This window comes from Sulfitobacter sp. W002 (genome assembly GCF_025142135.1).
In the GTDB taxonomy this organism is placed as follows: domain Bacteria; phylum Pseudomonadota; class Alphaproteobacteria; order Rhodobacterales; family Rhodobacteraceae; genus Sulfitobacter; species Sulfitobacter profundi.
Genome location: NZ_CP081127.1, coordinates 57,672 through 113,959, shown reverse-complemented (window position 1 = coordinate 113,959; position 56,288 = coordinate 57,672). Strand labels below are relative to the sequence as shown.

At 63.5% G+C, this 56,288-nt stretch carries 55 protein-coding genes (2 of these 55 cut by a window edge); 24 read left to right on the top strand and 31 right to left on the bottom strand.

Features of this window, described 5'->3' with window-relative positions:
• From K3758_RS17315 to K3758_RS17295, 5 genes are all read right to left on the bottom strand, one after another.
• Positions 1-534, bottom strand: the beginning of a protein-coding gene (locus K3758_RS17315; protein ID WP_067622574.1) for a TRAP transporter large permease subunit. The gene continues 858 nt to the left of window position 1, outside the view; the window shows 534 of its 1,392 coding nt (coding positions 1-534); its start codon is at positions 532-534; the stop codon falls past the left edge of the window.
• A complete protein-coding gene (locus K3758_RS17310; RefSeq protein ID WP_259950186.1) occupies positions 534-1,112 on the bottom strand; it encodes a TRAP transporter small permease subunit in 579 nt (192 codons plus the stop codon). The genes K3758_RS17315 and K3758_RS17310 overlap by 1 nt, the downstream gene beginning before the upstream one ends.
• A gap of 143 nt (positions 1,113-1,255) precedes the next feature.
• On the bottom strand, positions 1,256-2,176 hold the full coding sequence (locus K3758_RS17305) for an isoaspartyl peptidase/L-asparaginase family protein (protein WP_259950185.1): 921 nt from the start codon (positions 2,174-2,176) through the stop codon (positions 1,256-1,258).
• 30 nt (positions 2,177-2,206) lie between these two features.
• Complete coding sequence (locus K3758_RS17300; RefSeq protein ID WP_259950184.1) at positions 2,207-4,591, bottom strand: transketolase-like TK C-terminal-containing protein; 2,385 nt, start codon at positions 4,589-4,591, stop codon at positions 2,207-2,209.
• 78 nt (positions 4,592-4,669) lie between these two features.
• Positions 4,670-5,872, bottom strand: coding sequence for a methionine gamma-lyase (locus K3758_RS17295; protein ID WP_259950182.1), 1,203 nt, complete (start codon positions 5,870-5,872; stop codon positions 4,670-4,672).
• 97 nt (positions 5,873-5,969) lie between these two features.
• On the opposite strand from K3758_RS17295, the gene K3758_RS17290 reads away from it, so the two are divergent.
• The 4 genes from K3758_RS17290 to K3758_RS17275 all read left to right on the top strand — a co-directional run bounded on the left by K3758_RS17290 (position 5,970) and on the right by K3758_RS17275 (position 9,830).
• Complete coding sequence (locus tag K3758_RS17290; RefSeq protein ID WP_067622590.1) at positions 5,970-6,449, top strand: Lrp/AsnC family transcriptional regulator; 480 nt, start codon at positions 5,970-5,972, stop codon at positions 6,447-6,449.
• Between the two features lie 91 nt (positions 6,450-6,540).
• On the top strand, positions 6,541-7,614 hold the full coding sequence (locus K3758_RS17285) for a serine hydrolase (protein ID WP_259950179.1): 1,074 nt from the start codon (positions 6,541-6,543) through the stop codon (positions 7,612-7,614).
• Between the two features lie 19 nt (positions 7,615-7,633).
• Positions 7,634-8,779 carry an aminotransferase gene (locus tag K3758_RS17280; protein WP_259950503.1) on the top strand — a complete coding sequence of 382 codons (1,146 nt, stop codon included), beginning with the start codon at positions 7,634-7,636 and terminating at the stop codon, positions 8,777-8,779.
• Between the two features lie 88 nt (positions 8,780-8,867).
• Positions 8,868-9,830: a threonine/serine dehydratase gene (locus tag K3758_RS17275; RefSeq protein ID WP_259950498.1), complete on the top strand. Its 963-nt coding sequence runs from the start codon at positions 8,868-8,870 to the stop codon at positions 9,828-9,830.
• Positions 9,831-9,878: 48 nt separating this feature from the next.
• Here the strand turns inward: K3758_RS17275 and K3758_RS17270 are convergent, their stop codons facing one another.
• The gene (locus K3758_RS17270) at positions 9,879-11,213 is read right to left on the bottom strand and encodes a DUF2793 domain-containing protein (RefSeq protein WP_259950497.1); all 1,335 of its coding nucleotides are present in this window, start codon (positions 11,211-11,213) and stop codon (positions 9,879-9,881) included.
• Positions 11,214-11,447: 234 nt separating this feature from the next.
• Between K3758_RS17270 and K3758_RS17265 the strand changes: the two genes are divergently transcribed.
• Entirely contained in the window at positions 11,448-12,623 is a 1,176-nt protein-coding gene (locus tag K3758_RS17265) for a nucleotide sugar dehydrogenase (RefSeq protein WP_259950495.1), read from the top strand.
• A 107-nt stretch (positions 12,624-12,730) separates the two neighbouring features.
• Here the strand turns inward: K3758_RS17265 and ureG are convergent, their stop codons facing one another.
• The 10 genes from ureG to K3758_RS17215 all read right to left on the bottom strand — a co-directional run bounded on the left by ureG (position 12,731) and on the right by K3758_RS17215 (position 19,753).
• Positions 12,731-13,375 (bottom strand): urease accessory protein UreG, encoded by a 645-nt coding sequence (gene ureG, locus K3758_RS17260; RefSeq protein ID WP_259950491.1) that lies wholly within the window; start codon positions 13,373-13,375, stop codon positions 12,731-12,733.
• On the bottom strand, positions 13,372-14,019 hold the full coding sequence (locus K3758_RS17255; protein ID WP_259950511.1) for an urease accessory protein UreF: 648 nt from the start codon (positions 14,017-14,019) through the stop codon (positions 13,372-13,374). The genes ureG and K3758_RS17255 overlap by 4 nt, the downstream gene beginning before the upstream one ends.
• Positions 14,012-14,542 carry an urease accessory protein UreE gene (ureE, locus tag K3758_RS17250; RefSeq protein ID WP_259950489.1) on the bottom strand — a complete coding sequence of 177 codons (531 nt, stop codon included), beginning with the start codon at positions 14,540-14,542 and terminating at the stop codon, positions 14,012-14,014. The genes K3758_RS17255 and ureE overlap by 8 nt, the downstream gene beginning before the upstream one ends.
• Positions 14,543-14,552: 10 nt before the next feature.
• The gene (gene ureC, locus K3758_RS17245; RefSeq protein WP_259950487.1) at positions 14,553-16,289 is read right to left on the bottom strand and encodes an urease subunit alpha; all 1,737 of its coding nucleotides are present in this window, start codon (positions 16,287-16,289) and stop codon (positions 14,553-14,555) included.
• Positions 16,289-16,594, bottom strand: a complete 306-nt coding sequence (locus K3758_RS17240; protein ID WP_259950486.1) for an urease subunit beta — start codon at positions 16,592-16,594, stop codon at positions 16,289-16,291. Before K3758_RS17240 ends, ureC begins: the two co-directional genes overlap by 1 nt.
• The gene (locus K3758_RS17235) at positions 16,591-16,788 is read right to left on the bottom strand and encodes a hypothetical protein (RefSeq protein ID WP_067941446.1); all 198 of its coding nucleotides are present in this window, start codon (positions 16,786-16,788) and stop codon (positions 16,591-16,593) included. The genes K3758_RS17240 and K3758_RS17235 overlap by 4 nt, the downstream gene beginning before the upstream one ends.
• 9 nt (positions 16,789-16,797) lie before the next feature.
• Positions 16,798-17,100: an urease subunit gamma gene (locus K3758_RS17230; RefSeq protein WP_259950484.1), complete on the bottom strand. Its 303-nt coding sequence runs from the start codon at positions 17,098-17,100 to the stop codon at positions 16,798-16,800.
• A 1-nt stretch (position 17,101) separates the two neighbouring features.
• A complete protein-coding gene (locus K3758_RS17225) occupies positions 17,102-17,899 on the bottom strand; it encodes an urease accessory protein UreD (protein WP_409202638.1) in 798 nt (265 codons plus the stop codon).
• A gap of 250 nt (positions 17,900-18,149) precedes the next feature.
• A complete protein-coding gene (locus tag K3758_RS17220; protein WP_259950483.1) occupies positions 18,150-19,130 on the bottom strand; it encodes a zinc-binding dehydrogenase in 981 nt (326 codons plus the stop codon).
• Between the two features lie 11 nt (positions 19,131-19,141).
• The gene (locus K3758_RS17215; protein WP_259950482.1) at positions 19,142-19,753 is read right to left on the bottom strand and encodes a TetR/AcrR family transcriptional regulator; all 612 of its coding nucleotides are present in this window, start codon (positions 19,751-19,753) and stop codon (positions 19,142-19,144) included.
• 177 nt (positions 19,754-19,930) lie between these two features.
• On the opposite strand from K3758_RS17215, the gene K3758_RS17210 reads away from it, so the two are divergent.
• The gene (locus K3758_RS17210) at positions 19,931-20,677 is read left to right on the top strand and encodes an SDR family oxidoreductase (RefSeq protein WP_259950481.1); all 747 of its coding nucleotides are present in this window, start codon (positions 19,931-19,933) and stop codon (positions 20,675-20,677) included.
• Between the two features lie 4 nt (positions 20,678-20,681).
• Here K3758_RS17210 and K3758_RS17205 read toward each other — a convergent pair whose 3' ends face one another.
• The 4 genes from K3758_RS17205 to K3758_RS17190 all read right to left on the bottom strand — a co-directional run bounded on the left by K3758_RS17205 (position 20,682) and on the right by K3758_RS17190 (position 26,847).
• Entirely contained in the window at positions 20,682-22,130 is a 1,449-nt protein-coding gene (locus K3758_RS17205) for an FAD-binding oxidoreductase (protein ID WP_259950480.1), read from the bottom strand.
• Positions 22,131-22,142: 12 nt separating this feature from the next.
• Positions 22,143-23,849, bottom strand: coding sequence for a thiamine pyrophosphate-binding protein (locus K3758_RS17200; protein ID WP_259950478.1), 1,707 nt, complete (start codon positions 23,847-23,849; stop codon positions 22,143-22,145).
• A 31-nt stretch (positions 23,850-23,880) separates the two neighbouring features.
• On the bottom strand, positions 23,881-25,755 hold the full coding sequence (locus K3758_RS17195) for a TRAP transporter permease (protein WP_259950477.1): 1,875 nt from the start codon (positions 25,753-25,755) through the stop codon (positions 23,881-23,883).
• Between the two features lie 132 nt (positions 25,756-25,887).
• The gene (locus K3758_RS17190; RefSeq protein WP_259950476.1) at positions 25,888-26,847 is read right to left on the bottom strand and encodes a TAXI family TRAP transporter solute-binding subunit; all 960 of its coding nucleotides are present in this window, start codon (positions 26,845-26,847) and stop codon (positions 25,888-25,890) included.
• A gap of 253 nt (positions 26,848-27,100) precedes the next feature.
• Between K3758_RS17190 and K3758_RS17185 the strand changes: the two genes are divergently transcribed.
• The 5 genes from K3758_RS17185 to K3758_RS17165 are packed head-to-tail and all read left to right on the top strand — an operon-like array spanning position 27,101 to position 30,386.
• Positions 27,101-27,856, top strand: coding sequence for a FadR/GntR family transcriptional regulator (locus tag K3758_RS17185; protein WP_073037919.1), 756 nt, complete (start codon positions 27,101-27,103; stop codon positions 27,854-27,856).
• A complete protein-coding gene (locus K3758_RS17180) occupies positions 27,853-28,638 on the top strand; it encodes an adenine nucleotide alpha hydrolase (RefSeq protein WP_259950473.1) in 786 nt (261 codons plus the stop codon). The genes K3758_RS17185 and K3758_RS17180 overlap by 4 nt, the downstream gene beginning before the upstream one ends.
• The gene (larB, locus tag K3758_RS17175) at positions 28,625-29,326 is read left to right on the top strand and encodes a nickel pincer cofactor biosynthesis protein LarB (RefSeq protein ID WP_409202637.1); all 702 of its coding nucleotides are present in this window, start codon (positions 28,625-28,627) and stop codon (positions 29,324-29,326) included. Before K3758_RS17180 ends, larB begins: the two co-directional genes overlap by 14 nt.
• Before the next feature lie 3 nt (positions 29,327-29,329).
• Positions 29,330-30,046, top strand: a complete 717-nt coding sequence (locus K3758_RS17170; protein WP_259950471.1) for a FadR/GntR family transcriptional regulator — start codon at positions 29,330-29,332, stop codon at positions 30,044-30,046.
• Positions 30,047-30,071: 25 nt separating this feature from the next.
• Positions 30,072-30,386 (top strand): NIPSNAP family protein, encoded by a 315-nt coding sequence (locus K3758_RS17165; RefSeq protein ID WP_259950469.1) that lies wholly within the window; start codon positions 30,072-30,074, stop codon positions 30,384-30,386.
• Positions 30,387-30,426: 40 nt separating this feature from the next.
• On the opposite strand, the gene K3758_RS17160 is transcribed toward K3758_RS17165, so the two are convergent.
• The 3 genes from K3758_RS17160 to K3758_RS17150 are packed head-to-tail and all read right to left on the bottom strand — an operon-like array spanning position 30,427 to position 33,730.
• Entirely contained in the window at positions 30,427-31,389 is a 963-nt protein-coding gene (locus K3758_RS17160; RefSeq protein WP_259950467.1) for a 2-hydroxyacid dehydrogenase, read from the bottom strand.
• Entirely contained in the window at positions 31,386-32,927 is a 1,542-nt protein-coding gene (locus K3758_RS17155) for an aldehyde dehydrogenase (NADP(+)) (protein ID WP_259950465.1), read from the bottom strand. Before K3758_RS17155 ends, K3758_RS17160 begins: the two co-directional genes overlap by 4 nt.
• Before the next feature lie 2 nt (positions 32,928-32,929).
• The gene (locus K3758_RS17150; RefSeq protein WP_259950463.1) at positions 32,930-33,730 is read right to left on the bottom strand and encodes an HpcH/HpaI aldolase/citrate lyase family protein; all 801 of its coding nucleotides are present in this window, start codon (positions 33,728-33,730) and stop codon (positions 32,930-32,932) included.
• 117 nt (positions 33,731-33,847) lie between these two features.
• On the opposite strand from K3758_RS17150, the gene araD reads away from it, so the two are divergent.
• Genes araD through K3758_RS17135 form a run of 3 tightly spaced genes read left to right on the top strand, consistent with a single transcriptional unit; the run spans position 33,848 to position 37,220 of the window.
• On the top strand, positions 33,848-35,590 hold the full coding sequence (gene araD / locus K3758_RS17145) for an L-arabinonate dehydratase (protein WP_259950461.1): 1,743 nt from the start codon (positions 33,848-33,850) through the stop codon (positions 35,588-35,590).
• A gap of 11 nt (positions 35,591-35,601) precedes the next feature.
• Positions 35,602-36,513 (top strand): dihydrodipicolinate synthase family protein, encoded by a 912-nt coding sequence (locus K3758_RS17140; RefSeq protein WP_259950460.1) that lies wholly within the window; start codon positions 35,602-35,604, stop codon positions 36,511-36,513.
• The gene (locus K3758_RS17135; protein ID WP_259950458.1) at positions 36,510-37,220 is read left to right on the top strand and encodes a ribonuclease activity regulator RraA; all 711 of its coding nucleotides are present in this window, start codon (positions 36,510-36,512) and stop codon (positions 37,218-37,220) included. The genes K3758_RS17140 and K3758_RS17135 overlap by 4 nt, the downstream gene beginning before the upstream one ends.
• A gap of 1 nt (position 37,221) precedes the next feature.
• On the opposite strand, the gene K3758_RS17130 is transcribed toward K3758_RS17135, so the two are convergent.
• Positions 37,222-37,998: a GntR family transcriptional regulator gene (locus K3758_RS17130; protein WP_259950457.1), complete on the bottom strand. Its 777-nt coding sequence runs from the start codon at positions 37,996-37,998 to the stop codon at positions 37,222-37,224.
• Between the two features lie 90 nt (positions 37,999-38,088).
• Between K3758_RS17130 and K3758_RS17125 the strand changes: the two genes are divergently transcribed.
• The 4 genes from K3758_RS17125 to K3758_RS17110 all read left to right on the top strand — a co-directional run bounded on the left by K3758_RS17125 (position 38,089) and on the right by K3758_RS17110 (position 43,142).
• On the top strand, positions 38,089-39,636 hold the full coding sequence (locus K3758_RS17125; RefSeq protein WP_259950455.1) for a UxaA family hydrolase: 1,548 nt from the start codon (positions 38,089-38,091) through the stop codon (positions 39,634-39,636).
• A 24-nt stretch (positions 39,637-39,660) separates the two neighbouring features.
• The gene (locus tag K3758_RS17120; RefSeq protein WP_259950452.1) at positions 39,661-40,974 is read left to right on the top strand and encodes a nickel-dependent lactate racemase; all 1,314 of its coding nucleotides are present in this window, start codon (positions 39,661-39,663) and stop codon (positions 40,972-40,974) included.
• Positions 40,974-42,155, top strand: a complete 1,182-nt coding sequence (locus K3758_RS17115) for a LarC family nickel insertion protein (RefSeq protein ID WP_259950451.1) — start codon at positions 40,974-40,976, stop codon at positions 42,153-42,155. The genes K3758_RS17120 and K3758_RS17115 overlap by 1 nt, the downstream gene beginning before the upstream one ends.
• 78 nt (positions 42,156-42,233) lie before the next feature.
• Positions 42,234-43,142, top strand: a complete 909-nt coding sequence (locus K3758_RS17110; protein ID WP_259950449.1) for a LysR family transcriptional regulator — start codon at positions 42,234-42,236, stop codon at positions 43,140-43,142.
• Here the strand turns inward: K3758_RS17110 and K3758_RS17105 are convergent, their stop codons facing one another.
• Positions 43,143-43,868, bottom strand: a complete 726-nt coding sequence (locus K3758_RS17105) for an SDR family NAD(P)-dependent oxidoreductase (protein ID WP_259950448.1) — start codon at positions 43,866-43,868, stop codon at positions 43,143-43,145.
• Positions 43,869-43,953: 85 nt separating this feature from the next.
• Between K3758_RS17105 and K3758_RS17100 the strand changes: the two genes are divergently transcribed.
• The 3 genes from K3758_RS17100 to K3758_RS17090 are packed head-to-tail and all read left to right on the top strand — an operon-like array spanning position 43,954 to position 45,869.
• Positions 43,954-44,817, top strand: coding sequence for a 3-hydroxyacyl-CoA dehydrogenase NAD-binding domain-containing protein (locus K3758_RS17100; RefSeq protein WP_259950447.1), 864 nt, complete (start codon positions 43,954-43,956; stop codon positions 44,815-44,817).
• 27 nt (positions 44,818-44,844) lie between these two features.
• Positions 44,845-45,672, top strand: a complete 828-nt coding sequence (locus tag K3758_RS17095; RefSeq protein WP_259950446.1) for a 3-keto-5-aminohexanoate cleavage protein — start codon at positions 44,845-44,847, stop codon at positions 45,670-45,672.
• A gap of 38 nt (positions 45,673-45,710) precedes the next feature.
• Complete coding sequence (locus tag K3758_RS17090) at positions 45,711-45,869, top strand: peptidase M23 (protein WP_067627520.1); 159 nt, start codon at positions 45,711-45,713, stop codon at positions 45,867-45,869.
• A gap of 23 nt (positions 45,870-45,892) precedes the next feature.
• Here K3758_RS17090 and K3758_RS17085 read toward each other — a convergent pair whose 3' ends face one another.
• Together K3758_RS17085 and K3758_RS17080 are read right to left on the bottom strand one after the other, a co-directional pair.
• On the bottom strand, positions 45,893-46,471 hold the full coding sequence (locus tag K3758_RS17085; RefSeq protein ID WP_067941094.1) for a DUF1190 domain-containing protein: 579 nt from the start codon (positions 46,469-46,471) through the stop codon (positions 45,893-45,895).
• Positions 46,472-46,510: 39 nt separating this feature from the next.
• Positions 46,511-47,737, bottom strand: a complete 1,227-nt coding sequence (locus tag K3758_RS17080; protein WP_259950445.1) for a glutathionylspermidine synthase family protein — start codon at positions 47,735-47,737, stop codon at positions 46,511-46,513.
• A gap of 258 nt (positions 47,738-47,995) precedes the next feature.
• Between K3758_RS17080 and K3758_RS17075 the strand changes: the two genes are divergently transcribed.
• Genes K3758_RS17075 through K3758_RS17065 form a run of 3 tightly spaced genes read left to right on the top strand, consistent with a single transcriptional unit; the run spans position 47,996 to position 51,671 of the window.
• Positions 47,996-48,502 (top strand): 2Fe-2S iron-sulfur cluster-binding protein, encoded by a 507-nt coding sequence (locus K3758_RS17075; RefSeq protein WP_132445535.1) that lies wholly within the window; start codon positions 47,996-47,998, stop codon positions 48,500-48,502.
• Entirely contained in the window at positions 48,499-49,485 is a 987-nt protein-coding gene (locus K3758_RS17070; protein ID WP_259950444.1) for a xanthine dehydrogenase family protein subunit M, read from the top strand. Before K3758_RS17075 ends, K3758_RS17070 begins: the two co-directional genes overlap by 4 nt.
• Complete coding sequence (locus K3758_RS17065; RefSeq protein WP_259950443.1) at positions 49,482-51,671, top strand: xanthine dehydrogenase family protein molybdopterin-binding subunit; 2,190 nt, start codon at positions 49,482-49,484, stop codon at positions 51,669-51,671. Before K3758_RS17070 ends, K3758_RS17065 begins: the two co-directional genes overlap by 4 nt.
• Before the next feature lie 59 nt (positions 51,672-51,730).
• Here K3758_RS17065 and xylB read toward each other — a convergent pair whose 3' ends face one another.
• The 4 genes from xylB to K3758_RS17045 form a co-directional block, all read right to left on the bottom strand.
• A complete protein-coding gene (xylB, locus tag K3758_RS17060; protein ID WP_259950442.1) occupies positions 51,731-53,176 on the bottom strand; it encodes a xylulokinase in 1,446 nt (481 codons plus the stop codon).
• Between the two features lie 62 nt (positions 53,177-53,238).
• Positions 53,239-54,186 carry an ABC transporter substrate-binding protein gene (locus K3758_RS17055; protein ID WP_259950440.1) on the bottom strand — a complete coding sequence of 316 codons (948 nt, stop codon included), beginning with the start codon at positions 54,184-54,186 and terminating at the stop codon, positions 53,239-53,241.
• 33 nt (positions 54,187-54,219) lie between these two features.
• On the bottom strand, positions 54,220-55,218 hold the full coding sequence (locus tag K3758_RS17050) for an ABC transporter permease (RefSeq protein ID WP_259950438.1): 999 nt from the start codon (positions 55,216-55,218) through the stop codon (positions 54,220-54,222).
• A gap of 11 nt (positions 55,219-55,229) precedes the next feature.
• On the bottom strand, positions 55,230-56,288 hold the 3' portion of the coding sequence (locus K3758_RS17045; protein WP_259950437.1) for a sugar ABC transporter ATP-binding protein. Its footprint extends 459 nt past the window's final position; 1,059 of the gene's 1,518 nt are visible here — the last part of the coding sequence; its start codon lies beyond the right edge, outside the window; the stop codon is at positions 55,230-55,232.

Below are 56,288 nucleotides of genomic sequence, written 5' to 3'. Positions count from 1 at the left end.
CGACAGCATGTCGCCCATAAAGATCAGCACGGTGGAGGGCGGAATGATCTGGCCCAATGTCCCGCTGGCGCAGATCACCCCGGTCGCAAGTTTGGGATCATAGCCCGCCCGCAGCATCGCGGGCAGAGAGATCAGCCCCATGGTGACCACCGTGGCCCCCACAACCCCGGTAGAGGCCGCAAGCATCGCGCCCACCAGCACCACGGAAATCCCAAGACCGCCGCGCATATTGCCAAAGAGTTTGCCCATGGTCAGCAGCAGTTGCTCGGCGATCTGGCTGCGTTCCAGCATCACCCCCATGAAAATGAAAAGTGGCACCGCGACCAACACTTCGTTGGTCATAAAGCCGATGTAGCGGTTCGGCAGCGAGCCGAAGTTTGATGGGTCAAAAACGCCGAAGCCAATCCCCACGGCCCCGAAAAGCAGTGATACGCCAGCGAGGGTGAAGGCGACCGGAAAGCCCAATAGCAAAAAGCCGATCACGCCAAAGAACATAAGCGCGGCGAGCATCTCGCCAATCAAAATCGGATCCATCAAACGGCTCCCTGCGGATGGTCTGCGGGGATTTGGTCCCGGCTGTATTGCATGGATTTGGGCACCAGCTCAGCATTGCCGCTGAGCACGAGGATGGAGCGGATGATCCATGCAACCCCTTGAATTGCGAGTAGAAATGCAAAGCCGATGATAAAGGCTTTGAGAATATAAAGCCCCGGCATGCCGCCCACATTGGCGGACCCTTCCTGATAGCCCCAAGCGCGTGTCACGAAGGGCATCGAATAGGTGTAAACGATCCAGCAGAAGGGCAGCAGGAAAACGACCACGCCGATCAGGTCGATCAGCGCGCGGCGCGCCATCGTGGCGGGGCGGTAAAAGATATCGACGCGCACGTGGTCGTCGCGCAGCAGGGCAAAACCGGCCACGGCGGTGAACATCGCGCCGTTTAGCCAAATATAAAGGTCTTGCATCCAAACGAAGCTGATCGCGAAAAGATAGCGCTGCACGACCACGGTGAAACAGACCAACACGATGCCGAGTGCGAGCCATGAGAAGAGATTGCCGATGAATAAGTTCACCGCGCAGATAACTCTGGCAATTGCTGCTAAAAAACGCACCTTGTCCCCTCTCCCGTCAAGTTCGTTTGACCGTCAATCAAAGGGAGGGGGCTAAATGTCAAGATTTAGATGGCAGGTGTCCCTCAACGGGCCGCATTTGTCCCGCCCGCAGTGGCAGGAGGGCAACCGAAGGGCGGGGCCGCTCAGTAGATGCTGGTTTCGGGGGCGCTGCCCTGTCGCACCGTGCCGCGGTACATGCCCTGCGAGTTGAACGGCATGGCGATATTGCCCGCACCGTCCACGGCGATGATCCCGCCCGACCCGTCGTTGGGGGCCAGATCCTGCATCACCACATGATCGGCGGCGGTGGCAAGGTCTTCGCCCGCGTGGCGCATGCGCGCGGCGATTTCGCCCGCCGCGTTCCAGCGGATAAAGACCTCTCCATGTCCGGTGGCCGAGACCGCGCAGGTCGCGTTATCGGCGAATGTGCCTGCCCCGATCATCGGCGTGTCGCCGACGCGGCCCGGGGCCTTGGCGGTCATGCCCCCCGTTGAGGTGGCGGCGGCTATATTGCCCACAACATCGCGCGCCACGGCCCCCACGGTGCCATGCCGCCGCGCCGGATCGTCCGAGACTTCGCCGCGGGCATGCATCGCAAGCGTCTCTTGCAGCGCGTCCCAGCGGGACTGGGTGAAAAAGTAGTCGCGGTCGCCGAATTCAAGCCCCGCCTGCCGCGCGATCTCGAGCGCGTTGGGGCCAATGAGCGTGACATGCTCGGTCCGCTCCATCACTGCGCGGGCCAGTTTCACCGGGTTCTTCGGGCCAAAGACACCGGCGACCGATCCCGCCCTGCGGTCGCGCCCGTCCATCACGGCGGCGTCCATCTCCTGCGCGCCTTCGGACGTATAGACCGCGCCGCGCCCTGCGTTGAACAGGGGCTCATCCTCCAGCGCGCAGACCGCCGCTTCGACCGCGTCCATCGCGCTGCCGCCGTCGCGCAGGATGGCTTCGCCCGCTTCCAGCGCGCGGGCGAGGGCGACGTGATAGGCGGCCTCCTGCTCGGGGGTGATGTTTTCCTTCAGGATGGTTCCGGCACCGCCGTGGATGGCAAGGGAATAGGTCATGTCGGTCCTTTCGATCCGGGGGGGGGGCGTCTAGCCCGCAACCCGGTGCAGCATCTGGCGGCCCGGGGTCAGCCCCTGCACCTTTTCCACGATCGACCGCGCGTCGATCCCGAAGTGGCGATAAAGGTCGGCAATGGTGCCGGTTTGGCCGAAGTGCTCAACCCCAAGCGGCACCGTCTGGTGCCCAACAACCGAGCCCAGCCACGAAAGCGTCGCCGGGTGCCCGTCGATCACCGTCACAAGCTTGCAGTCGCGCGGGAGCTGCCCCAGCAGCGTTTCGATATGGCTTTGCGCCGCGTGGTTGCCCCGCGCGCGGGCACGTTGCGCGGCGGTCCAGCCCGCGTTCAGACGGTCGGCAGAGGTCACCGCCAGTACGCCCACGTCGCGGCGGCCTTCGGCGATGCTGCCTGCCGCTTTGATCGCTTCGGGCGCCACCGCGCCTTGATAGGCGATCACCACGTCGCAGTTCGGCCCCGGCTTGCGCAGCCAATAGGCCCCGTCGATGGCGCCTTGGCGGAAGTCCTCGTCGACCCGTTTGCCGGGCTGTTCGATGGGATTCGTGGTGAGCCGCAGATAGACCGAGCCGCCGGTCTCATCGCGCAGCCACGTGCGCTCGTCAGGGTCGCCCTCGCCGTCCTTTTGCAGATAATCGAAGGCCCACTGCATGATAACGGCCAACTCATCGGCAAAGGCAGGCTCGAAGCTCGCCAACCCGTCTTGGCTCATCCCGATCAGCGGCGTGCCAATGGACTGATGCGCGCCGCCTTCGGGGGCCAGCGTCACGCCCGATGGCGTGCCGACAATCATAAAGCGCGCATCTTGATAGCAGGCATAGTTCAACGCATCCAAGCCGCGGGCGACGAAGGGGTCGTAGACCGTGCCGATGGGAATGACCCGCTTGCCAAAGAGCGAATGCGACAGACCCGCCGCACCCAAGAGCAGAAAGAGGTTCATCTCGGCGATGCCAAGCTCGATATGCTGGCCATCGGGGGTGAACTCCCATTTCGCGGTGGAGGGGATTTTCTCGTTGATGAAAGTGTCGGCCTGTTCGCTGCGCGCAAACAGCTTGCGCCGGTTCACCCACGGGCCGAGGTTCGTGGTTCCGGTCACATCGGGGGACATGGTGACGATGCGCGCGGCCAGATCGCTGTCGCCTTTCGACAGATCGTCGAGGATCTTGCCGAAGGCCATCTGCGTGGAGATCTCGCGGTCGCTCGACAGTTCGATCTGCGGCACCGGCAGCGTGGCATCATTGTAGCGGCGGCGGCCCTTGGCGAAGAAGGGCACGCGGTCGAGCGCCGCTTGCAACGCTTGCGGGTTTTCGATGGTGGCGAAAGGCTCCCATTCCTCGCCCTCGGCCACGCCCATGTGTTTCTGCCAGTCGGCCATCTGGCTTTTGGTCATCAGCCCGCCGTGGTTGTCCTTGTGCCCCGCGATCGGCGTGCCCCAGCCCTTGATCGTGTAGGCCAGAAAACAGACCGGGCGGTCGTGGTCGATGGCGGCAAAGGTCTCGGCCATGGTTTCCACGCAATTGCCGCCGAGGTTCTCCATCAGTTCGGCCAGTTCGTCGTCGCTGCGCGCGTCGATCAGTGCTGTGACATCGCCCTGATCGCCAAGCGCCTCCATCAGCCGCTCGCGCCAGACCGCGCCGCCCTGATAGGTCAGCGCCGAGTAAAGTTGGTTCGGGCAATTGTCGATCCAGTCGCGCAGCTTGTCGCCGCCCGGCTCGTCAAAGGCGGCGCGTTGCAGGGCGCCGTATTTCACCATGACCACATCCCAGCCGAAGGCGTCGAAAATCTGCTCGATCCGTTTGAACAGCCCTTCGCGCACCACCCCGTCGAGCGATTGGCGGTTGTAGTCGATGATCCACCATGTGTTGCGCAGATCGTTCTTCCAGCCCTCTTGCAGGGCCTCATAGATATTGCCTTCGTCGAGTTCCGCATCGCCCACCAGCGCCACCATGCGGCCCAGATCGACATCCGCGCCCCAAGTCTTCGCGGTGATGTAGTCCTGCACCAATGAGGCGAAGGAAGTCACCGCCACGCCAAGGCCCACCGAGCCGGTGGAGAAGTCCACATCGTCGATGTCCTTGGTTCGGCTGGGGTAGCTCTGCACGCCCTGAAACCCGCGAAAATTCTCCATCTTTTCGCGGGTCTGATTGCCCATCAGATACTGCATCGCGTGGAAGATCGGCGAGGCATGGGGTTTGACCGCCACCCGATCCTCAGGCCGCAGAGCGCTGAAATAAAGCGCCGTCATGATCGACACCATGGAGGCCGAAGACGCCTGATGCCCGCCCACCTTGATCCCGTCCACCTTGGGCCGGATGTGGTTGGCGTTGTGGATCATCCAATGCGACAGCCACAGCAGACGTTGTTCGATGGTCTTGAGCTGGGCAGGGGCGAGAGCGGTCATGGCAGGTCTTTCATCTTGAGGATCCCTCGGGCGGTGCCCTCCTCGACACCGCCCGCGACTGGTCCGGTCTTTGCCGGATCAGGCCGCTTGCATGTTATGCGCGCCAAGCGCGGCGTAAAGGTCATCAATGATGTCTTCCGCAGATTCCAGCCCAACCGAGAGCCGCACCAGCCCTTCGGCGATGCCATGCTCGGCGCGTTCCTCGGGGGAATAGGTGGAATGGGTCATGCTCGCCGGATGCTGGATCAGGCTTTCCGCATCGCCAAGGCTCACCGCGCGCTGAATGAGGTGCAGACGGTTCATAAAGGCGATGCCGCCCGGTTTGCCGCCCTTGACCTCAAAGGGGATCATGCCGCCGAAATTGCCCATCTGCCGCCGCGCCAGTTCGGCCTGCGGAAAGCTCTCCAGCCCCGGATAGGCGACATGCAGCACTGCCGGATGCGCTTCGAGTGCCACGGCCACCTTGGCGGCCGTGGCGCAGTGCCGTTCCATCCGCAGCTCCAGCGTTTTGATTCCGCGCAAGAGCAGCATGGCGGTCAGGGGCGACATCACGGCACCGGTCATGTCTTTGAGCCCGACAAGCCGCACCTGGGTCATGTCCTCGGCACTGCCAACGACAAGACCCGCGACCACATCACCGTGACCGGAAAGGAATTTCGTCGCCGAATGCAGCACGATGTCCGCGCCGTGTTCGATGGGGCGGGTGATCACCGGCGTGGCATAGGTATTGTCGACCACCACCTTGGCCCCGGCGCGATGCGCGATGGCCGAGATCGCGGCGATGTCCACCAGACGGTTGTTCGGGTTCGCGGGGGTTTCGAAATAGACGATCTTGGTCTGAGCGCTGATCACCTCGGAAAGGTTTTCAGGCTCGGTCATATCGACCAGCGTGACCTTGACACCAAAGCGCGGCAGACCGTGGGTCATAAAGGCAAAGGTGCAGCCATAAAGCGTCTTATCGATGATGATCTCATCGCCCGCCTGCAGGAATGTCCAGAGCGTGGAGGTGATCGCCCCCATGCCCGAGGCGGTGGCGAGGCCCGCTTCGGCCCCCTCAAGGTTGGCAATGCGTTTTTCCAGATGGTCCAGCGTCGGATTGGAAATGCGGGTATAGAAATGCCCCGCGCGCTCGCCCGCGAACATGTCGCCGCCGGCCTCGGCGGTCTCGAAGGTGAAGGTCGAGCTCATGTAGATCGGCGGGTTCAGCGCGCCCTGTTCGCTTTGCGCGTCATACCCGTGGTGAATGGCGCGGGTGGAAAAGGATTTCTGGTTCTCGGTCATGGCTGGCCCCCCTGATTGATTTTGAGGGCATGATCCGATGGCGCAAGAGGCATTTGGTTGCTAATATTTGCGCGGATTGCAGAGGATTTGGCATATCATGCCCCAAACACCCCGATTGGACGCTACTGACCGCCGCATCATCCGCGCGCTACAGCGCAATGGCCGGATGACGAACCTTGATCTGGCCGAGGAAGTTGGCCTGTCGCCTTCCCCCTGTCTCCGCCGCCTGCGGGCGCTTGAGAAAAACGGCGCGATCCGTGGCTATAGTGTGGAGGTCGACGCCAAGGCCTACGGCCTGCCGGTTACGGTCATGGTGCGGGTGACGCTCGATGGCCATGACGAGGGCACGGTGAAACGTTTTGAAAACCAGATCCGCGCGATCCCGGAGGTGCTGGAGTGTTTTGTGATGAGCGGATTGTCAGACTACCTGCTGCGCGTGGTGGTGGGTGATCTGGAAGACTACGAGCGTTTCGTGCGCGCCCGGCTGCACCCCATTGGCGGCATCGGGTCAATCGACACCAGTTTTGTCTATGGGGTGGTCAAACGCTCTCAGGTCTATCCTGACATCGGGGGCTGAGCGGGCGCGATTGAGGACGCCGAAACCATTTAACCGGTTTACAATTCCACCCCCCTTGGGAAAGGTTCGCCCCAAGCCCCGAGGAGTCCCCATGACATTCGCCGCCACCCCCGCCCTGCAAGCCGTCGTCGACCACGCGCTGGCGCATGAGACTGACTGGCCCCGCTCGATGTATCACCCCGATGGGGCCTATGTTGGCAACCGCGAGTGGAACGAAAGCGGCCCTTGGACCGAAATCGTAGGCCCGGTAAAGCCGCGCGGCGGCCCCGCAGGGGTGATCCTGCACCGGGGGCAGCGGGTCGCCGATTGGGGCGATACGACGCGGACTGACATGACCTTTTCCATCGCCAAGAGCTACCTGTCGGTGCTGGCGGGGCTGGCGGTGAAGGATGGGCTGATCACCGACCTCGACGCGCCCGTGGGCGACAGCGTGCCGGGGCCGCATTTTGCGGGCGACCATAACGGGCGCATCACTTGGCGGCACATGTTGCAGATGAACAGTGAATGGCGCGGCGAGATTTTCGGCAAGGACGATCAGGTCGACCACTACCGCCAGATCGGGCCGGGGGCAAACAACAGCCGCAAGGGACAATTGCGCAAAGTCGGCCCACCGGGAAGCCATTACGAATACAACGACGTGCGGGTGAACGCGCTGGCCTATGCGCTGCTGATGCGGTTCGGCCGCCCGCTGCCAGAGGTGCTGCGCGCGCGGATCATGGGCCCGATCGGCGCCTCAGACGATTGGCGGTGGGAGGGCTATTCGACCTCTTGGATCGAGATGGGAGACAGGCGCGTTCAATCGGTCACCGGCGGTGGCCATTGGGGCGGTGGGCTGTTCATCGGCGCCGACGATCACGCGCGCTTCGGCGAATTCATCTGCCAAAACGGCCAGTGGAACGGCGCGCAGATCTTGCCCGAAGGTTGGATGCAGCAAGCGCTGACGCCCACGCCGACACTGGATAAATACGGCTTCCTGTGGTGGCTGAACCGCGGGGCGGAGGCTGACCCCAAGCTGCCCGAAACCGCCTTTAGCGCGCAGGGCGCGGGTGGGCACACGATCTGGATCGCGCCGAAGCATGACATCGTGGCGGTGATGCGCTGGCTCGCCCCAACCGCCACGCCGCACTTTCTGCGCCAGCTTTTCGCTGCGCTGGCAGACCACTGAGATACGAAAGGAAAACCCTATGAAGATCGCGACCTTCGGCGTCGAAATGTGGATGAACGAGTTCGAAAACCACTGCCGCTACAACCTCGCCGAGACCTGCGTCGACTCGATCACATTGGGAGAGTTGATCGACATCGCGGGCGTCGACAATTCGGTGCTGGGCGAACTGCGCGGGATGCGCATGGGCTACGGCGCGATCGAAGGCTCGGACCGTCTGCGCGACGCGGTGGCGGGGCTTTACGAGACCCAGAGCCGCGAGAACATCCTGACCACCCATGGCACCATCGGGGCCAATGCCTTGGTGCATCAGACGCTGATTTCGCGCGGCGACCATGTCATCGCCATCGTGCCGACCTACCAGCAGCACTATTCCATCCCCGAAAGCATCGGCGCAGAGGTCGAACTGCTGCACCTGCGCCCCGAGAACGGGTTTCTGCCCGATCTGAACGAATTGCGCGCCATGATGCGCCCCGATACGCGGATGATCGCCACCAACAATCCCAACAACCCGACCGGCGCGCTGATGGGCCGCGCGATGCTGGCAGAGATCGCCGAGATCGCGCGCGGCAGCGAGGCTTGGGTGCTCTGCGATGAGGTCTATCGCGGCACCGATCAGACGGGAGATGGCTATACCGCCTCGATCTGCGATCTCTACGACCGCGGCATCAGCACGGCGGGCATGTCCAAGGCCTATTCGCTGGCCGGGCTGCGCGTGGGCTGGGTGGCGGGGCCGCAGGCGCTGCTTGAGAAGATCATGATCCACCGTGACTACAACACGATTTCCCTCGGGGGGATCGACGAGTATTTCTCGGCTCTCGCGCTTGAGAGCCGCGCACAGATCCTTGACCGCGCGCATCGGATCACCCGGGGGAACCTCGAAATCTTGGCCGATTGGGTCGAGGCGGAGCCGCTGATCTCATGGGTGAAACCCCAGTCGGGCACCACGGCGCTGGTGAAATACGACCTACCGCTGCGCAGCCGCGATTTCTGCACCCAGTTGCTGGAGGAAGAGGGCGTGCTTTTCACCCCCGGCAGCGCCATGGATATGGAGGGTTGGCTGCGCATCGGTTTCGCCAATTCGACCGCCGACTTGCAGGCCGGGCTGGCACGTGTCTCGACCTTCCTCGCGCGACAGAGCGTGGACCGGACCGCCACGCAGCCTTAACCGATGACCGCCCTCCGCTGCGGTCATCGGGCTCTGACGGGCCCACATGCCGCAGTGCCGCATCTCAGCCAACCTGATGGAGCCTATCATGCCGCCAGTCTCTGATCTGATCGACCAATCCGCCGCGCGTTCCTGCGTGGTTCACCGCAAGATCGCAGGCGCGATTTCACGCACCCCGGTGATCGCCTCGCGCCTGCCGATGGCAGAGGGCACGCGGCTTTTCTACAAGACCGAGAACTTTCAACACACCGGGTCGTTCAAGCTGCGCGGGGCCAATGCCAAACTGACCACGGTGCCGCTGGACCGACCGGTCATCACCGCATCCTCCGGCAACCACGGCATCGCCTGTTCACGTGCCGCCCAGACCACGGGGCATGAATTGATCGTCGTGCTGCCCGAGACGGTTGTCGCCAAGAAACGCAAAACCATCGAAGGTTTTGGCACCAAGGTCGTGATCCATGGGTCGGATGCGTCGCTTTCGGAACGGCATGCGCAGGCCTTGGCCGAGGCCGAAGGCTACACCTATATCTCACCCTACAACGACGCCGAGGTGATCGCGGGCCAAGGCACCGCCGCGCTGGAACTGCTCGACCAGATCGAAGGGATCGACACCGTCTTTATCTCGATGGGCGGGGGCGGGTTGATCTCGGGCATGGGGTCGGTGATCAAAGAGTTCTCGCCGCAAACCCGTGTGATCGGTGTGAGTGCCGCCAACAGCTGCGCTCTGGCGGCGTCGATCAAGGCGGGCAAGATCGTCGAGACGGAACACCTCGACACGCTGGCCGATGGCGTGGCGGGTGGGGTCGATGAGGGGTCGCTCACCCTGCCGATGGCAAGCACGGTGATCGACGAGATCGTATATTGCGACGAAGAACAAATCGCCACCGCGCTAAAGGTGCTGGCGTGGGAAGAGAATATGTTGGTCGAAGGGGCCGCCGCCTTGGCGCTGGCGGCCTATCTGGCGGAACCGCAGAAATACGCAGGCCAAACCTCTGCCGTTTTGCTTTGCGGGGGCAACTATGAGGTCGCGCAGTTGCGCAGCATCATCTGATTGCAGCCCGGCCCGCTGTGGCGTCAGCGGACCGGGGCCGCCTTTGGCTCAAGGCATGTCGAACCGCAGATCAACCCAACGGCCCACGGGGATGTCACAGGGCGCACCCCCGGCCCAGCCATCCTGCCAGATCACCTTGCGGGTACGGACATCAAGCGCCGCCATCCCCGCGTCATAGCTGCAATCGACATAGACCAACCGGTTGCCATTCGCATCCTGCGGCACTTCGATCTGCCACCCTTTGGACGCAAGCGGCGGGACATCCGTCAATCTGTAGTGGCCAAGCCCAATCCGTTCGAACCGCGCCGCTAGGGGCACCGCTGGCTCTTCGCTGCTGTCGTGGAACAGGCGCACGATCGGGCTCGCTTCTTTGATGAAACCATTGGCATCCACAGTCGTGTTCGCCCCAGTCCACAGGGATTGCCACGCGCCCCACGTCCCGGTTGCCCGCACGCGAAAGGCCAGACCCGGCGTGTCGATCCCCACTGCGATCTGCCACAAGTTCGCGCTTTGCCCGCCCAAGGTGCTGTTGCCGCAAAGCAGGCCAAAAACCCCATCCAGCGCCGAAAACGGATTGGCCCCGGCGGGTGCCTGTGCATGGGCGCCGCCATAGGCTGAGAAACTGCCCGAAAGCTCATGCGCGTCAAGGTCCGCCACAAGCGGCCCCGCATCCGCACCGATGCCGAAATCCCCCACGCGCAGCAGCCGTCCCACCGTCGCGTCACCCACGCTCTGCGTCAGCGCCGCGCCCGTGGCCATGCCGCTGGCGGCGTCAAAGGCCAGCGCGGTGGTCCACCCGCTGCCATCGGCGCTGACCTTGATCGCGAAATCATCCTGCCCCGCCGTGCCCATCTCGGCCCGTCCGGAGAAATCGGTCTGGAACAGCAGGCTCGCGGTATCGGCGGCGCTGGCTTTGTTGAGCTTCACCTGATGCCCCGCGCCTTCGTGGTTGAACAGGCTCGCCGGGGAAGAAACCGACAAACGGTTGCCGCTGTCGTGATCAGTGTTGATCCCCACCCCAGACAGGTTCGCCAGATCGGGGGGCGACACCTCGGCCCAAGCGCCCGCCACCCATCGGCGCAGGATCCCGGTGGATTTATCCAAGGCAAGCCAGCCGTCCTGTGGCGCGCTGAACTGCCAGGTCTCTCCAATCCAGACGGCCAGTTCGCCGACATGACCCGCCCAAGCCGCCGTGGGGGCGGTGCCGAGGGCATGAACCTCCCCCGCCTGCGGCAGGGCGGGCGGCGTGTTAGCGTCGAAACCTTCGACCGCAAGCTGCACCAGAAGGTCCAGCCGTTGCAGCGCTTCGTTGTGGGTCACATGTTTCTGCGCCTGTGCCGGCATCAGATAGGGAAGGGACAGGCGCTCTGAGGTGTCGGGCATCGGGGATCTCCGGGTTATGGGTCGCCTGAGACTGTGTGAAAGAAGTCTTTCCAGCCTGACAACCCACCGCTCGGGCGGCGCGCAACGGTGCGGGGCCTGCTCCACCGCCGAATGCTGAACCGGGCCGCTTTCACAATTAGCAATCCGCCCTAACTCCCTGTCAGGCGGCACCTTTTCAAACCGAAAGCCGCAGTCTAACATCTCGCCATCGGCACGCAGGAAAGGCCCACACTTATGTCTATGACCAAGATCGCTGTTGTTGGCATCGGCTATGTCGGGCTGTCGAACGCGGTGCTTCTGGCGCAGCACAATAACGTGACGGCGGTGGATCTGAACGCGGACAGGGTGGCGCAGGTGAATGCGCGCCACGCGCCGATCGTCGACCCCGAGATCGAGCAATACCTCGCCCGAAAGCCGCTCACCCTCAAGGCCAGCACCGAGCCGGAGGCGGCATACCGGGAGGCCGACTATGTGCTGATCGCCACGCCGACGAACTACGACCCGCGCACCAATGTTTTCGACACCTCCAGTGTCGAGGCCGTGGTGCGGGATGTTCTGGCGGTCACGAAAACGGCCACCATCGTTATCAAATCCACGGTGCCGGTGGGCTATACCGCAGGGCTGTCTGCCGCGTTGGATACCGATCAAGTGATCTTCAGCCCGGAATTCCTGCGCGAAGGCCGCGCGCTTTATGACAACCTGCACCCCTCGCGGATCGTCGTCGGCGAAGACAGCCCCCGTGCGCGGCGCTTTGCGCAACTGCTGGCCGAGGGGGCAATCGACGATGATATCCCCATGCTCTTTACCGGCGCGTCCGAGGCAGAGGCGGTCAAACTCTTTGCCAATACCTTCCTCGCCATGCGGGTGGCGTATTTTAACGAGTTGGACAGCTATGCGCTGACCAATGGGTTGGACACGCGTCAGATCATCGACGGTGTCTGCCTCGACCCGCGCGTGGGCGGGCATTACAACAATCCATCCTTCGGCTATGGCGGCTACTGTTTGCCCAAGGATTCCAAGCAGTTGCTGGCGAACTATTCGGATGTGCCGCAAAATCTGATCAACGCCGTGGTCGAGGCGAACCGCACCCGCAAGGATTTTGTGTCAGAGCAGATCATTGCACTTGGCCCGCAGCGGGTGGGCATCTACCGGCTGGTGATGAAGACCGGATCGGACAATTTCCGCCAAAGCTCGGTCCAAGGGATCATGAAACGGCTCAAGGCCAAGGGCATCGAAGTGATCGTCTACGAACCTGTGTTGCAGGAGGACCGGTTCTTTGGTTCGGAGGTCACCCGCGATCTGGAGGCCTTCAAGGCGCGCGCGGATGTGATCGTGGCAAACCGCAATCACCCCGATTTGGCGGATGTCCCGGACAAGGTCTTTACCCGCGACCTTTTTGGCGCGGATTAACGGACGGGCGGCACGCCTCATCGCGCTTTGGAATGGTGGGCCGCAGCGGGGCGAGGGTAGCAGCCGTTGCCCGCCTCCCGCGACCGGAAGGCGGGTTTCACCACCGCCTAATCCGCGGTTGCCGGGGCCATGGGCGCAAGGTCCAATCCGCCCACCTGCGCCAGATGCTCCAGCAGGGCGTCGACCCCTTTGCCGGACTTCAATGCGCAAAAGACCGTCGGCAGGTCTGGCCGCATCCGCGCGCTGTCACGCTGCATGACCTCAAGCGAGGCCCCGACATGGGGCGCGAGATCGGTCTTGTTGATCACCAGAATGTCGGACTTGGTAATCGCCGGACCGCCTTTGCGGGGGATTTCCTCGCCCGCTGCCACGTCGATCACATAAAGCGTCACATCCGCCAGCTCAGGGCTGAAAGTGGCTGACAGATTGTCGCCGCCGCTTTCGACCAAGACCACGTCCACCTCAGGGTGGCGCGCGACCATCTCTGCCACGGCGGCTAGGTTGATCGAGGCATCTTCGCGGATTGCCGTATGCGGGCAGCCGCCGGTCTCGACCCCGATGATCCGGTCTTGGGGCAACACCTGCATCCGCATCAGCGCTTCGGCATCCTCTTGGGTGTAGATGTCATTGGTGATCACGCCGATTGACAGTCGGTCACGCAGGGCGCGGCAAAGCGCTGCCGTCAGGGTGGTTTTGCCCGCGCCCACGGGGCCGCCGATGCCGACGCGCAAAGGGCCGTTGTTGCGTTTCATGTGCGGAAAATCCTCGAATACTGGGTTTCGTGTTTCATGGCGGCGATGTCACTTAGAAAGGCGGTGGAGGAGAGATCGTCGAGCGTGCCTGCCGCCGCTGCCTCGGCAACTCCGAGACAGACTGGCGCGAGCGCGCGGATGACGATCTGCCCCTCGGTCTGCCCCAAGGGAATAAGGCGCATGCCTGCGGTGGCAAGATTGGCGGCAAAGGCGTGCAAGAACATCTCTAGCGTTTGGCGCAGCGGCAGCGCTTGCAGACGCGCCGCGTGTCCTACGGCAACCGGATAGCAAAGCGGCGGCAGGTCGACCTGCCAGATCGCGGCACTTGCGCGGGCAAAGGCTTCGCCTTGCAGCACGGTCTCTTTCAACCGTTCGGCAGAGGCTGCAAAGGCGCGGGCCTGCGCGTCGATCTCTGCCGGGTCATCCGCGCGATAGGCCGCCGCAAGAAACAGCGCATCGGCCTGTCCCGCGCCGTGCCGCAGCACGCTGGACAGCCAGTCGGCCAATGCATCTTGATCCGTCACCGCCCCGTCCTGCACCGCCCATTCCAGCCCGTGGCTATAGGCAAATGCCCCCACCGGATAGGAGGGGGAGAGCATCTGCACCAGCGTCAGAAGCGCGTCGGCCTGCAGGGTTTCAGCCATGCGCGTGGTCATGGTGCTGGACGGGGTCGTGCTCATGCGCATGGTCGTGATCATGAACGGCGTGATGGACATGGCCGTGGTCATGCCCATGGGTGCGCCCATGGCCATAGGCGCCGCCTTCGGGGCGGAAGGGGGCGGTGATCTCTCGCGTGGCGGCACCGATCTGGCCAAGCATCTTGGCGATCACATGGTCGCGCTGGATCACAAGCCGGTCGGCGTCGATCTGGCAGGGGGTATGTCGGTTGCCGATGTGCCACGCGATGCGCGGCAGGTCAGGGCCGGTCACTTCCAGCAGGTCTTCGTCGGCGGCCACCACCTCAACCACGCGCCCGTCGGCCAGAACAAAAGCGTCGCCGTGGTCAAGCGAGGTGGTCTGCGCCAGATCGACCAGAAACGGCAGCCCGCCCGCCGTGGTCAGCACCTTGCGGCGCAGAAAACGCCCGTCATAGGTCAGTTCTACCCGGTCACTGGCATCGGACCACGCTTCGGCGCGGCGTATGTCTTGGCAAAGGATGGGGGTCATTTGGCTCTCTTCAAAACAGGAAATAGCGCTGCGCCATGGGCAGCACAGAGGCAGGTTCACAGGTCAGCAACTCACCGTCGGCGCGGACTTCATAGGTTTCGGGGTTCACCTCAACCTTGGGCAGCGCATCGTTCAGCTTGAGATCGCGCTTGCCGATCTCGCGGGTGTTGCGCACGGCGAGGGTTTGTTTGGCAAGGCCAAGCTTGCCGCCCACGCCCGCCGCCTCTGCCGCTTCGCTGACAAAGATCACGGCAGAGTTTTCCACCGCGCGGCCATAGGCCCCGAACATGGGCCGCGAATAGACCGGCTGCGGCGTCGGGATAGAGGCGTTCGGGTCGCCCATCTGCGCGCAGACGATGCTGCCCCCCAAAAGCACCATCTCGGGTTTCACGCCGAAAAAGGCGGGGTTCCACAGCACTAGATCGGCGCGCTTGCCCTCTTCGATGCTGCCGATATGGGTCGAGATGCCATGCGCGATGGCGGGGTTAATGGTGTATTTCGCAATGTAGCGGCGGACGCGGAAGTTGTCGTTCTCGCCCGTCTCTTCGGCCAGCCGCCCGCGCTGCTTTTTCATCTTGTCGGCGGTCTGCCATGTGCGGATCAAGACTTCTCCGACCCGGCCCATGGCCTGACTGTCGCTGGCGATGATGGAAAAGGCCCCCATGTCATGCAGGATATCTTCGGCGGCGATGGTCTCTCTCCGGATGCGGCTTTCGGCAAAGGCCACGTCCTCGGAGATGGATTTATCAAGGTGGTGACAGACCATGAGCATGTCGAGATGCTCTTCCAGCGTGTTGACCGTGAAGGGCCGCGTGGGGTTGGTCGAGGAGGGCAGCACATGCTCTTCGCCGCAGATCTTGATGATATCCGGCGCATGGCCCCCGCCTGCGCCTTCGGTGTGGAATGCGTGGATCGTGCGGCCGTTCATGGCCTTTACGGTATGTTCGACAAAGCCGCTTTCGTTTAGCGTGTCGGTGTGGATCATCACCTGCACATCCATCGCGTCGGCAACGCTCAGGCAGCAGTCAATCGCGGCGGGGGTGGTGCCCCAATCCTCATGCAGTTTCAGCGCACATGCGCCCGCGTTGATCTGTTCTTCAAGGGCTGCGGGCTGGCTGGCGTTGCCCTTCCCCGCGAAAGCGAGGTTCATTGGAAAGGCATCGGCGGCCTGCATCATGCGCCCGATATGCCAGCCGCCGGGCGTGCAGGTGGTGGCCAATGTGCCATGCGCGGGGCCGGTGCCGCCGCCGAGCATGGTGGTCAGCCCCGAATGCAGCGCGTCTTCGATCTGTTGCGGGCAGATAAAGTGGATGTGGCTGTCAAATCCGCCCGCGGTCAGGATGCGCCCCTCGCCCGCGATCACCTCGGTGCCCGGTCCGATGATGACATCGACCCCCGGTTGCGTATCGGGGTTGCCCGCCTTGCCGATCTTGGCGATGCGCCCGTCTTTCAGCCCCACATCGGCTTTGTAGATGCCGGTATGGTCGACGATGAGCGCATTGGTGATGACCGTATCCACGGCCCCGCCTGCGCGGGTCACCTGCGATTGGCCCATGCCGTCGCGGATCACCTTGCCGCCGCCGAATTTGACCTCTTCGCCATAGGCGGGGGCGTTTTGGCCGCTGCGTTCGGTGGTCAGGTCGCGCTCAACTTCGATGATGAGGTCCGTGTCGGCCAGCCGCACCCGGTCGCCCACCGTGGGGCCGAACATGGCGGCATAGTCACCGCGTTTGATCTGTGCAGGCATCAGAGGTCTCCCATCACCGCGCTGTTAAAGCCAAAGATCCGCCGCGCCCCGCGGATCGGGATCAGCGATACCTCACGGCGTTGGCCGGGCTCGAACCGCACAGCGGTCCCCGCCGCGATATCAAGCCGGTGCCCCCGTGCCGCCGCGCGATCAAACGCAAGCGCGGGGTTGCTCTCGGCGAAATGGTAGTGGCTGCCCACCTGCACCGGGCGGTCGCCGGTATTGGCGACCATGAGCGTGATCGCCGCGCTGTCGGCATTCAGGGTCAGCAGGCCCGCCGCCGGAAAGATCTCTCCGGGGATCATGCTTTGGCTGTTTTCAGGTGGCGCATGGCAAGGATCAGGCCCGACAGCACAAAGGCCAGCCCGGCGACGATATAGACCGCCAGCGATCCGTCGCTCTCTGCGCCATGGCCATGGGGGAGAGGCGCCGTATGGGCAAAGGCCGCCATGGCAAGCGACATGAGCGGCAGGGCAAGAAGGGGGGCAAAACGCGGCATGAAATGTCCTTATCTGATGGGGTTGTGCACGGTGACCAATTTGGTCCCGTCGGGGAAAGTGGCTTCGACCTGCACTTCGGGGATCATCTCGGCCACCCCTTCCATACATTCGTCGCGGGTGATGACATGGGCACCGGCCTGCATCATATCGGCCACGCTGCGCCCGTCCCGCGCGCCTTCGACCACGGTGTCGGTGATCAGCGCGATGGCTTCGGGATGGTTCAGCTTGACCCCCCGCGCAAGGCGCTTGCGGGCGACCTCGGCGGCCATGGAGATCAGCAATTTGTCTTTTTCTCGCGGGGTCAGTTGCACGTCAGGTCATCCATGATCGGGGAAGGGTGTCACCGCTCAACGCGCCCAAAATTGGGACGAGCGATTGGCGAAGGTCGAAACTATCTGCGGCGAGGATCCGAGCGACCAGCAGGTCAGGGCCGATCAGGCTGGCCCCGGCGCTGTCGGGCAATTGGGCGCGGAGCCGGGGCAGCCGCGCTTCGGCATCGGGGGCGACATAGATCAGCGTGGCAAGGGCGCCCGCGCCCGCCGCGATATGAGGGGCCGCCAGATGCGCGGTGACATCGCCGCTGAGCGTCATCGCGTCGTGAAAAAGCGGCTGGCCCGCGCGGTTGATCTCGATCCGGTCGGAGAAATACGCATGACGCAGGGTTTCGCCCATAGCGGCGCGGCCAAAGACGAGCGGTTCCACCAGCAGGAGGGAGGCGTCTTGCGCCAGATCGACCGTCAGATGCCGCCGCAGGGCGCATCCGTCGTAGAGAATGGTCTCTTGCGGCAGCCAATGCAGCGTCGCGCCGGTGTCGACGGTGAGGGTGTTGCGCAGCGCCGCCACTTGCCCCGGTTGCGCGCGATAGGCGCGTTCGGCGGCCTGCGTGGTGAGGCTGAGCGCCGCTTGCGCTTCGGCACGGGCGGTCAGGGCAAAACTATCGCCGCCGGTGATGCCGCCTGCGGAATTGATGACGATCGCTTGCAACAGCGCGGGGTCGGGGCGGGGGAAGAGCAGCTTCATCGCGCCCGACTGGCGCAATTCGCCGATTGTCGACCCGCCCCGCGCAGCCTTGGCCGAGACCATCGCAGCACCAATAGCGCGCGGCTGCACCGGGGTCGCTTGGGGGCTGTTTATGCTGCTGTCGATGAGAATGAGGAACGCTCCGCCCGGTAAAGTCTGATGATTTTTTAATCACCATAGAGACGGGGGAGAGTCATCGCCGAGGCGGTTCGGAGCCGCCTGCAGGGCGGGTTTGCCTGAAAAATGGGCGGCAAATCGCGGGGCTGTCCGAAACTTGGGCATTCCGCGCATGGGGCGGCGGCCCCGGGGAGGGAGGGCCGCCGCTGTCGTCAAATCCCGATCACGGGCGCAGCATGACCTTGCCGCCACGGCCCGTGGTCAGCGCAGCTTTCATCGCCTCGGTCACCTCGGCTAGCGGGTAGATGCCGCCGGTGTCGAGGGGCAGTTGGCCCTTCGCGGCCAGTTGCACCAATTCGCCAATCAGGCGGCCCCGCGTCTCTGCCGCCATCTCGCCGCTGACGCGCGAGCCCCAGAAGCCTTTGACGGTGATGTGCTTCATGATCAATTCGCCCGAAGACATGGTGAGCGGCTGGCCCGTCGCCGTGCCGAAGACGATCAACTCGCCGTCCTTGCCCAGCAGTTCGACCAGTTGGCCACCCAGCTCGCCACCGACGGAATCGATGGCCGAGACCGCGCCCTCTTTGCCGATCAACTCGCGCGCTTTGCTCTGCCAATCCGCATCTTCGGTGGAGAGGACATGTTCCGCGCCGGTGTCGCGCATCTCTTCGGCGGCGCCTTCGCGGCGGACGAGGTTCAGCAATTTGACACCGCGCGCCTTGGCCAGACCGACCATGATCTTGCCGACCGCGCCATTGGCGGCGGTTTGGATTAGCCAATCGCCTTCGCCGACCTTGAGGGTTTCCAACAGGGACAGGGCGCTGAAGGGCATGGCAATCAACTGCGCGCCCGCTTCGTCCGAGATCGCCTCGGGCAGGGGCAGCAGGCCCGCGGCAGGGGCGGTGAAATACTCGGCCCATGCGCCGTGGAATCCAGCCGCCGTGACCCGTTTGCCGATCAGCGCTTCGTCAACGCCTTCACCCACGGCCTCGACAAAACCAAGCGCTTCGGAGCCGCCGATGGCACCGGGCAGTTCGGGCTTGTAGCCATAGTTGCCGCGCACGGTCCACAGGTCGTGGTTGTGGATGGGCGACAGCACCATGCGGACCAGCGCTTCGCCAGCGGCGGGTGCGGGCTTGTCGGTTTCGCGGGTGGTCAGAACCTCGGCGGGCTCGCCGAATGTGTCGTGGATGGCAGCGAACATGCTGTTTCCTTTCAGGTTGGGAATTGGCCCCCGGTGGGGGAGAGTTGGGCAGAGGTTTCAGCGCGGGCCATACGCAGGGCCGCATCGCTGCGCGCCAGTTTGGCCAGCACCGCCGCGCCAAGCCATTTGGCGTAGAGCATGCGGGCGGTGGTCTCGGGGTCTTCGAGCACACGAACGGTCCCATCCTCTGCGCCTTGGCGCAGCAATTGGGCAATCCGGGCGACCAAAGCATCGACACCCTGATCGAGCGTTTCGCGCATCGTCTCCGACAGGTCGGCGACTTCGGATCCGAGTTTCACCACCAAACAGGCGCTGGCGATCCCCGGGGCGCTGGATTGGCTGAGCCATGCATCCCAGAAACTGTCGAGCTTATCGCCAGCCGTTCCCGGGGCCGCGATCAGCGCATCGACACGGTCGAGATAGGCCTCGACGTAATCGGCCAGCATTGCGGTGCCAAAAGCCTCTTTCGACGCGAAGTAATAGTAGAACGAGCCTTTGGGCACGCCGCTTTCGCTCAGAATGCGTGACAGGCCAACGCCAGAGAACCCGTGCCGCAGCACGAGGCTGCGCCCCATGTCCAAAATGCGTTGCCGCGTCTGATCTGATTTCTTTGCCTCTGTCATACCGGGGCACCTAAGGAATAATAGACCGGTCGTCTAGTGCGCTCGCGCGAATGTGAGACAGCCAAGTTGAACGAGGCGCCAAACCAGAAAATAGCGAAAAAACCTATTCTTGCGCGATCATATATATTAGATTCCACACAACGGCCCGCAGGGCGATGACAGGGATGGTATGGTAAGATGGATCAAAAGATTGCTCTAATCACGGGGGCCGGAAGCGGGGTGGGCCTTGCCTGTGCGCAGCGTTTGGCGAAGGACGGTTTCACCCTCGTTCTAACGGGGCGGCAGCAGGATAAGATCGACGCGGCCTGCGCGACGCTCGACGGGCAGGGGCATATCGCCGTGGCTGCCGATGTTGGGATCGAGGCGGAGGTCGATGCGCTTTTCGAGCGGGTGGAGACGACCTTTGGGCGGCTGGATCTGCTGTTTAACAATGCCGGGCGCAATGGCTCGGCGGTCGAGGTGGACGCGCTCAGCGTGGCGGAGTGGAACGACATCGTCGCGACCAATCTGACCGGGTCATTCCTTTGCGCCCGTGCGGCTTTCGCCCTGATGAAACGGCAGAGCCCGAAAGGCGGGCGGATCATCAACAACGGCTCGATCAGCGCCCATGTGCCGCGCCCGCTGTCGGTGCCCTATACGGCGACGAAACACGCGATTACCGGGCTCACCCGCGCGCTGTCGCTTGACGGGCGGGCGCATGACATCGCCTGCGGACAGATCGACATCGGCAATGCGGCGAGCGAGATGACCGAGCGGATGAAGGAAGGCATTCTGCAACCCAACGGCATCCGGATGTCCGAGCCGCGCATGGATGTGAACGACGTGGCCGAAACGCTGTCTTACATGGCGAAGCTGTCGCTCGACTCCAACGCCATGTTCGTCACCGTGATGGCCACCAAAATGCCCTTCGCGGGGCGCGGCTAAGCGGTCAAAGCACCTTGCCCGGGTTCATCAATTGGCCCGGGTCGAGGGTGGCTTTGATCTGCTCCATCAACTCCAGCGCGACCGGGTCTTTATAGCGGCGCAGTTCGGCCCGTTTGAACGTGCCAATGCCATGCTCGGCTGAGAATGAGCCGCCCATCTGGTGCACGATATCATGCACGATCCGGTTGAAGGCACCGTATTCGGCAAGGAACGCCGCATCCGCCATATCCACCGGACGCGACAGGTTGAAATGCAGGTTGCCGTCGCCAAAATGGCCGAAAGGGCAAGGGCGCAGGCCGGGCATGTGGTTCATGCAGGCTTGGGTCGCCTCGCGGATGAAATCCGCCACGCGGGACACCGGGACCGATACGTCATGTTTGATCGATGCGCCCTCGGGCTTTTGCGCCTCCGACAGGTTTTCCCGCAGCGCCCAAAGCGCGTCTTTCTGCGCCTCCGATGCGCCGATCACGGCGTCGAGGATTTCTTCTGCCTCAAAGGCGGCTTCCAACGCCGCTTCCAGCCGGGCATCGAGGTCGGCCTGCGTGCCATTGCCGGTGAGTTCGATCAGGCAATAGGCCGGATGCGCCTCTGCCATCGGGTCGCTACAGCCGGGCGCGTGGTCGATCACCATTTGCAGGCCAAGCCGGTCGATATACTCAAAAGTCGAGAGCGTGTCCGCCGTTTGGCCGCGCATCCGGGCATAGAGCGCCAGCGCCGGGTCGGGGCCGGTGCAAGCCACCAGCGCGGTGGCGCGGGCGGTGGGCTTGGGGAAAAGCTTGATCACCGCCGCCGTGATGATGCCAAGCGTTCCTTCAGCCCCGATAAAGAGGTGTTTAAGGTCAAAGCCGGTGTTGTTTTTGCGCAGCCCGCCCAGATCATTCAGCACACGGCCATCGGGCAACACCGCTTCGATCCCGAGCACCAGATCGCGGGTGTTGCCATAGCGCAGCACCGCCGTGCCGCCCGCGTTGGTCGAAAGATTGCCACCGATCTGGCAGGACCCTTCGGAGGCGAGCGACAGCGGGAAGAGCGCATCAACCTCATCCGCCGCCGCTTGGATATTGGCGAGGATGCAGCCCGCCTCAACCGTCATGGTGGCGTTGGTCGGATCGACCCCGCGAATGCGGTTCAGGCGATCTGTCGTGAGAATGATCCCGCCGTCCGGCACGCCGCCCCCAGCCAGACCGGTGTTGCCGCCCTGCGGGGTCACCGGCACCTGTGTGGCGTGGCACAGACGCATGCAGGCGGCGACCTCCTCGGTGGAGCCGGGGCGGATCAGCGTCAGCGCCGTGCCGCGCCGGAGCCCGCGATCTTCGATCAGCCGCGCGTCAAAATCCTTGGCGTCGGTCACGACATGGGCGGCACCGATGGCTTGGCGCAGATCGTCGAGCAAGGCGCCATGGTCTTGCCCGTCCGTTTCGGGCGCGCGGCATGGCGCGGTCAGAGTGGTCATCTGGGTCATCCTTTAGCGCTGGTCGGCGTCGACTTTTTTCTGGGCCGCCGCGCGCAGCTTGCTGATCGTGGTGCGGGTCGAGATTTGCTCGGGGTCGGTTACAAGTTCGATCAGGGCCGGGCGGCCACTTTCGCGGGCGCGGGTGAAGGCGGCGGCGAAATCCTCGGTCTTGGTGACACGTTCGGCATGAGCACCCAGCCCTTCGGCCATTTTGACGAAGTCTTGGTTCTGGAGGGTTGTCCCTGAGATACGCTCGGGGTGGTCGCGTTCTTGGTGCATGCGGATGGTGCCGTAGATGCCGTTGTTGAACAGCAGCACGATGGGCCGCCCACCATATTGTGCGGCGGTGGCCAATTCATTGCCGCTCATCATAAAGCCACCATCGCCGACGAAGGAGAGCGTCAGGCGCTCCGGCTCGGCAATCGAGGCCGCGACGGCGGCGGGCACGGAATAGCCCATCGCACCACAGGTCGAGCCGACAATCCGCCCTGGACGGCCAAAGCGCAAAAAGCGTTGCGCCCAGCCGGTGTGGTTGCCCGCGTCGAGCGTGACCACCACATCATCGGGCAGCTCATCGCGCAGCTGCGCAAGTGCGACCCCCATGTCGAGGTCCCAGTCGCCGCCATTGGGCGCTTCGGTATCGGTGAGGTAATCGGCGTGGAGTTTCTCGCACCAACCGCCCCATGTCTCAGCGCGGCCCAGATCGACACCATCCAATGCGGCAGCGACAGAAACGGGTGCTGCAGCGATGCCCAGATCCGGCGAATAGACGCGCCCGATCTCATCCGCGTCGGGATAAAGATGCACCAGACGGGTGTCTGGGTTGGGCGATTGCATGGTGGTGTAGGTCTTGGTCGTCATCTCTCCCAATCGTGCGCCGATCACCACGAGCAGATCCGCATCGCGTTGATGCGTATAGAGGCTGGGCGCGGTGGAGGTGCCGAAATCGCCTGCATAGACCGGCGAGAGGTTGTTCACGATGTCCTGCCGTCGGAAAGAGGTGGTGACGGGGATCTTGTTGGCCTCGGCAAAGCGGGTGATGGCCGCCGCACTCTCATCCGACCAGCCGGAGCCGCCGAGCAGCAGCAGGGGCCGTTCGGCCTGCGCGATTTCGGTCTTGAGCATATCGAGGCTATCGGGCGACAGGCCGGCATGGGTGGCCGTATAGGGCCGCGCATCGGCCACGGAAGCCACCTCGGTCAGCATGTCTTCGGGCAGGGAGATCACCACCGGGCCGGGGCGGCCCGAGGTCGCCACGCGAAAGGCGCGGGCCATATATTCCGGCACCCGCGCCGGGTCGTCGATCTGGGTGGCCCATTTGGCGATGGGGCCAAACATCGCACGGTAGTCGACTTCTTGAAATGCCTCGCGGTCGGTCGTGTCGCGGGCGATTTGACCCACCAGCAGGATCATCGGCGTGCTGTCTTGTTGCGCGATATGCACGCCGATGGCCGCGTGGCAGGCACCGGGGCCGCGGGTGACCATGCAGATGCCGGGCTTGCCGGTCAGCTTGCCATAGGTTTCGGCCATATTGGCGGCCCCGGCTTCGTGCCGGGCGTTGATGAGGGTGAAACGGTCCTGCACGTCATGCAGCGCATCCAGCACCTCAAGATAGCTTTCGCCGGGCACGCAATAGGCGGTGTCGGCACCGTGGATCAACAGTTGATCCACAAGGACCTGTCCGCCGGTCCGCGCCTTGAGGGAAGTTTTTTGCAGCATGGAGAAGGCTCCGTTTCGTTCGTTCTAAGATTTAAGTATGTGTGGCCGCTTGGCTTTTCGGGTTGGGGTTCCTGGCCTTTTGGAAGGCCAGGATAACGCCCGCGATGACCAACCCCGAGGCGGTGAGCCGCAGATCGGGGTAGATCAGCAGCAAGGACGCCCCGAACAGCACCACCGACAGCACATTGGACAGTCTGCCGAAGTAGTAGCGCTGCAAGGCGGCGGCCAGCAGGATGACGCCAATGGTGGCCTGCAACAGGACCAACGTGATCTGGGTGACCGAACCCTGCATCAGGATCGCCGGTTCATAGACGAACATGAAGGGCACGATAAAGCCGGTCGCACCGAGTTTCACCGCAGCCCAACTCGCCTCGACGATCTTGGCGTGCGACAGGGTGTTGGCCGCATAGACCGCCATGGCCACGGGGGGTGTGATGGCCGACAGGATGGCGAAGTAGAACACAAAGAGGTGCGCCGCTTCGACCTGTACGCCCAGTTTCACCAGCGCCGGAACCAGCAGGGCGACCTGCACGATATAGGCCGGTGTTGTCGGCATCCCCATACCAAGGATGATGCCCGCGATCATCGACAGGAACAGCGCGATGACCAGCGTGTCTTGGGCCGCTTCGATCACGAAGTTCGAGAAGGTCAGGCCAAGTCCGGTGATGTCGATCACGCCGACGACGATGCCCGCACAGGCACAGGCCGCGGCAATCGCCAGCACGTTGCGTGCGCCGCCCTCAAGCGCTTCGAGGATGTTGTCGATGGTGACGTAATGCCGTGTCGTCTTGCGCAGCGCCGCGACCGGCACGACCGAGATGATACCGCAAAGTGCTGCATAGGGAGCCGAGTAGCCCATCATCAGCACGCCCACGATAATCGCCAACGGCAAGAACAGGTGGCCGCGTTCAAGCAGCACGATTTTCAGCGGCACTTGATCCTCTTTCGGGACCGAGCCGATGCCCTTGCGCTTGGCCTCAAAATGGACCGCCGCGAAGAGCGCGACATAGAACAGAACCGCGGGGGCCAGCGCATATTTCGCGACCGTCAGGTATCCCACGCCGAGATATTCGGCCATGACAAAGGCCGCAGCCCCCATCACCGGGGGCATGATCTGCCCGCCTGTCGACGCCACGGCCTCAACCGCGCCCGCGAAGGCGGGTTTGAACCCCATGCGTTTCATCAGCGGAATAGAGAAGGTGCCGGTCGTCATCACATTGGCCACGGCAGAGCCAGAGACCGAGCCGAAGAGGCCGGAGGTCACACAGGCCACCTTGGCCGGGCCGCCGACCTGACGCCCCGTAAGCGCCACCGCGAAATCCATAAAAAGCTGGCCGACGCCCATCCGCTCAACCAACGAGCCAAAGAGGATGAAGAGCACCATATAGGTCGCCGAGACCGCGATCGGGATGCCGAAGATGCCTTCGGGTGTCATGAACAACTGCTCAAGGATCACCGAAGGCAGGGTGGACGTAAAAGCCAGACCGTAGCCGAGAAACAGCAGGGCGGTGATGGGCAGCATCGGCCCGAGCATCCTGCGCGTGGCTTCCAACAGCAGAACCACAAGCGTGATCCCCACCACGATATCCATCGGCATCAGCGGGTCGACGTAGAGAAACCGCTGCGTGATGTAATTAAGGTTGAATGAGGGATAGAGCGCCGCGCCCGAGGCGATCAGCCCGAGCACCACGTCATACCAGCGCGGCACATCATTGCGCAGCCCCTTGCGGTTGACGGTCAGAAAGATCAGCAAAAGCGCCAAAGCGACGTGAACGCCGCGCATGATATAGGGGTTGGGCGGGCCGACGAAGGCGACATAGAGATGCCAAGCAGCCATGCCGATCAGGATCAGCCTTGCTATACGGGTAATCAGGGGCATCTTGTCCAGAAAGATCGACAGTTGCATGGGGGTTCTCGCGTCTAGAGTGGAAGGCGGCCCTTATGCGGCATCGCGCGGGATGCGCGGGGCAGGGCCTTTAGGGGTGTAGGTCGGGCGGAGCGCATGGCCCCGGCCGACCCGTTTCTCGTCAGAGGGGAATTACATCCCCGAGACGCCACGCTCTGCGTAGAACTCTTTCGCGGCGGGGTGGAAGGGCACGCCGATGTCGGTGGCCATCTCCTCAACCGTCAGGTCTGCCATGGATTTGCTGATCGCGGCAAAGCTGTCGTTGTTGTCGGCAATCGCGCCGAGCACCGATTTGATGATCTCACCGTCATAGTCGCAGGGCGCGACCATATGGGTGTCGTAGCTGATCGCGTGCACGGTCTCATCGAAACCGGGATAGGCGCCCGCTTTGACTTCGCGACGCTGGAAGGCGGCGTTCTTGTCTTTGAAATAGGCAAAGGTCTCTTCGTCCACGTCGACCAGACGGATTTTGCGCGAGGACGCCAGATCCATGACCGAACCTGTCGGCAGCGACGAGCCAAGGGTGAAGAAATCAGCCTGACCGTCTTTCATCTGCGAGGCAGAGTCGGAATAGGAGGTGTTGGCGACGCTATCGAGATCATCGAACGTCATGTCAGCGGTCGACAAAAGCTCGCGCGTCAGGAATTCGCCGGTGTTGCCAAGCTGTTGCGTGGTCAGGCGTTTGCCCTTCATGTCGGCGATGGTCTTGATGCCGGAATCCTCAAGCGCGACGATCTGGAAATACTGCGGATAGAGAATGCCAAGGTTGCAGACATTGGTCGTCGCCTTGCGGAATGGCTCTTTGCCCGACAGGCTGTCCACGGTCGAGATCGAGTTGGCGAAGGCGATCCCAAAGCGGCCCGCGTCTACACCAACCACATTCGACACACCCGCACCCGGCGTGACGGTGATGTCCATATCGGGGTTCTCACGCTCCACAATCGCCTTGATCGCGCCGCCCACGGGATACCACGACCCGCCCTGCTGGCCGGTCGCCATGACAAAGCTCTGCGCATGGGCGGCGGCGCCTGCGACGGCGAAAAGGATGGTGGCCGCTGTGGTGCGGCGGATCGATTTGAAGAACGGTGACATAGAAACTCCTCCCGAGTTTTGACTGTGTGTCGGCAGCTACTGGATGGGTTCCGGGCTCCCCCCTGACATCCTCTTGCCGTGATCCGCAGACTGCGGGGGAATCTCTAGCCTGTCAATTAAAAATACAAATTTACGGGGATTTCATCTTACTTGTAATGTTGTATTCTGCTTGTAATGCTGGGAATGACCCTACCTTCTGATTATTGACAGCTTGTCATACAGGTGGTCCAATCGGCGAAAGGAAGTTGTTATTATGGCTGCAAATCTTCAGGCGACCGCGCCCCTCGTCGATGGTGCCACGCTGAGCGATCAGGTGACCGAGGTGCTGCGCCACAACGTGGTGAACGGCGTGTGGAACGTGGGCGATGTGCTGCCCTCCGAAACCACATTGGCCAGCGATTTCGACGTGAGCCGCACGGTGATCCGGGAGGCTGTCTCGCGCCTCAAGGCCGAAGGCATGTTGTCGAGCCGTCAGGGCCGGGGGGCCTTTGTCGCCAGCGACCGGCCCCGTCAGGGCTTTGCGATTCCAGAGCGTGATATGGAAAGCCAGCGCAAGCTCGAACAGATCCTAGAGCTGCGCATGGGGCTTGAGATCGAAGCCGCTGCCATCGCCGCCGCCCGCGCCACACCCGAGGCCCGCGCAGAGATTGAGCGTGCCGCCGCCGCCTATGACCAAAGCAACAAGATCGGCGGCCCGGCCGTGGCGGCAGGGGTCACTGCCGACCTCGATTTTCACCGCGCGGTTTGCGAGGCGACGGGGAACAGCTATTACCTCAGCCTGTTCAACTACCTTGTCGCCAGCCTGCGCGAGACCATGTTGGCCGGCCGGCTGCAAGCGCTGAAACGCGGTGGCGAAAGCCGTGACGCGATACAGGAGCACTACGACATCGCCGCCTCTATCGCTGAAGGTGACGCAGAGCGCGCCCGCCAACGAATGCGCGACCACCTCCAGATGTCGAGCGGGCGGCTCTTGGCACAGCTCAAGACCGAGGACGGGCTGGCAGAGTGACCATTCCTGCCGCCCTCCACGCCGCCCTTGCGCGGCCCCCCTCACTGACCATCGCGCTCAGCGGGGGGATCGACAGCCTGACGCTCTCGGCTGCCGCGGCCAAGGTGCGCGGCGCGGCGGGCGTGACGCTTTGCCATGCGGTCTCACCCGCCGTCCCGGCGGCGGCGACAGCGCGGGTGAAGGATTTCGCCACCGAATGGGACTTGCCGCTGAAACTGGTCGACGCGGGGGAGTTCGCCGATCCCGCCTATCGCGCCAATCCGGTCAACCGCTGCTATTTCTGCAAGTCGAACCTCTATGGCACCTTGGCGCGGATGGGGCCACTGGTGGCGGCGGGCACCAATACCGATGACCTGTCGGACTACCGCCCCGGCCTGCAAGCCGCGGCGGAGCACGGCGTGCTGCACCCTTTCGTTGAGGCGCAGATGTCCAAGTCGGATGTGCGTACCTTGGCCCGCGCGCTCGGGCTGGGAGATCTGGCGGAACTGCCAGCCGCCCCCTGTTTGGCCAGCCGGATCGAGACCGGTCTGCGGGTGGAGCCCACGGATCTGGCGGTGATCGACCGGGTAGAGACCCTGTTGCGTGAGGTCATGGGCAATATCACCCTGCGCTGCCGACGCCTGCGCGGGGGCTGGGTGGTCGAGCTTGATCCGCTTGTCTATGAGGACCTCTCCGCCCAGAAACGTGCAGCGATATTGACGCAGGTTCGGCGGGCCACGGATGACGGGCGCGGGGTCAATCTGCGGGCCTATTCAAGAGGAAGTGCATTTGTCCATCACTAAGACCGGCCCCGACGGGCATCCAGACGTGACCTTTGACCGGGGCCGCGGCGGGCGCATCGGCATCGAAGAGGCCGTGCTTTGCGAGCATAAGTCGGTGCCACAGATCGCCGCAATCATCGGCGATGCGGCGGCGGAGGGCCGCAGGCTGTTGCTGACCCGGCTGACGGCAGAGCAGTTCGTCGCCCTGCCTGCGGAATTGGCCCAATTGGTTGATTACTGCACCGCCTCGCGCACCGCCATTTTGGGAGAGATCGGGCCTTTGGCCAGCGCCCCGCGCATGGCCCTCGTCAGCGCGGGCACCTCTGATTACGCGCCCATGGCCGAAGCGCGGCGCACGCTGGCCTATGGCGGCATGGACGCGACCGAAGTGTCAGACGTGGGCGTGGCCGGGCTGTGGCGGCTGCTCGCGCGGGAAGACCTGTTGCGCGAGATGGATGTGGTAATTGTTTTCGCCGGGATGGACGCGGCCCTGCCCTCGGTCGTGGCCGGGCTGGTGCCGGGGGTGGTCATTGGTGTGCCGACCTCCGTGGGCTATGGTGTGGCCCGCGGCGGGAGGGTCGCGCTTGATTCGATACTCGCCAGCTGCGCGCCGGGGGTGACGGTGGTAAACATCGACAACGGCTATGGGGCTGCAACATCGGCTCTGCGGCTGGCCAATATGATGCGCCGCGCCGCGGCGGGAGGGTAGCGGGTGACAGCACCGAAACTGAAGATCAAGAAACGCCAGACCTTGGCCGATCAGCTTTACGGGCAGGTTCTTGAACAGATCGTGTCGAACAAGCTGGTGCAGGGGGAAAAGCTGCCGTCGGAGAACCAGATCGCCACCGCCTTTGGGGTGTCGCGCCCCGTGGTGCGTGAGGCGCTGCGCAAGCTGCAAGAGGATGGTCTGGTCGAGGCGCGGCGCGGCGTGGGCACTTTCGTGCGGCGGCGGCCTTCGGAAAAGCTGATCGAATATGCCACGGCGGGTTCCGTCGCCGGGCTGATGCGCGCGATGGAGGCGCGGATCACGATCGAAAAGGCCACCGCCCGCATGGCCGCGCAGCGTGCCAGCCCCAAGGATATCGCCCGGATCGAGGCAGCTCTGCAGACGCTAGAGGCATCGATGCAGGCGCGCAATCCGTCTTTTGACGCCGATTACCAATTCCACCGCGCCATCGCGGCGGCCTCGGGCAATGAGGTCTTCGTGCAGATGCTCGACTGCGCCCGCGGTTCGATCGAACAGGGGATCGACGTGGCGCAAAAGCTGACCCGTCAAGGCTCCCAAGCCCGGATCGACGTGGTGATCAGCGAACATCGGGAAATCCTCGAAGCGATCCGCGCGGGCGACAGCGAAGTCGCAGGCGTGTCGATGGCCTATCACCTTTTGCAGGCGCGGGCCCGGATCACCGACCACGCCGGTATCGCGTGAAGCCACCCCCCCGAAAGGCCCCTTTATGATCTACGACCACCGCACCTATTTCTGCCGCCCCGGCACGATCAAGAAACACCTCGCCCTCTATGCGAAGTTCGGCTTTCCCGCGCAGAAACGCATCCTCGGCGCGCCAGTGATCTATGCGCAGGTCGAGACGGGGGATGTGAACTCCTTCGTGCATATCTGGGCCTATCAGGATGCCGCCGACCGGGCGGCGCGCCGCGCGCAGATGGCGGCGGACCCTGAGTGGCAGACTTACCTCAAGAAAAGCGCCGAGGCGGGATATCTGGTCCGCCAAACCAATAAAATCCTGATGCCCGTCCCGCTCGAAGGCTAAGCGGCGGTCCCGGCCTGAGGGTTCAGGCCGGAGGCATGGTTTAGGTGACGATACAGCTTTCGTCGATCCCGCGCCCTTCGTGGAAGGCGCGGATGTTGCTGGCCCAATGGCCGACCATACGTTTGAGGTTATCCTCGCTGTGACCACCGATATGGGGCAGGGGCAGAACGTTATCGAGCCGCAGAAGCGGGTTGTCTGGCTCGACAGGCTCTTCGGTGAAGACATCCAAGGCCGCGCCCGCGATACGTTTGTGGGTGAGCGTGTCGATCAGTGCTGCCTCATCGATCAGCCCGCCGCGCCCGGTGTTGACCAGCAGGGCGTCGGAGCTCATCCGCGCCAGTTCCGCCGCGCCGATTGTGTGGTGTGACGCATCGGTCAGCGGCATGTGCAGGCTGACGATATCGCAGGTCTCAAGGATCTCGTCCCGCTCGGCATAGCGCGCGCTGGTGCCCTCGGCCTCCCCTGAGCGGCGGTAGTAGAGCACCTCACAGTCAAAGCCCGTCAACCGTTTCGCGACAAGCTGCCCGATGGCGCCAAAACCGATCAGCCCGACCTTTTGGCTGCTGAGGTCCCGCGCGCCGGGGACGATCTCCGGCACGATCCACTTGCCCGCGCGGGTGTTGTTATAGTGCAGCGGAATGCGGCGTAGGGCGGCGATCATCATGCCGATGGTGAGATCCGCGATGGTGGGGGCGTTAACGCCGGGGCTGCGCGCCACGGTCACGCCCATTTCCTTGGCCAGATCCACCGGGATCTTGTCATACCCGGTGCCCCATTGATGCACGAGACGCACACTATCGGCTCCGCGCAGCACCGAGGCCGGAAGGCCGCGCCCGCGGGGAACGATATAGGCCGCCCCCTTCACCGTCTTGGCAAAATCCTCTTCGGAATAGGACGCCGCAATGCGCAGGTCGAGCCCTTCGGCATAGCCGCGCACTTTGGTCTGCATATCCTCCGGCATCGCGTCGAGCACGGCGACGGGGCCGATCAGATCGCCGCTCATGTCGATGCCCCGCGCAGATCTTCGGGCAGCAAGGCCTCGGGCAGGTTCTGGTAGGACACCGGCCGCAGGAAGCGGCGGATCGCCATCGTACCGACGGACGTCGCGCCGAAATTGGTGGAGGCCGGGTAGGGGCCGCCGTGCACCATGGCGTCGCATACCTCGACCCCGGTTGGGAAGCCGTTCACCAGCACCCGGCCCGCCTTGCGTTCAAGGATGGGCATCAGCGCCTTGGCGGCTTCGGTATCACCGTCGTCCATCTGGAGCGTCGCGGTCAATTGGCCCTCAAAACCCTTGGCAAGCTCTTGCATCTCGTCGCCCGACGAGACCCGCAGCACCAGTCCCAAGGGACCGAAAACCTCTTCACCAAGCGCGTGATCTTGCAGGTAGGTCTCGGCATCGGTTTCAAAAAGGTTCGGCTGGGCGCTGCGGCCTTCGCTGTCATTGCTCAGCAGCGCGCGCACGGCGTTGCGTCCGGTGAAACGTTCCTTGCCATCGCGGTAGGCTTTGGCGATGTCGTCGGTCAGCATGACCTGCGGGCCGACCTGCTCCAGCGCCTCTTTTGCGGCGGCGACAAAGGCGTCGCCCTCCGCGCCCTTGGCCACGACCGCGATGCCGGGGTTGGTGCAGAACTGCCCCGCGCCCATAGTCAGCGACCCGGCCCAGCCTGCGCCGACTTCCGCACCGCGGTTTCGGGCGGCCTCGGCCAGAACGAACATCGGATTGACCGAGCCCAACTCGCCGAAGAACGGGATCGGCTCGGGCCGTTGCGCGCAGAGGTCAAACAGCGCGCGGCCTCCACCGAGGGAGCCGGTGAAGCCAACGGCTTTGATCAGCGGATGCTGCACCAGCGTCTGGCCCACCTCACGGCTGTTGGCATGGATGAGGGAGAAGACACCGGGATGAATGTCGCATTTCTTGATCGCGGCATGGATCGCTTCGGCGACAATCTCCCCCGTGCCGGGATGGGCGGAATGGCCTTTCACGACGACCGGGCAGCCCGCCGCCAGCGCCGCGGCGGTGTCACCGCCTGCGGTGGAGAATGCCAGCGGAAAATTCGACGCGCCGAATACCGCAACCGGGCCGATGGGGCGTTGGATCATGCGAATGTCGGGGCGGGGCATGGGTTGGCGCTCGGGCAGGGCACCGTCGACACGACGGTCCAGATGGGCGCCTTTGCGGATGTGATCGGCAAAGAGGCGAAGCTGCCCCATGGTGCGTCCGCGCTCACCTTGAAGGCGGGCAGTCGGCAGGCCGGATTCGCGCGCGCCGACTTCGGTGATGATCTCGGCGCGGGCCTCCATCTCGTCTGCGATGGCGTCAAGGAAATCGGCTCGGCTCTCGCGGCTGGAATAGGCGTAGGACCAAAAGGCGTCCTCGGCGGCTTCGCAAGCGCGGTCCACATGGGCCGGGGTGCCGCTTTGAAATTGGTCGCTTTCGCCGGTGGCGGGGGAATTGGCGAAGGTTTCTCCGCCGCCGACCCATTCGCCTGCGATCAAGTGCTTGCCGTGGGGGTGAAATGTCTTGCTGTCAGCGCTCATGATCAATCCTTGTCGGTTTGCTGTGTCAAAGTGGGGGAGGGCTGCGCCATGGTTTGCACCAGCGCGTCCATCTGCCGCGTGAGCAGCAAAGCGTCGCCCGCGATGGCGACGAATTCGATACCGTTGTCAAAGTAGCGGCGCGCCAGATCGGCGCCGTAGCCAAGGATGCCCGCAGGCAGCCCGGCGGCGTGAATGGCGTCGACCGCTTCGCGGATCTTGTCTTGGACATCGGGGTGCATGGGGTTGCCGGTATGGCCCATCGCCGACGACAAATCGCCCGGCCCGATAAAGATCGCGTCCACACCGGCCACGGCGGCGATGGCGGGAATTTGGTCGACCGTTTCGGGGGTCTCGACCTGCACGATGACGCATTGCGCGTCTGTATATGTGGTCAGGTAATCCGTCTGCCGCGCGTAGTTATTGGCGCGAATCGTAGCCGAGATGCCGCGCAGCCCTTCGGGAGGGTAGCGGGTCCATGACACGGCGCGGCGGGCGTCTTCGGCGTTTTGGATCATCGGGAACATCAGATTTTGCACGCCGATATCCAGCAGCCGCTTGGTCATCGTCTGGTCGGATGAGGGCATCCGCACCACCATCTGCGCATCGGGATTGGCACTGCCTGCGGCGCGCAGGTGGTCGGTGATTTGGCTCAGATCATTCGGCGCGTGCTCCATGTCGAGCAAGAGCCAATCGATCCCGCTGCCCGCAGCAATTTCCGTCACCGTGGGTGAGCAGAGCGAGAGCCAGAACCCAGACAGGCGGCTGCCGGGCCGGAGCGTTCGTTTCAGTGATTTTCCCGACATTTTCGCAACGCGCCCCTCAAATGGTATCGACAATTGGGGTGATACGGTAATATATCAGTTTGAGCAAGATGTGTTTTCCACCCGTTTTGCGATGATGTTTTAGCTGACGAGGATTCCATGACCGAGACCAAGAAAACCGCCGATCAGCTGCGTAGCGCGCGCTGGTTTGCCCCCGACGATCTGCGCAGCTTTGGGCATCGGTCGCGCATGATGCAGATGGGTCTGGGCCCCGAGGATTGGGAAGGCCGCCCGGTGATCGGCATCCTGAACACTTGGTCCGAGATGAACCCCTGCCACCTCCATTTCCGCGACCGCGCGGAGGACGTGAAGAAGGGAATCGCGCAGGCCGGGGGGCTGGGGTTGGAGATCCCGACGATCTCGATCGACGAGAGTTTCACCAAGCCGACTTCGATGCTCTACCGCAATATGATCGCGATGGAGACCGAAGAGACGATCCGCTCGCACCCGCTTGACGGTGTGGTGCTCATGGGCGGCTGTGACAAATCCACGCCAGGGCTGACCATGGGCGCGATCAGCGCAGGCGTGCCGTTTATCTTCCTGCCCGCGGGGCCGATGCTGCGCGGGAATTACGCAGGCAGGGCGCTCGGCTCAGGCTCGGACGCATGGAAGTTCTGGGATGAGCGCCGCGCGGGCACGATCTCGGCCGAGGAGTGGGTCGGTGTCGAGGGCGGCATTGCGCGGTCTTATGGGCATTGCATGACCATGGGCACGGCCTCCACCATGACGGCGATTGCCGAAGCGATGGGGCTGACCTTGCCGGGGGCCACCTCGATCCCTGCCGCTGACGCGGGCCACAAACGGATGAGCGCCTCTTGCGGGCGGCGGATCGTCGATATGGTTTGGGAAGACCTGACGCCGGACAAGATCATCACCCCCGCCGCTGTGCAAAACGCGGCGACGGTGGCGATGGCGACGGGCTGTTCGACCAATGCGGTGGTGCATCTGTTGGCCATGGCGCGTCGCGCGGGTGTGGCGCTGGAGTTGAACGATCTGGACGCTCTGGGCCGCACCACACCGCTTATTGCCAATATCCGACCCTTGGGCAGCAGCGAATACCTGATGGAGGATTTCTATTTCGCAGGCGGGTTGCGGGCGCTGATGGACCAGTTGGGCGATAAGCTTGACCGGTCGGCGATCACCTGCACCGGCAAACCCTTGGAGGAAGGGATCGCGGGCGCGCCTGTCTATAATGACGACGTGATCCGGCCCCTGTCGAACCCGGTCTATAAGGAAGGCTCGCTCGCCGTGCTTAAGGGCAACCTTTGCCCCAATGGCGCGGTGATCAAACCGGCGGCCTGCGATCCGAAGTTCCACCACCACGAAGGCCCGGCGTTGGTCTTTGACAGCTACCCCGAGATGAAGGCCGCCATCGACGACGAGAACCTCGACGTGACGCCGGACCATGTGCTGGTGCTGCGCAACGCGGGGCCGCAGGGCGGGCCGGGGATGCCGGAATGGGGCATGTTGCCGATGCCGAAGGCGCTGCTGAAACAGGGCCACCGCGACATGCTGCGGATCTCGGATGCGCGGATGTCGGGCACGTCTTACGGGGCTTGCATCCTGCATGTCGCGCCTGAATCCTTTGTCGGTGGGCCGCTCGCGCTGCTGAAAACGGGCGACATCGTGCGGATGGATCTAGAGGCCCGTACCCTCGACATGCTGGTGGACGAGGATGAACTCGCCGCCCGCCGCGCCGCTTGGAAAGCCCCTGAGCCGCGGTTCGAGCGGGGTTGGGGTTATATGTTCCAGCGCCATGTGGGGCAGGCCGATCAGGGCTGCGACTTTGACTACCTCACCGCGGCCTTTGGCCAAGCGGCGGGTGAGCCGGATATTTTCTGAGGGGTATGTTGATGACACAAGATCTATCAAAAGCGCTTACCGGCATCTCGGGCATCCTTGTAACGCCCTATGACGATGCTGGAGAGATCGCGCCGCGCAAGCTGGCGACGATCATTGACCGCGCGCTTGCCGCCGGGGTGCATATCCCGGTCGTGAACGGCAATACCGGCGAATATTACGCGCTGACCAATGATGAGGCCTGCACCATGGTCCGCGAGGTTGCGCAGATGGTCGACGGGCGCGCGCCCTTGCTGGCAGGCGTGGGGCGCGGCATTCGCGATGCTTGTGCGCTGGCCAAGGCGAGCGCCGAGGCGGGCGCGGATGCGCTGATGATCCACCAACCGCCTGATCCCTTTGTCTCCCCCCGCGGCACGGTCGATTATGTGCGCGCGGTGCGCGATGCCTCGGGCGGGCTGCCGGTGATGCTGTACCTGCGCAACGATGCGATGGGGCCCGAGGGCATCGCGCGGCTTTGCGAGGTCGAGGGGGTGAAGGGGGTCAAATGGGCCACGCCGAACCCCTTGAACCTTGCCTGCGCGATTGAGGCGGCGCCGGATGATATCGTCTGGGTTGGCGGGTTGGCCGAGGTTTGGGCGCCGCCGCTTTATGCCGTGGGGGCGCGGGGGTTTACCTCGGGGCTTATCAACGTCTGGCCCGAGCGGTCTGTCGCCATTCACGCGGCACTCGACGCGGGCGACTATGAGGAAGCGAACCGCTTGATCGCAGGGATGCGCGCCTTTGAGAACATCCGCGCCGAAGAGCAGAACGGCACCAATGTCACCGGCGTCAAAGCAGCGCTGATGGCCATCGGACAGGATTGCGGCGCCACGCGCCCGCCCTCCGCTTGGCCCCTGACGGAGAAGCAGCAGGCCGTGCTGGATCAATTCGTGAAAGACAATCAACTGAAAGGAGAGGCGGCATGACCCCCGAACTACGCGAGAAACTCCAAGCGGTCTCGGTCGCGACATTGGCCACGGCGCTGTACAAGCGCGGGCTGCGCAATCAGGTGGTGCAGGGGGTCGGCCCGGTGGCCGCCAAGAGGCGCAACATGGTCGGCCCGGCGTTCACACTGCGCTATATGCCCGCCCGCGAAGACCGCAATCAGCTGGTCGAGTTTCGCAATCCCGAGCACCCGCAGCGCGTCGCGATTGAGACCTGCCCCGAGGGTCATGTGCTGGTGATGGACAGCCGTAAGGATGCGCGGGCGGCCAGTGCCGGTGACATTCTGATCACCCGGCTGATGATGCGCGGTGCGGCGGGCGTGGTGACAGATGGTGGGCTGCGCGATGCGGCGAGCATTGGTGCGCTGGAGATGCCCGCCTACCACGCGCGGCCCTCAAGCCCCACGAACCTGACCCTGCATGAGGCGATTGAGATCAACTGCCCCGTCGGCTGCGGCGATGCGCCGGTCTTTCCCGGTGATATCGTGGTGGGCGACGACGACTGCGTGATCATCATCCCGGCAAATATCGCCGAAGAGGTGGCGGATGAGGCCGTCGAGATGACCGCCTATGAGGATTTCGTCGTGGAAGAAGTCAAAGGCGGCGCGGGGATCATCGGGCTTTATCCGGGCACCAAGCAGGAAAACCTCGATAAATTCGCGGAATGGCGCAAGGCCAACAACCGCTGAGTCAGGGCTTTTCCGGGGTGAAATACTCCGGGAAAGCCGCCCGTTTCTCGGTCATCCGGTCGACCGTGCGTTGCAGGTGCTGGCGCAGCGCCTCCATCGCGGCAGGGGCATCGCCCGCTTCGATGCCGTCAAGAATGCGGCTGTGGCCCCCGATCACGTCCTTGTTGTTAAGGATGCGCCCGGCCTCGTCGATGTCATCCAGATGCAGGCGGCGCAGACGTTCCAGATGGCCCGCGTGGCTGCGCATGATGCGTTGGCTTTGCACATGGCCCGCCGCCACGAAGAGGGTCTGGTGGAATACTTCGTCAAGCTCTTGAAAGGTCGGCACATCGCCGGGTTGATCCGAGATGCTGCTTTGCAGGGCGACGATGCTGCGCAGACGGGTCAGGGCTTCGGGCGCGATCTCGGCCGCCAAGCGGCGCACAACTTCCGTCTCAAGCGCGATGCGCATGAACTGCGCTTCGCGGATCGCGGACATGTCGATTGGCGTCACCAAAGTGCGCGACTGCGGGTAGATCTTGACCAGACCCTCTTTGGCGAGTTGTTGCAGCGCGTCGCGCAGGGGGGTCAGGCTGACCCCATGAGTCTCGGCCAATTCCGCACGCAAAAGCGGGGTGCCGGGCGGCAGGTCGAGCCGGACAATTTGATCGCGCAGCGTGGCATAGACCCCGCGCCCGGTGGGGCCGCCCTCAAACAGACCTAAGTCAGCCCCGCCGCCCAAAATGCTTTTGGCGAGGGTCTGCGCGCTCTGTGCTGATGGTTTGCTCGATGAGGTCATGTGGGCTCTTCCATAGCTATTCAATCTAATATATCAGTTAATGAAATCTTACCGAAGCGGTTTTTTTCGACACCCTGGGGGGAGCATCCGATGGACAGCCAGACCATGCAAGAGGACAGACGCGCAAAGGTGATGCTGCTGTCGCCGACGGATAACGTGGTCGTGGCGACCTCGGCGGTGCCCCGTGGCGCGGTATTGCCGCAAGACGGGCTGCGTGCCAACCACGATACGCCCCAAGGGCACAAGATCGCGATCCGCCCGATCCAGCAGGGCGCGCCGATCCTGAAATTCGACACGGTGATCGGCTACGCGGCAGAGGATATCGCCGCAGGCGATTGGCTGCACAGCCACAACATCAAATTCGACGCGGTCGACAAAGACTATGCCTTTGCCCGCGACTATACCCCGACCGACCTGTTGCCGCCCGAAGAACGCGCGCAGTTCATGGGCATCCGCCGCGCGAATGGCCGCGTTGGCACCCGGAACTACATCGGGCTTTTCGTAACCGTGAATTGCTCCGCCACCGTGGCGCGCAAGGTTGCCAACTACTTCGACGAAGAGCGGATGGAGGCGTGGGAGAACGTCGACGGGGTGATCCCCTTCATCCACGAATCCGGCTGCGGGATGGAGCTGACAGGCGAGCCGATGGACCTGCTACGGCGCACGCTCTCGGGCTATATCCGCCACCCCAATCTGGCCGGGGCCGTGGTCCTGTCGCTGGGTTGTGAGCGCAACAATTTGGCGCAGTTCTTTGAGGAGGAAGGACTGGCCGAGGGCAAGATGCTGCGCACCATCACCATGCAGCACGTCGGTGGCACCGCCCGCGCGATTGCCGACGGCAAGGACGCCGTGCGCGAGATGTTGGATCAAGCTAATGCGGTGCAGCGCGAGCCTTGCTCGGCGGAACATATCACCATCGGGATGCAATGCGGCGGGTCGGACGGGCTTTCGGGTCTGTCGGCCAACCCAGGTCTGGGGGCTGCGGCGGATATCCTCGTGCGCCACGGCGGCACGGCGATCCTGTCGGAAACGCCCGAGATCTTCGGCGTCGAACACCTCCTGACCCGCCGCGCCCGCAGCGAAGAGGTGGGCCGCGAACTGGTCGAACGCATGGACTGGTGGCTGGAGCATACCAAGGGCCGCGACACGCAGATCAACGGCGTCGTCAGCCCCGGAAATCAGGCGGGCGGTCTGGCGAATGTGTTGGAAAAATCCCTCGGTGGGGCCAAGAAAAGCGGCAGCACGGGGCTGATGGAGGTTTACCGCTATGCCGAACCTGTGACGCAAAAGGGGCTGGTCTTCATGGATACGCCCGGCTTCGATCCCGTCTCGGCCACCGGGCAGATCGCGGGGGGTGCGAACCTGATCTGCTTTACCACCGGGCGCGGGTCCTGCTTTGGCTCCTACCCCTCGCCGACGATCAAACTCGCCTCTAACACGCCGATGTTCACCAAGATGCAGGACGATATGGACATCAACTGCGGCACGGTCATCGACGGCGAGCAAAGCCTAGAGGAATTGGGCCAAGCGATCTTCGAGCGCATCCTCGCTATCGCCTCCGGGGAGCAGAGCAAATCCGAAGCGCTTGGCGTGGGCGAAGAGGAATTCGCGCCTTGGCCGATTGGGGTCACGGGGTAACAGATGTCGAAGGGGAGAGCGCAGATGAAACCAAACTATGTGAAACTGGTCGAGGATACGCCGCTGCCGCGCATGGCGCTTTGCCGTCAGACCTTTGCCGCGACCCGGATCGACGCCCCGCGCGCTGCCGTGGCGGAGGCGATGCAGGCCGGTTGCGCGGACAAGATCAAGCCGGGCATGTCCATCGCAATCACTGCAGGCAGCCGCGGGCTGGCGAACCTGCCGGAACTACTGGCTGCCATCGTGGCCGAAGTCCGCGCGCGGGGGGCGCATCCTTTTGTCGTGCCCGCGATGGGCAGCCATGGAGGGGCCACGGCAGAGGGGCAAACCGCGTTGCTGGCGAAACTGGGCGTGACCGAAGAGAGCCTCGGTTGCGAAATCCGCTCTTCGATGGAAACCGATGAGATCGGTGTGCTCGACAACGGCATGTCGGTGCGGATGGACCGCCACGCCAATGCCGCCGATGGGATCATCCTGTTCAACCGGATCAAGCCGCATACTTCCTTCCGCGCGCCGAACGAAAGCGGGCTGGCCAAGATGCTCTCCATCGGGTTGGGCAAGCAATCGGGGGCCGAGACTTGCCATTCGCGGGGCATCGATAACGTCGGCATCTTCGTCGCCAAAATGGCCCGGATGAAGCTGGAGCGTTGCAAGGTGCTTTTTGGCATTGGCACGATCGAGAACGCCTACGACGAACTCTCGGAAGTGGTCGCCCTCGACAGTGACGGGATGCTGGAGGCCGAAGCACCCTATCTGCAAGAGGCGATGCGCAACATGCCCCGCCTGCCGCTGGGGCCGCTGGACGCACCATCGGCCTCGGGCGATCTGGATGTACTGGTGGTCGATGAAATCGGCAAAGAATTTTCCGGCACCGGGATGGATCCGAATATCACCCATCGGTTCTCCAGCGAGAAGATGCAGGTCCATCTGCATATCTCGCGACTGGTGGCGCTTGGGTTGTCGCCGCGCAGCAACGGCAACGGCAATGGCGCGGCGCGCGCAGATGTGATTACGCAGCGGTTGGAGCAGGATTTCGACCGAGAGGCGGTCTATGCCAATGCCATCACCTCTCAGGTGTTGAAACAATCGAAGATCCCCATGGTCATGCCCTGCGACCGCACGGCGATCCAGACAGCGGTCAAGACCTGCGGGGCCGAGGATATCACCAAGGTCCGGCTGCTGCGCATCCCGAATACGCTGAAGCTTGAGTATCTCTATGCCTCCGAGGCGATGCTGCCGGAACTCCGCGACCGTCCGGGGCTAGAGGTGGTCGGTGACCTGCAAGAGATGCAGTTTGACGACGGCCTGCTGCGCAACCCTTGGCCGGAGGGGCATTGATGCTGGGGCAAGGGCTTCATCTGCACCTCGACCCCGTAGGCGGGGCGGCGGGTGATATGTTCATCGCGGCGATGCTGCATGCCTTTCCCGATCTGGCCGAGCGCGCCTTGGCCGATGTCGCCGCCGTGCTCCCCGCCGAAGTGGGCCATGCGGAACTGAGCGAACATGTGGCTTCGGGCATCACCGCGCGGCGGTTCGAATTGGTGCTGGCCGCACCCGATGCAGCCAGGCGCCACGGGGCCGAGACGACCTACCGCGCGATGCGCGAACTTTTGGAAAACGCGCCGCTGTCCGAGGGCACGGCTCAGGCCGCCTGCGCGATCCTTCACCGGATTGCCGAGGCCGAAGCACAGGTGCACGACATCCCCATCGACCGGGTGCATTTTCACGAGATCGCGGATTGGGACGCGCTGATGGACGTGACCGCTGCAGGCAGCATCTGCGCCGCGCTGTCGGGGGCGACCGTCTCGCTCGCCCCACTGCCCCTCGGCGGCGGGCTGGTGGAAACGGCGCATGGCAAACTGCCCGTTCCCGCACCGGCGACCGCGCTGATCTTGCAGGGCTACGACTGGCATGACGATGGCGTTCCGGGCGAACGGGTTACCCCCACGGGTGCTGCGATCCTTGCGCATGTCACTGGCGGCAGCCCCACCGCCAACCGCCCACCGGGGCGGCTGCGCTGCACCGGGTCGGGCGCGGGAATGCGGGTGATGAAGGGCCTGCCGAATATCCTGCGGGTCAGCGTTTTTGACACCGCCTCGGCCGGTATCGCTCAAGACAGTCTGGTGCAATTCGCCTGCGATATCGACGACATGACGGGCGAAGAACTCGGCGCGGCGGTGGACCGCCTGCGGGCAATGGACGGCGTGGTCGATTTGCTGATGCTGAACGGGCAGGGCAAGAAATCCCGCCCGGTAACGCGCCTTGAGGTGTTGGTGCAGCCGCAGACTGCCGACCGGGTCGCGGCGCGGGTCTTTGATCTGACCTCAACGCTCGGCCTGCGCCGGACACGGGTGGAGCGTTTGATCCTCCCGCGGGAGCGTGATGACAGCGGGCCGCTCCGCCGCAAGCGTGCGCAGCGGCCAAGTGGGCAGGAAACCACCAAGGTCGAAAGCGATGATTTGGCCGATGCCGAGACCCTGCACGACCGCCGCAAACGCGCCCGCGCCGCCGAAGGCTAGGTGCCGCCGCCCGGTGATCTAACTTGCTTATCACCGGGCCGCGTGTGAAAATCCTCTGATGCCAGTTCAGAGGACCGCATGGAAAAGCAACTCAGCGCAACGCTGCGCCAATATGAGGTCTTTGTCGCCATCGCCGAAACGCTGCATTTTGGCCAAGCGGCGGCCAATCTTGGCGTGGCGCAGCCCGCACTGACGCAACAGTTAAAACACCTTGAGACCGTTTTTGGCGGCGCGCTGCTGTTTGACCGCAATCGCCGCCGGGTGATGCTGACCGACTTCGGCAAGGCGCTGTTGCCCGAAGCCCGCGCGCTGTTGCAACAAGCGCAGCGGGTCGAGGCGGTGGCCGAGGCCGCTCGGATCGGTCAGCGCGGGCGGATTGAACTGGCCTATGTCGGCTCGGCCTCTTACGCGGGCATTCTGGGGCGGCTTTTGCGAGAGTTGCGCGCGGGCGCTGCGGATGTGGACCTGATCCTGCGCGAGTTGGACATGGACCTGCAAATCGCCGAGATCGTGGCGGGCAGGCTCGATGCTGGGTTCGTGCGCCTGCCGCTCTCGGGCGTGCCTGAGACTTTGGTCACGCGCACCGTCCATACCGAGGATATTCTGCTGGCCGTGCCGCCCGACCACCGTCTTGCCGGGGTGCCTTCGGTTTCCATGGCAACGCTGCGCGAGGAGAGTTTCATATTCAGCCATCTCGGCCCTGATATGGGTTTCGCGGCCTGCGCCTATCAACTCTGTGCCGATGCTGGTTTCGCGCCCCGCGTGGCGCACCGTGCGCCGCAGTTTACTGCGATCGTGAATTTCGTCTCGGCGGGTCTGGGCGTGGCCTTTGTCCCCGCCTCTGCCGCGCGGATGAAGAATGCGGGCGTGGCCTTTCTGCCGATCCGCGATGCGAAGGTTCAAAGCCGGATCGGGCTGGCCTATCTGCGCGACCCAAGTAATCCGGTCCTGCGCAGGCTGCTTGACGCATTGGAGCCCGAGGGCTGATTACCCGACCGCCGTGCCCCCACAGACAAAGACCGTTTGCCCGGTGATGAAACCGCTGCGGGCATCGGCGAAAAAGGCCACCGCCTGCGCCACATCCTCGGGCGTGCCCATGCGGCCCATCGGCACCGCATCGACGATGGCGCGGGTTTCTGGCGCATCTTCGGGGTTGTTCTCCCAAAAGGCGGTCGTGGCAATGGGGCCGGGGGCGACGCAGTTCACGGTGATCCCGTCGCGCGCCAGTTCCAGCGCCCATGTGCGCGCCATCGACTGGATCGCGCCCTTGCTGGCGGAATAAAGCGTCCGGTCGATCTTGCCCTTTGTCACGCGGCTGGTGTTCATCACAATCCGCCCTCCCCCTGCCGCGCGCATGCCCGGCACCAGCAGTTTCGCCGCCAAGATGCTGGGGCGGAGGTTCAGGTGCATGATGCGGTCGAAGTCATCAAGCTCTACCGCGTCGAAGGGCGCGGGTTTCACGATGCCGACGTTATTGACCAGACAGGTGACTGGCCCCTCTTTGAGAATGTTTTGCAAGGTGGCGGTGGTTGCCTCGGGGTCTGACAGATCGACCTGCTGTGCATCCGCGCGCAGGGCAGGGTCCTCCGGTTCCGCGATATCGAGCACGAAGACCCGCCAGCCGTCCTCTCTCAGCCTGCGGGCAATACCAAGGCCGATGTTGCGCGCGCCGCCAGTGACGACCGCATGGCGCGGGGAGGGGTTTTGGGGCACGGGGGCCTCCTTTTCTCTATTCGCTGTTTACTTATCACCATCATCTAGTGATAAGTAAATGACTGACATCCGGGAGGGGGATAGCATGGCCAAACGCATCATCATCGTGGGGGCTGGCACGATGGGGCAATCCATCGGCAGGCTCTTTGGCCAGCATGGCTGGACGGTCCAGGCGGTCGACCCGACCGAGGCCGCGCGCAATGGGTTTTTGGCGACGGTGCCGGGGTCAAGCGCCACTGCCACGTTGGAGGACGCAGGGCAGGCGGATGTCGCGCTGGAATGCGTGCCGGAGAACCTTGCGCTGAAGCGGAAGGTACTGGCCGCCTTGGAGGGGGCGGTGCCAGAGGGGGCGCCGATCTTGTCGAACACCTCTGGCCTGACACTCGAAGAAATGTCGGCGGACATGGCCCGGCCAGAGCGCGCCGTCATCACGCATTTCTTCAACCCCGGCGATGTGATCCCTGCCGTCGAAGTGGTCGCGGCCAAGGATGCGCCCGAAGGGCTATGTGAAGAGGTCATGACCCTGCTGCGCGGGTTGGAGCGGCGGCCCGTGCGTTTGGACCACGCGCCGCCCGGTTTCGTGGCCAATCGCATCCAACATGCCATCATGCGCGAATGCCTGCATCTGGTGGATCAAGGTGTCGCCAGCCCGGCGGAGATCGATGAGATCGTTCAGTGGTCCGTCGGTGTCCGCATGGCGCTTTCCGGCCCGTTCCGGCAGCGCGATTTAAACGGGCTGGCCACACATCTGAGCATTGCCGAATACCTCTATCCCGATCTGTGTGACCGGCACGACCCGTCGCCGACCCTCGCCAACCTGGTGGGGCAGGGGCATTTGGGCAAACGCAGCGGCAAGGGGTTTTACGACTGGCCCGCGGGGGAGGATGCAAGGGCCGCGGAGGAGGCGCTGCGCCGTGTCATCGCCCTTGCCCGCGACAGCGCCGATTAACCGATTTTCAGACAGCCGAGGACACCCATGACCGATAATCCAGCCATCATCTGCGTGGCCATCACCGGATCGCTTCCCACCAAGGCCGACAACCCGGCGGTGCCGATCGACATCACCGAACAGATCGAAAGCACCCAGGCCGCGTTCGAGGCCGGGGCGACGATCTGCCATGCCCATGTCCGCACCGCCGATGGCACCCCCACGGCAGACCCCGACCGTTTCGCGCGGCTGCAAGAGGGGCTGCGGCAGCATTGCCCCGGCATGATCGTGCAATTCTCAACCGGAGGGCGCTCGGGCGCGGGGCGAAACCGGGGCGGGATGCTGCCGCTGCGGCCCGACATGGCCTCGCTTTCCGTGGGGTCGAACAACTTTCCCAACCGCGTTTATGAAAACCCGCCTGAGCTTGTCGACTGGCTGGCGGAAGAGATGATGACCTACAGCGTGCTGCCCGAGATCGAGGTCTTCGACCTGAGCCACATCCTACAGGCCAAGGCCATGGCCGAGGCGGGCAAGATCTCGGCGCGGCCCTATATCCAGTTCGTCATGGGGGTGAAAAACGCCATGCCTGCGGATCGAGAGGTCTTTGATTTCTATATCCAAACGGTCAAACGGCTTTTCGGCGACATCCCGTGGTGTGCGGCCGGGATCGGGCGGCATCAGGCCGAACTTAACGCATGGTGCGCCGCAGCAGGCGGGCATCTGCGTACCGGGCTGGAGGATAATATTCGGATGGACAAACAGACCCTTGCGCCCTCCAATGCGGCCCTCGTCACCCGCGCGGCAGAGATCTGCGCCGATGCGGGTCGCCCTGTCGCCACGCCGCAGCAGGCGCGTGAGATTTTGGGGCTGGGTTGAGGCCACAAGGGCCAACGCAATAGATTAAGGATATTGAGATGAAGAGACTGACATTCGCCCTTACCACTTTCGCGGGCCCATTGGCGGCGCATGAGGGCGCGCATGTGCATCCCCATGGCCACGATCCCTTTTGGGCTGTGGCGGTGCTGGCGCTGGCGGTTGCGATCCTTGCGGCGGCGGTGATGCGCCGCAGGTAGGCGCGGGGCTGCCCTAGTGCCCGTCAGCCACCAAAACCGCGCGATCCACCCGAACGGCCAAAGCCGCCACGCGATGCGGCAGTGGCGCGGGTCATCGGGGTTTTGCCGATGGTGGTGCTGGGCCGGGTGAATTGCGACGTGCCAAGCTTGGCCGCGCCGCGATTGGTTGAATAGGTGCTGGAGCGTGCCGCATTGGTAAAGCGGCCATCCTTCGTTTTATACAGCGGCTGTGCCGCCGCCATCCCTGCGCGATTGCTCATCATATTGCCGATCAGGTAGCCCGCCAGCAGGGGCATGAAAATCCCGCCCGATCCACTTTGGGTTGCCGTCTGTTCCGAGCCGCAGGCGTCTGCGCCATGCTGTTCTTCGCAGACCTCTAGGCTGTCATAGCGCGGTGCGGATTCCACATGGAGGGTCTGGGCCGCGTCAAAGGCGGTTTCGCATTGTTGCTGGGTGTACATTCCGCCGCTTGAGGCATCCGCCAGACAGCTTTGCAAGTCGGGAAAGGCAGCGGCATCGACCTTTTCCTCCTCACATCCGGCGAGGGTAAAGGCGGCGGCACCGACGATGGCGATGGAAACCCGTTTCGAGCGTTTGGTCATGATGGTCGTCTTTCTGCCAAGGGGCGGCGGGGCATAGCGTTACGCGAGAATATAGTGCGGTTTGAAGCGGGACAAATCCTGCGTGATGCGCGAGCGGTCCTCGCGGATCCCGATGCCAGCGCAGGTCTCGCCCACGATCCAAGACCCGATAACGGGGCGGAAGCCGTCAAATTCGGGCAGGGGGGCATAGGCTTGAACGATGCGCGGATGTTCGGCGTAGTCTAAGTTTTTCGACTGTTCGATCACCTTGCCAGATTGGTGGATCGAGACCGACGCCCCCTCCCGCGAGAGAATCGGCTTGCGCACATGCGCTGCTGCCAGATCCGCGGCGGCACGGTCAAAGGCCTCGGCGCAGGCGGGGGCGGCGGGGCCGCGCCCGGCGAGCGCGTCTGCTACATCCGCCTCAAAAAACGCGGGCAGCAGATTGGGGTGGCCTTCGAACATCCGCCACAGGACGGGCAAGAGCCCCTTGTTGGACAAAAGCGCTTTCCACGCGGGTTCCAGAAACAGGCAGCCCGACCCGTCGATATGCGCGGCGTAGTCATCGCGCAGCAGGTCTTCCCAAGGGTAGAGCTTGAACAGCACCGCAATGCGGCGATCCTGATCGTCGAGGAACTGACCGTCCTCGCTGAGCGCGATCTTGTCGAGGTCGCAGTAATGCGCGCCAAGCCCCGCTTCGCGCGCGGCCCACCCCATGGCTTCGACGGTGCCGTAATCTTCGGGGTTGTCGGCGACAGCGGTGAAATGCAGGTCGCTGTCCGGCTCAAAAACAGCGGCAAAACGGGCAACCAGTGCTTCGTGGATGCCGTTGAACTGATCCGTGCCTTCGGGCAACACGCCCGCCTTCAACTGATCCTCAAGCCATTGCCATTGAAAGGCCGCGCTTTCGTAGAGCGAGGTTGGCGTGTCAGCGTTATACTCCAGCAGCTTGGCCGGGCGCGCGCCGTCATAGGCCAGATCGAAACGCCCGTAGATCTCAGGGTCGCCCCGCCGCCAGCTTTCGGCCACGAGGTCGCGATGCGCTTCTGGAATGGCAAGCTGCGCCATCAATTCTTCGCTGGTGATGATCTCTGCCACGGCCTCGCGGCACATGGCGTGCAACTCGGTCGAGGGGTCTTCGATGTCGTTCTCGATCTGCTCAAGCGACAGCGCATAGGCCGAGGTTTCGTCCCAGTAGGGCTCACCATGCATATCGGCAAAGGTAAAGCCGACCTCTTTGGCATGGGCGCGCCAATCGGGCCTTTCGGGCAATGTGGTCTTTTGCAACGGTTCGCTCCCCCCGGGTTTCGCCACCGCTTCTAATCGGCTTTGGCCCAAGCGGCCAGAGGGGGGACGGTTTAACGGGGCTATCGGCAGACGTCGCGCTTGTAATCATCATTATGTAATTAAAAGCCGCGAACCCCGAGGCTTCCGCTTCCGCCGCGCCCAACCGCTTGCCGCCCAACTTCGCCGCCCTACGTCCCGCAGCAGCCGATAGCCGGAGGGTTCTGCCCCTTCGCTCCCATTTAGCCAAAGGAATTTGCCGTGGAAACGAAATTGACCATTAATGGCACCGAGCAGCGGCTGGATCTTGATCCCCGCACAACGCTTTTAGATGCCCTGCGCCACCACCTTGGACTGACCGGCAGCAAGAAAGGCTGCGATCACGGGCAATGCGGCGCCTGCACGGTCATGGTGAACGGTCGCCGGATCAACGCCTGCCTGACGCTGGCCTGTATGCATGACGGTGATGAAGTCACCACGATCGAAGGCATCGGCCAGCCCGGCAACCTCAGCCCGCTGCAAGAGGCTTTTGTCAGCGAAGACGGGTTTCAGTGCGGCTATTGCACCCCCGGTCAGATCTGCTCGGCCACCGCAATGCTTGAGGAAATCTCAAACGGGTGGCCCAGCCATGTGACCGATGATCTGAGCGGCAAGGCCGACCTGACGCCCGAAGAAATCTCGGAACGGATGAGCGGCAACCTCTGCCGTTGCTCGGCCTATCCCAATATCGTCGAGGCGATCCGCAAAGCCGCGGGAGAAAACGCATGAGACCCTTTGACTATACCCGCGCCGAAAACACAGAAGCCGCAGCGCGCCAAGCGGCGGGCGGTGGCACTTTCATCGCCGGGGGCACCAACCTTTTGGACCTGATGAAACTAGAGGTCATGACCCCCGAGGCGCTGATCGACATCAACCGTCTGGACCTTGCCGAAATCGAAGAGACCGACGACGGCGGGCTACGCATTGGGGCTTTGGTGACCAACAGCGATCTGGCCAATGACGCCCGCGTGCGCGAAGGCTGGCCGGTGCTGAGCCGCGCGCTGCTGGCCGGGGCCAGCGGGCAGCTGCGCAACAAGGCGACGACGGGCGGCAATCTGCTGCAACGCACGCGGTGTCTGTATTTCTACGACCGCGCCATGCCCTGCAACAAACGTGAGCCGGGCACGGGCTGTTCGGCGAAAGACGGGTTTAACCGCATCCTCGCCGTGCTGGGCACCTCGGAGCATTGCATCGCCGCCCATCCCAGCGACATGGCCGTGGCCATGCGCGCCCTCGGGGCCGAGGTGGAAACGCTGAAAGAAGACGGCAGCACGCGCCGCCTGACGCTGGATGATCTCTATCTTCTGCCGGGAGACCGCCCCGATCAAGAGACCGTTCTTGAAGCGGGCGAGTTGATCACCGCTGTGGTCTTGCCCGCACCCGTCGAGGGTAAACAGACCTACCGTAAAGTGCGAGATCGGGCCTCTTATGCCTTCGCGCTCGTCTCTGTGGCCGGGATCGTCGAAGTGCAAGGCGGGCGGATCGCCCGCGCCGATCTGGCCTTTGGCGGGCTGGCACCGAAACCTTGGCGCAATGCTGAGGTTGAGAACCTGCTGACCGGTGAAGCGCCATCGCAAGACCTGTTCAACAAAGCCGCCGACCTGCTGCTGGCCGAGGCCAAAGGCCACGGCGCGAATGATTTCAAAATCCCCCTCGCCCGCCGCACGCTGGTGTCGGTGCTAGTCGAACTTACCGCGGAGGCCCAGCAATGACCGAGCAATTCAAGATGGACGCGCCCGCCACCGCACGCAGGCTTGATGATATGGCGCAGGGTCTTGTCGGTGCGCCGCTTGACCGCCCCGAGGGGCCGCTGAAAGTCACTGGCACGGCGACCTATGCCAACGAATGGCAGGTCGAGGGGATGGTGCATGGCGTGATGGTCCGCGCCCCCGGCAACAGTGGCCGCGTGGTTTTAGCCAACCGGGATGACGTGGCGAAGATGCCGGGCGTCTTGGCCGTGATCCAAGACGAACGCCTGCTGCGCAACCCCGCCCAAGGCACCGCGAACAAAGCCCCGATTCAGGGGCCGGAGCACGCCGCCTATCTTGGGCAGTTGATCGCGGTGGTGGTTGCCGAAGGCTTTGAACAGGCCCGCCATGCGGCGCAGTCGCTGAAGGTGGAACTTGAAAACGGCGAGGTCATGCCGGTCGATCCCGCAACGGCCGCGGTTGAACCGCAAGAGGCGAAAACGCTGGATCAGGGCGATCTGGATGGGGCGATGCAGGAGGCCGCGTTTTCGGTCGATGTGACCTATACCACCCCATCGCACTCCAGCTCCCCGATGGAGCCGCATGCCTCTATCGCGTCGTGGGACGGCGATGACCTGACCCTGCGCGGCAGCTATCAGATGTTGAAATACAACCGCAATGAGCTGTCGGACGCGCTTGGTATTCACCCCGACCGGCTGCGCATTCTGTCGCCCTATGTCGGCGGCGGCTTTGGCTCGAAACTCGGGATCGCCCCCGAGGCGGTCGCGGCGGCGATTGCGGCAAAAGAGGTGGGCCGCCCGGTTTCTGTCGCCCTGCAACGGCCGCAGGTCTATGAGGCGACGATGCGCAGGTCAGAGACCACGCAGCGTGTACGGCTTGCCGCCGATGCCGAGGGGAAGTTGACCGGTCTGGGCCATGACGCGCGTGTGTCCAACCTGCCCGGAGAGACCTTTGCCGAGCCGGTTTTGCAAGCCTCGCATTTCCTCTATGCCGGGGCGAACCGCAAGATGTCGATGGATCTGGCACGGGTGCACCGCCTCTGCGCAGGCTCTGTCCGCGCGCCGGGCGAAGCGGTGGGCGTCACCGTTTTCGAGGGCGCGATGGATGAGCTGGCCGACAAGATCGGCATGGACCCGGTCGAACTGCGCCGCCGCAACATCCCCGAAAAAGACCCCGAAAGCGGCAAAGACTTCTCTTCCCGTCGTTTCCGTGAGGCGCTTGACAGCGGGGCCGAGACCTTTGGCTGGGCCGACCGCCCCGGCATCAAAGAACGGCGCGAGGGGGAATGGCTGATCGGATACGGCATGGCCTCGGCGGCGCGGATCAACGTGCTGATGGAGAGCCAAGCCCGCGTGACGCTGATGCCCGATGGCCGCCTGCGGGTCGAGACGGACATGACCGATATCGGCACCGGCACCTATGCGATCTTGGGGCAAATCGCGGGCGATATGATGGGTCTGCCGCGCGATGCCGTGGATGTGGTCTTGGGCGATACCACCCTGCCTCCGGCCTCTGGCTCTGGCGGGTCTTGGGGCGCGTCGTCAAGCGGCACCTCTGTCTATCTGGCCTGTGAGGCGATCCGCAAACAATTGGCCGAGCGGCTGGAGGTGGACGAAAATGACCTGACGCTGAAAGATGGCATGGCCACTTTCGACAATCAGACCCGAAGCCTGAGCGAGATCCTGAACGGCGATGAGATCGCAAAGCTTGGCCATGTGCTGCCCGGCGACACTTCCGAGGCGGTGCGGCAGGCGACATTCGGTGCCTATTTCGCTGAAGTCGCGGTGCATGCCGCCTCGGGCGAGACGCGGGTGCGGCGGATGCACGGCACTTTCGCCGCAGGTCGGATCCTGAATGCCAAGACGGCGCGCTCGCAATGTCTGGGCGGGATGACCTTTGGCATCGGCATCGCGCTGACCGAGGAGTTGGCCTTTGACCCGCGCGACGGGCATGTGGCCAACCACAACTTGGCCGAATACCACATTCCGGTGAACGCCGACGTGCCGCAGCTGACCGTCGATCTGCTGGAGGAACGTGACGATTGGGCCAACCCGCTGCAGGCGAAAGGGATCGGTGAGTTGGGCATCTGCGGCGCGGCTGCGGCGATCACCAATGCGATCTACAACGCCACCGGGGTGCGGGTGCGCGACTATCCCGCCACCTTGGACAAGGTGATTGCGGGGATGTGATTGGCGACGGGGCGGCCCATTGGTCGCCCCTTGCTCTGTCTATCATTATGATCTGGCGGTCAGCGCGTCTGGCGCCCCGTCCACGCCTGTCTGTAGGCCGCGTAGCTTTGCTCATAGGCCCCTTCAAGCGCGGGGTTCGGGGCGATGCTTTTGCGGATCTTCGGGGGGTGTATCACCTCGGCCTGCGCCGCCTCCCCGCAGCCCAGCATCGCCAGCCGCGCCGCGCCAAGCGCCGCCCCCTGCGCACCGCTTTCCGGCACGTCGAGGGTCAGGCCGGTGATGTCGGCGATCATCTGCAACCATGTCTCTGACTGGCTGCCCCCGCCCGCCACGCAAACACGCTCTGGCAGGGAGCCACATTGCTCCAGTGCGCGACAGCAATCGGCAAAGGCAAATCCGACCCCCTCCATCACGGCCTGCACCATGTCGGGCAACCCATGCCCCCGGCGCAGCCCGTGAAAGGCACCGGTGGCGTCGGGCGCGTTATGCGGCGTGCGTTCGCCAGAAAGATAGGGCAGGAAAGTGATGGGAGAGGGTTCGGTCGCATCCCTAACCATGCCCGCCAAGGCTGCGGGACTTTGTCCCGTGATCTGCCCCAGCCACGCCAAAGCATCCGTCGCCGATAAGATCACGCCCATCTGATGCCATGTCTCGGGCACGGCGTGGCAGAAACTATGCACCGCGTTCTCGGTGTTGCTGGCGAAACGGTCGGTCACGGTGAAAAGCACGCCCGACGTGCCGAGTGACAAAAACCCCTGCTCCGGCTGCACCAGCCCCAGCCCGACGGCGGTGGCCGCGTTGTCGCCCGCGCCCCCCGCAACGGCGACGTTGCTGACGCCCCAATCGGCGGCAAGCGCGGCCCGCAGCCCACCCGCGCGCGCACTGCCCTCGACCAAGCGCGGCATGTGATCGCGCGAAAGGTCCGTCGCGGCGAGCAGTTCATCCGACCAATCGCGTTTGGCCACGTCGAGCCAGAGCGTACCCGCCGCGTCGGACATTTCCGAGACGTGTTCGCCCGTCAGCCAAAGGCCGACATAGTCCTTAGGCAACAGAACTTTGCGGACCTGTGCGAAAACCTCAGGTTCATGCTTTTGCACCCACCGCAACTTGGGCGCGGTGAAACCTGCCATGACGATATTGCCGCCTAGCCCGCGAAAATCGGCGCGCGCTTCCAACTCCGCGCATTCGGCGTGGGCGCGGCCATCGTTCCACAAGATTGCCGGGCGCAAGGGCCGGTCGTTCGCGTCAAGCAGCGTGGCCCCATGCATCTGGCCCGACACGGCAATGCCGCGCAGCGCTGCAAAGTGCACAGGGGCCGCCGTGCGGACCTGCGCAATCGCGGCCTCGCAGGCGGTGATCCATGATTGAGGGTCCTGCTCGCTCCACATCGGGTGCGGGCGCTGAACCTCCAACGGGGCATGACCCTCGGCCAAGGCCCTTTGGCCTTCGTCGATCAAAAGCGCTTTGACGCCCGAGGTGCCTAGGTCCAAGCCGAGATAGGTCATGCGATACTCATTACTTCACAAAGGGAGAAAGGCCACCGGCAGCCTGCCGGTGGCGCTGTTCATCAGAACGGGCTGTCAGGATAGTAGAAATCCATCGCGTTCTCTTGGGTCACCAGCACCGAGCCGATCACGAATGTGCCCGAAACCGGCGCGTTGGAGGTGAGGCCCACGGCGGTCAGCTCAATCGCTGTGGCGATCATCGACGGCGGGTAGGTGACGTTGGCCGGGATCATCGCGTCGCCATCGGCAGTGCGTTTGATCATCTCTTTCATACCAGCACCGCCGAGCACGAATTTTACATCGTTGCGCCCTGCGGCCTCAATCGCGGCCAGAACGCCAATCGCCATGTCATCATCCGAGGCCCAAACCGCGTCAATGTTGGGATACTTCGACAGGAAATCTTGCATGACGGTAAAGCTGTCGTCGCGGTTCCAGTTGCCATGCTCCATATCGAGCACGTTGATCCCGGCGCCTTCGATGGCTGTGTTGAAGCCCTCGACACGCTCGTTGTCGATGGTGGTCGGAATGCCGCGCAGCACGACGATGTCGCCGCCATCGGGCATTTGCTGGGCCATGAACTCACCCGAGACCTTGCCAAAGCCGCTGTTGTCGCCCGCGACATAGAGGTCTTGGATCCCTTCAACCGAGAGACCACGGTCGACCACCGTCACCCATGCACCACCATCTGCGACGGCTTGCACCGGCGGGGTCAGCGGATCGGATTCGAACGGCAGCACCACCAGCGCGTCGATGTTGCGTGTGGCGACCATGTCTTCGATGTCGTTCACCTGTTTGCCGGGGTCCGACGCGGTGGCGAGGACGAAGTCGAGATCGGAATAGACCTCTTCCAGACGTTCGACGGTTTCCTTGGCGTGGAAGTTCATGCCCCCCGCCCAACCGTGGGTCGCCGCCGGGATCGACACGCCGATGACTTTGGTGTCTTGGGCAAAGGCGGCGGTGCCGACAGCCGTGGCCAGCGCGGTGGCAATGAATGTTTTGGTAAATGTCATATTTGCTCCTCCCATGAAGCGTTCAACTACGGCTTAAAGCGCCGTCTTCCTTTCGCGCTGTAGGATCACAGCGAGAATGATGATAATCCCTTGGATCGCCCCATTAAGATATGGCGACACGAAATCGGTGAGGTTCAGAATATTGCCGATGAGGCTTAGGATCAGCACGCCGATGACGGTGCCCCAGACCCGGCCGAAACCGCCCTTCAATACCGTGCCGCCAATGATCACGGCGGCGATAGCTTCCAGCTCCCACAGCACCCCGGTCGAGGCCGAAGCCGAGCCGAGGCGCGGCACATACATGATCGTGGCGATGCCCACCAAGATGCCCAAAGCGGCATAAGAGATTAGCCGCGTGCGGTTGACGTTCACATTGGAATAATGCGCGACATGTTCGTTGGAACCCGTGGCGGCGCAGTGGCGGCCATAGACGGTGCGCGACATGATGATTTCGCCGATGATGACCACCAGTGCAAAGACGATGATCGGCCAGCTGATCCCGAGGATCCCGTCAAAGTAAACGGGCCGATAGAAACTGCGCAGGCCAAAATCGAGCGACAGGGTGCCGCCGTCGGCCAGCCACGTCACCAGCGAGCGGTAGATGCCCATGGAGCCAAGCGTGACGATGAAGGCCTCAATACCAAGCGCGGTAATCAAAAAGCCGTTCAACAACCCCGCCAGCAGCCCCGCGACGATGGCCGTGAACATCCCCAACAGGATGATCGGCACGCCAATCCCAAGGCTGGGCAGCGCCGCGTTCATCACCAAGATCATCAGCCCCGCAATAAAGGCCGCCATCGACCCGACAGAGAGGTCAAGCCCCCCGGCGGTGATGACAAAGGTCATGCCCACCGCGATGATCCCGATAAAGGCCGAGCGTGCGAGGACGTTGGTGATATTCGCCGCACTCAGGAAGTTTGAGTTCATCAGCGCGCCAATGACCAAAAGGACGATCAGCGCGATGATTGGCCCGAGGACGGACATCGACGGCATCCGGAAGCTTTTGGTGTGAGGTGTGGTTACATCTATCATCTTCGGTTTCCTTAGGCCGTCATCGGCATTTGTTCGGCGCGCAGCCCCATCGAGAGGCGCACAATCGCGTCTTCCGTGATCTCATTTGGCGCCAGCGTGCCGCTTACTTCGCCCAAACGCATGACCATCACACGGTCGGCAAGGCCGATAAGTTCGGGCATTTCAGAGGTGATCACGATGATCGCATGACCCTGATCGGCCAAGTTGCGCAAGAAGGCATAGATTTGTTGTTTTGTGCCAATGTCGATGCCGCGGGTCGGCTCATCGACGATCAGGATGCGCGGCTCAGAGAGCATGATCTTGGCCAGCAGCAGTTTCTGTTGGTTGCCGCCCGACATATTGCCGACCCGCACATCACGGCTGCCCGCGCGGATGTCGAACTCGCTGATCGCATGGGTCAGCGCCGTTTCCTCGGCGCCTCGGTCGATCAAGAAACCGCCGAATTTATGGAGGTTCTGCAGCGTCAGGTTTTCTCGCATGCCGCGTTCCAGCAGCAGCCCGCGCAGTTTGCGGTCTTCGGTAAGGTAGCAAAGCCCGGCCTGCTGCGCGTCGCTGGGGCGTTTGAATTGCACTGGCTGGCCGAAAAGCGTGACACGATCGGACGTCGCCGGGCGCAGCCCCGCCAGGCCTTCCATCACCTCAGTCCGGCCCGAGCCGATGAGCCCGCCCAGCCCCAAGATCTCGCCCTGTCGCAGCGAAAATGAGACGTCGCTGGCAAAGCCCGGCACGCTGAGGTTTTCGACCGACAGCACCTCTGGCGCGCCCGGTGCCACGCCGGGCTTCGCCGGATAGAGGTCAGACACATCGCGGCCCACCATTGCGGTGGCCATTTCGTCTTCGGTGATGTCCGCGCTTGGCCCCGAATGCACCACCGCCCCGTCGCGCATGATGGTCACATGGTCCGAGATCTCGGCAACCTCATCAAGTTTATGCGAGGTGAACAGAACTGCCGTGCCCGCCGCGCGCAGCGCCGCGACCTGTTTGAACAGCACATCGGTCTCGCGTTTGGTCAGCACCGCCGTCGGCTCATCCATGATCAGCACCCGCGCATCGCGCGACAGGGCTTTGGC

Bases quoted from the DNA above. Each gene is read 5' to 3' on its own strand.
- K3758_RS17305 (WP_259950185.1), bottom strand. From the start codon at position 2,176: ATGACCTATTCCCTTGCCATCCACGGCGGTGCCGGAACCATCCTGAAG.
- K3758_RS17300 (WP_259950184.1), bottom strand. From the start codon at position 4,591: ATGACCGCTCTCGCCCCTGCCCAGCTCAAGACCATCGAACAACGTCTG.
- K3758_RS17295 (WP_259950182.1), bottom strand. From the start codon at position 5,872: ATGACCGAGAACCAGAAATCCTTTTCCACCCGCGCCATTCACCACGGG.
- K3758_RS17290 (WP_067622590.1), top strand. From the start codon at position 5,970: ATGCCCCAAACACCCCGATTGGACGCTACTGACCGCCGCATCATCCGC.
- K3758_RS17285 (WP_259950179.1), top strand. From the start codon at position 6,541: ATGACATTCGCCGCCACCCCCGCCCTGCAAGCCGTCGTCGACCACGCG.
- K3758_RS17280 (WP_259950503.1), top strand. From the start codon at position 7,634: ATGAAGATCGCGACCTTCGGCGTCGAAATGTGGATGAACGAGTTCGAA.
- K3758_RS17275 (WP_259950498.1), top strand. From the start codon at position 8,868: ATGCCGCCAGTCTCTGATCTGATCGACCAATCCGCCGCGCGTTCCTGC.
- K3758_RS17270 (WP_259950497.1), bottom strand. From the start codon at position 11,213: ATGCCCGACACCTCAGAGCGCCTGTCCCTTCCCTATCTGATGCCGGCA.
- K3758_RS17265 (WP_259950495.1), top strand. From the start codon at position 11,448: ATGTCTATGACCAAGATCGCTGTTGTTGGCATCGGCTATGTCGGGCTG.
- ureG (WP_259950491.1), bottom strand. From the start codon at position 13,375: ATGAAACGCAACAACGGCCCTTTGCGCGTCGGCATCGGCGGCCCCGTG.
- K3758_RS17255 (WP_259950511.1), bottom strand. From the start codon at position 14,019: ATGGCTGAAACCCTGCAGGCCGACGCGCTTCTGACGCTGGTGCAGATG.
- ureE (WP_259950489.1), bottom strand. From the start codon at position 14,542: ATGACCCCCATCCTTTGCCAAGACATACGCCGCGCCGAAGCGTGGTCC.
- ureC (WP_259950487.1), bottom strand. From the start codon at position 16,289: ATGCCTGCACAGATCAAACGCGGTGACTATGCCGCCATGTTCGGCCCC.
- K3758_RS17240 (WP_259950486.1), bottom strand. From the start codon at position 16,594: ATGATCCCCGGAGAGATCTTTCCGGCGGCGGGCCTGCTGACCCTGAAT.
- K3758_RS17235 (WP_067941446.1), bottom strand. From the start codon at position 16,788: ATGCCGCGTTTTGCCCCCCTTCTTGCCCTGCCGCTCATGTCGCTTGCC.
- K3758_RS17220 (WP_259950483.1), bottom strand. From the start codon at position 19,130: ATGTTCGCTGCCATCCACGACACATTCGGCGAGCCCGCCGAGGTTCTG.
- K3758_RS17215 (WP_259950482.1), bottom strand. From the start codon at position 19,753: ATGACAGAGGCAAAGAAATCAGATCAGACGCGGCAACGCATTTTGGAC.
- K3758_RS17210 (WP_259950481.1), top strand. From the start codon at position 19,931: ATGGATCAAAAGATTGCTCTAATCACGGGGGCCGGAAGCGGGGTGGGC.
- K3758_RS17205 (WP_259950480.1), bottom strand. From the start codon at position 22,130: ATGACCACTCTGACCGCGCCATGCCGCGCGCCCGAAACGGACGGGCAA.
- K3758_RS17200 (WP_259950478.1), bottom strand. From the start codon at position 23,849: ATGCTGCAAAAAACTTCCCTCAAGGCGCGGACCGGCGGACAGGTCCTT.
- K3758_RS17195 (WP_259950477.1), bottom strand. From the start codon at position 25,755: ATGCAACTGTCGATCTTTCTGGACAAGATGCCCCTGATTACCCGTATA.
- K3758_RS17190 (WP_259950476.1), bottom strand. From the start codon at position 26,847: ATGTCACCGTTCTTCAAATCGATCCGCCGCACCACAGCGGCCACCATC.
- K3758_RS17185 (WP_073037919.1), top strand. From the start codon at position 27,101: ATGGCTGCAAATCTTCAGGCGACCGCGCCCCTCGTCGATGGTGCCACG.
- K3758_RS17165 (WP_259950469.1), top strand. From the start codon at position 30,072: ATGATCTACGACCACCGCACCTATTTCTGCCGCCCCGGCACGATCAAG.
- K3758_RS17160 (WP_259950467.1), bottom strand. From the start codon at position 31,389: ATGAGCGGCGATCTGATCGGCCCCGTCGCCGTGCTCGACGCGATGCCG.
- K3758_RS17155 (WP_259950465.1), bottom strand. From the start codon at position 32,927: ATGAGCGCTGACAGCAAGACATTTCACCCCCACGGCAAGCACTTGATC.
- K3758_RS17150 (WP_259950463.1), bottom strand. From the start codon at position 33,730: ATGTCGGGAAAATCACTGAAACGAACGCTCCGGCCCGGCAGCCGCCTG.
- araD (WP_259950461.1), top strand. From the start codon at position 33,848: ATGACCGAGACCAAGAAAACCGCCGATCAGCTGCGTAGCGCGCGCTGG.
- K3758_RS17140 (WP_259950460.1), top strand. From the start codon at position 35,602: ATGACACAAGATCTATCAAAAGCGCTTACCGGCATCTCGGGCATCCTT.
- K3758_RS17135 (WP_259950458.1), top strand. From the start codon at position 36,510: ATGACCCCCGAACTACGCGAGAAACTCCAAGCGGTCTCGGTCGCGACA.
- K3758_RS17130 (WP_259950457.1), bottom strand. From the start codon at position 37,998: ATGACCTCATCGAGCAAACCATCAGCACAGAGCGCGCAGACCCTCGCC.
- K3758_RS17125 (WP_259950455.1), top strand. From the start codon at position 38,089: ATGGACAGCCAGACCATGCAAGAGGACAGACGCGCAAAGGTGATGCTG.
- K3758_RS17120 (WP_259950452.1), top strand. From the start codon at position 39,661: ATGAAACCAAACTATGTGAAACTGGTCGAGGATACGCCGCTGCCGCGC.
- K3758_RS17115 (WP_259950451.1), top strand. From the start codon at position 40,974: ATGCTGGGGCAAGGGCTTCATCTGCACCTCGACCCCGTAGGCGGGGCG.
- K3758_RS17110 (WP_259950449.1), top strand. From the start codon at position 42,234: ATGGAAAAGCAACTCAGCGCAACGCTGCGCCAATATGAGGTCTTTGTC.
- K3758_RS17100 (WP_259950447.1), top strand. From the start codon at position 43,954: ATGGCCAAACGCATCATCATCGTGGGGGCTGGCACGATGGGGCAATCC.
- K3758_RS17095 (WP_259950446.1), top strand. From the start codon at position 44,845: ATGACCGATAATCCAGCCATCATCTGCGTGGCCATCACCGGATCGCTT.
- K3758_RS17090 (WP_067627520.1), top strand. From the start codon at position 45,711: ATGAAGAGACTGACATTCGCCCTTACCACTTTCGCGGGCCCATTGGCG.
- K3758_RS17085 (WP_067941094.1), bottom strand. From the start codon at position 46,471: ATGACCAAACGCTCGAAACGGGTTTCCATCGCCATCGTCGGTGCCGCC.
- K3758_RS17070 (WP_259950444.1), top strand. From the start codon at position 48,499: ATGAGACCCTTTGACTATACCCGCGCCGAAAACACAGAAGCCGCAGCG.
- K3758_RS17065 (WP_259950443.1), top strand. From the start codon at position 49,482: ATGACCGAGCAATTCAAGATGGACGCGCCCGCCACCGCACGCAGGCTT.
- xylB (WP_259950442.1), bottom strand. From the start codon at position 53,176: ATGACCTATCTCGGCTTGGACCTAGGCACCTCGGGCGTCAAAGCGCTT.
- K3758_RS17055 (WP_259950440.1), bottom strand. From the start codon at position 54,186: ATGACATTTACCAAAACATTCATTGCCACCGCGCTGGCCACGGCTGTC.
- K3758_RS17050 (WP_259950438.1), bottom strand. From the start codon at position 55,218: ATGATAGATGTAACCACACCTCACACCAAAAGCTTCCGGATGCCGTCG.